This window comes from Klebsiella sp. 4_1_44FAA, from assembly GCF_000238715.1.
In the GTDB taxonomy this organism is placed as follows: domain Bacteria; phylum Pseudomonadota; class Gammaproteobacteria; order Enterobacterales; family Enterobacteriaceae; genus Klebsiella; species Klebsiella pneumoniae.
In genome coordinates this window covers 1-53911 of record NZ_JH414798.1, presented here as the reverse complement: position 1 = coordinate 53911, position 53911 = coordinate 1, and the positions used below count along the sequence as shown (strand labels likewise).

The 53911-nt window shown below is 57.1% G+C and carries 55 protein-coding genes and 2 pseudogenes; 15 read left to right on the top strand and 42 right to left on the bottom strand.

Features of this window, described 5'->3' with window-relative positions; genetic code table 11:
* From HMPREF1024_RS30325 to HMPREF1024_RS25080, 3 genes and pseudogenes are all read right to left on the bottom strand, one after another.
* Nucleotides 1-71, bottom strand: a pseudogene (locus HMPREF1024_RS30325) (NADH-quinone oxidoreductase subunit B); the annotation flags it as partial.
* A 15-nt stretch (nt 72-86) separates the two neighbouring features.
* On the bottom strand, nt 87-533 hold the full coding sequence (gene nuoA, locus HMPREF1024_RS25075) for an NADH-quinone oxidoreductase subunit NuoA (RefSeq protein ID WP_002913181.1): 447 nt from the start codon (nt 531-533) through the stop codon (nt 87-89).
* A 652-nt stretch (nt 534-1185) separates the two neighbouring features.
* Nucleotides 1186-2112 carry a LysR family transcriptional regulator gene (locus HMPREF1024_RS25080; RefSeq protein ID WP_002913183.1) on the bottom strand — a complete coding sequence of 309 codons (927 nt, stop codon included), beginning with the start codon at nt 2110-2112 and terminating at the stop codon, nt 1186-1188.
* An 874-nt stretch (nt 2113-2986) separates the two neighbouring features.
* On the opposite strand from HMPREF1024_RS25080, the gene alaA reads away from it, so the two are divergent.
* Nucleotides 2987-4204: an alanine transaminase AlaA gene (gene alaA, locus HMPREF1024_RS25085; protein ID WP_002913185.1), complete on the top strand. Its 1218-nt coding sequence runs from the start codon at nt 2987-2989 to the stop codon at nt 4202-4204.
* Nucleotides 4205-4285: 81 nt separating this feature from the next.
* A complete protein-coding gene (gene yfbR / locus HMPREF1024_RS25090) occupies nt 4286-4885 on the top strand; it encodes a 5'-deoxynucleotidase (RefSeq protein ID WP_002913188.1) in 600 nt (199 codons plus the stop codon).
* Between the two features lie 44 nt (nt 4886-4929).
* Here yfbR and HMPREF1024_RS25095 read toward each other — a convergent pair whose 3' ends face one another.
* From HMPREF1024_RS25095 to yfbV, 4 genes are all read right to left on the bottom strand, one after another.
* A complete protein-coding gene (locus HMPREF1024_RS25095) occupies nt 4930-6762 on the bottom strand; it encodes an SLC13 family permease (protein ID WP_004180741.1) in 1833 nt (610 codons plus the stop codon).
* Nucleotides 6763-6838: 76 nt separating this feature from the next.
* A complete protein-coding gene (locus HMPREF1024_RS25100; protein WP_004174996.1) occupies nt 6839-7498 on the bottom strand; it encodes a sugar phosphatase in 660 nt (219 codons plus the stop codon).
* Nucleotides 7499-7509: 11 nt separating this feature from the next.
* Nucleotides 7510-8004 (bottom strand): YfbU family protein, encoded by a 495-nt coding sequence (locus HMPREF1024_RS25105; protein WP_002913193.1) that lies wholly within the window; start codon nt 8002-8004, stop codon nt 7510-7512.
* Nucleotides 8005-8091: 87 nt separating this feature from the next.
* A complete protein-coding gene (yfbV, locus tag HMPREF1024_RS25110) occupies nt 8092-8547 on the bottom strand; it encodes a terminus macrodomain insulation protein YfbV (RefSeq protein WP_002913194.1) in 456 nt (151 codons plus the stop codon).
* Between the two features lie 337 nt (nt 8548-8884).
* Here yfbV and ackA point away from each other — a divergent pair, with 337 nt between their 5' ends.
* Nucleotides 8885-10087: an acetate kinase gene (gene ackA / locus HMPREF1024_RS25115; RefSeq protein WP_002913195.1), complete on the top strand. Its 1203-nt coding sequence runs from the start codon at nt 8885-8887 to the stop codon at nt 10085-10087.
* A gap of 200 nt (nt 10088-10287) precedes the next feature.
* Nucleotides 10288-12435 (top strand): phosphate acetyltransferase, encoded by a 2148-nt coding sequence (gene pta, locus HMPREF1024_RS25120; RefSeq protein WP_002913196.1) that lies wholly within the window; start codon nt 10288-10290, stop codon nt 12433-12435.
* Between the two features lie 92 nt (nt 12436-12527).
* Here pta and yfcD read toward each other — a convergent pair whose 3' ends face one another.
* From yfcD to yfcF, 3 genes are all read right to left on the bottom strand, one after another.
* Nucleotides 12528-13079 (bottom strand): NUDIX hydrolase YfcD, encoded by a 552-nt coding sequence (gene yfcD / locus HMPREF1024_RS25125; RefSeq protein ID WP_002913197.1) that lies wholly within the window; start codon nt 13077-13079, stop codon nt 12528-12530.
* A 57-nt stretch (nt 13080-13136) separates the two neighbouring features.
* Nucleotides 13137-13688: a phosphodiesterase gene (gene yfcE / locus HMPREF1024_RS25130; RefSeq protein ID WP_004174991.1), complete on the bottom strand. Its 552-nt coding sequence runs from the start codon at nt 13686-13688 to the stop codon at nt 13137-13139.
* A gap of 62 nt (nt 13689-13750) precedes the next feature.
* Complete coding sequence (yfcF, locus tag HMPREF1024_RS25135; RefSeq protein WP_009307378.1) at nt 13751-14389, bottom strand: glutathione transferase; 639 nt, start codon at nt 14387-14389, stop codon at nt 13751-13753.
* A gap of 180 nt (nt 14390-14569) precedes the next feature.
* On the opposite strand from yfcF, the gene yfcG reads away from it, so the two are divergent.
* The 3 genes from yfcG to HMPREF1024_RS25150 all read left to right on the top strand — a co-directional run bounded on the left by yfcG (nt 14570) and on the right by HMPREF1024_RS25150 (nt 16539).
* Complete coding sequence (yfcG, locus tag HMPREF1024_RS25140) at nt 14570-15199, top strand: GSH-dependent disulfide bond oxidoreductase (protein ID WP_004174988.1); 630 nt, start codon at nt 14570-14572, stop codon at nt 15197-15199.
* A gap of 65 nt (nt 15200-15264) precedes the next feature.
* Nucleotides 15265-15627 (top strand): dihydroneopterin triphosphate 2'-epimerase, encoded by a 363-nt coding sequence (gene folX, locus HMPREF1024_RS25145; protein WP_002913200.1) that lies wholly within the window; start codon nt 15265-15267, stop codon nt 15625-15627.
* Between the two features lie 18 nt (nt 15628-15645).
* Nucleotides 15646-16539 (top strand): TIGR01777 family oxidoreductase, encoded by an 894-nt coding sequence (locus tag HMPREF1024_RS25150; RefSeq protein WP_002913203.1) that lies wholly within the window; start codon nt 15646-15648, stop codon nt 16537-16539.
* Here the strand turns inward: HMPREF1024_RS25150 and HMPREF1024_RS31000 are convergent.
* Nucleotides 16519-16635, bottom strand: a complete 117-nt coding sequence (locus tag HMPREF1024_RS31000) for a hypothetical protein (protein WP_004217247.1) — start codon at nt 16633-16635, stop codon at nt 16519-16521. The genes HMPREF1024_RS25150 and HMPREF1024_RS31000 overlap by 21 nt on opposite strands.
* A gap of 119 nt (nt 16636-16754) precedes the next feature.
* On the opposite strand from HMPREF1024_RS31000, the gene HMPREF1024_RS25155 reads away from it, so the two are divergent.
* Complete coding sequence (locus HMPREF1024_RS25155) at nt 16755-17282, top strand: GNAT family N-acetyltransferase (RefSeq protein ID WP_009307377.1); 528 nt, start codon at nt 16755-16757, stop codon at nt 17280-17282.
* 5 nt (nt 17283-17287) lie between these two features.
* On the opposite strand, the gene hisP is transcribed toward HMPREF1024_RS25155, so the two are convergent.
* The 5 genes from hisP to argT form a co-directional block, all read right to left on the bottom strand.
* Entirely contained in the window at nt 17288-18061 is a 774-nt protein-coding gene (gene hisP, locus HMPREF1024_RS25160; protein ID WP_002913206.1) for a histidine ABC transporter ATP-binding protein HisP, read from the bottom strand.
* 7 nt (nt 18062-18068) lie between these two features.
* On the bottom strand, nt 18069-18785 hold the full coding sequence (gene hisM, locus HMPREF1024_RS25165; protein ID WP_002913207.1) for a histidine ABC transporter permease HisM: 717 nt from the start codon (nt 18783-18785) through the stop codon (nt 18069-18071).
* Nucleotides 18782-19468 (bottom strand): histidine ABC transporter permease HisQ, encoded by a 687-nt coding sequence (locus HMPREF1024_RS25170; RefSeq protein WP_009307376.1) that lies wholly within the window; start codon nt 19466-19468, stop codon nt 18782-18784. The genes hisM and HMPREF1024_RS25170 overlap by 4 nt, the downstream gene beginning before the upstream one ends.
* 64 nt (nt 19469-19532) lie before the next feature.
* Nucleotides 19533-20315, bottom strand: coding sequence for a histidine ABC transporter substrate-binding protein HisJ (hisJ, locus tag HMPREF1024_RS25175; RefSeq protein ID WP_002913209.1), 783 nt, complete (start codon nt 20313-20315; stop codon nt 19533-19535).
* Nucleotides 20316-20582: 267 nt separating this feature from the next.
* A complete protein-coding gene (gene argT / locus HMPREF1024_RS25180) occupies nt 20583-21365 on the bottom strand; it encodes a lysine/arginine/ornithine ABC transporter substrate-binding protein ArgT (RefSeq protein WP_004140951.1) in 783 nt (260 codons plus the stop codon).
* Nucleotides 21366-21405: 40 nt separating this feature from the next.
* Here argT and HMPREF1024_RS30995 point away from each other — a divergent pair, with 40 nt between their 5' ends.
* Nucleotides 21406-21567, top strand: coding sequence for a hypothetical protein (locus tag HMPREF1024_RS30995; protein WP_004140952.1), 162 nt, complete (start codon nt 21406-21408; stop codon nt 21565-21567).
* A gap of 80 nt (nt 21568-21647) precedes the next feature.
* Here the strand turns inward: HMPREF1024_RS30995 and HMPREF1024_RS25185 are convergent, their stop codons facing one another.
* From HMPREF1024_RS25185 to pdxB, 10 genes are all read right to left on the bottom strand, one after another.
* Entirely contained in the window at nt 21648-22217 is a 570-nt protein-coding gene (locus HMPREF1024_RS25185; protein WP_002913212.1) for a UbiX family flavin prenyltransferase, read from the bottom strand.
* A gap of 135 nt (nt 22218-22352) precedes the next feature.
* A complete protein-coding gene (gene purF / locus HMPREF1024_RS25190) occupies nt 22353-23870 on the bottom strand; it encodes an amidophosphoribosyltransferase (RefSeq protein ID WP_002913213.1) in 1518 nt (505 codons plus the stop codon).
* 33 nt (nt 23871-23903) lie between these two features.
* Nucleotides 23904-24392, bottom strand: a complete 489-nt coding sequence (gene cvpA, locus HMPREF1024_RS25195; RefSeq protein WP_002913214.1) for a colicin V production protein — start codon at nt 24390-24392, stop codon at nt 23904-23906.
* Between the two features lie 216 nt (nt 24393-24608).
* Complete coding sequence (dedD, locus tag HMPREF1024_RS25200) at nt 24609-25298, bottom strand: cell division protein DedD (protein WP_004184999.1); 690 nt, start codon at nt 25296-25298, stop codon at nt 24609-24611.
* Nucleotides 25288-26556: a bifunctional tetrahydrofolate synthase/dihydrofolate synthase gene (gene folC / locus HMPREF1024_RS25205; RefSeq protein ID WP_002913219.1), complete on the bottom strand. Its 1269-nt coding sequence runs from the start codon at nt 26554-26556 to the stop codon at nt 25288-25290. The genes dedD and folC overlap by 11 nt, the downstream gene beginning before the upstream one ends.
* A gap of 75 nt (nt 26557-26631) precedes the next feature.
* On the bottom strand, nt 26632-27552 hold the full coding sequence (gene accD, locus HMPREF1024_RS25210; RefSeq protein ID WP_002913220.1) for an acetyl-CoA carboxylase, carboxyltransferase subunit beta: 921 nt from the start codon (nt 27550-27552) through the stop codon (nt 26632-26634).
* Nucleotides 27553-27737: 185 nt separating this feature from the next.
* Nucleotides 27738-28397, bottom strand: coding sequence for a DedA family protein (locus HMPREF1024_RS25215; protein ID WP_002913221.1), 660 nt, complete (start codon nt 28395-28397; stop codon nt 27738-27740).
* Between the two features lie 26 nt (nt 28398-28423).
* Nucleotides 28424-29236, bottom strand: a complete 813-nt coding sequence (gene truA, locus HMPREF1024_RS25220; RefSeq protein ID WP_009307375.1) for a tRNA pseudouridine(38-40) synthase TruA — start codon at nt 29234-29236, stop codon at nt 28424-28426.
* Complete coding sequence (locus HMPREF1024_RS25225; protein ID WP_002913227.1) at nt 29236-30249, bottom strand: aspartate-semialdehyde dehydrogenase; 1014 nt, start codon at nt 30247-30249, stop codon at nt 29236-29238. The genes truA and HMPREF1024_RS25225 overlap by 1 nt, the downstream gene beginning before the upstream one ends.
* Nucleotides 30250-30312: 63 nt before the next feature.
* Nucleotides 30313-31449, bottom strand: coding sequence for a 4-phosphoerythronate dehydrogenase PdxB (gene pdxB, locus HMPREF1024_RS25230; RefSeq protein WP_009307374.1), 1137 nt, complete (start codon nt 31447-31449; stop codon nt 30313-30315).
* 110 nt (nt 31450-31559) lie between these two features.
* Between pdxB and flk the strand changes: the two genes are divergently transcribed.
* On the top strand, nt 31560-32537 hold the full coding sequence (flk, locus tag HMPREF1024_RS25235) for a flagella biosynthesis regulator Flk (RefSeq protein WP_004174966.1): 978 nt from the start codon (nt 31560-31562) through the stop codon (nt 32535-32537).
* An 86-nt stretch (nt 32538-32623) separates the two neighbouring features.
* On the opposite strand, the gene HMPREF1024_RS25240 is transcribed toward flk, so the two are convergent.
* Both HMPREF1024_RS25240 and fabB read right to left on the bottom strand, forming a co-directional pair.
* Nucleotides 32624-33799: an MFS transporter gene (locus HMPREF1024_RS25240; protein ID WP_004149211.1), complete on the bottom strand. Its 1176-nt coding sequence runs from the start codon at nt 33797-33799 to the stop codon at nt 32624-32626.
* 209 nt (nt 33800-34008) lie between these two features.
* A complete protein-coding gene (gene fabB / locus HMPREF1024_RS25245) occupies nt 34009-35229 on the bottom strand; it encodes a beta-ketoacyl-ACP synthase I (protein WP_002913291.1) in 1221 nt (406 codons plus the stop codon).
* A 158-nt stretch (nt 35230-35387) separates the two neighbouring features.
* On the opposite strand from fabB, the gene mnmC reads away from it, so the two are divergent.
* Entirely contained in the window at nt 35388-37376 is a 1989-nt protein-coding gene (mnmC, locus tag HMPREF1024_RS25250) for a bifunctional tRNA (5-methylaminomethyl-2-thiouridine)(34)-methyltransferase MnmD/FAD-dependent 5-carboxymethylaminomethyl-2-thiouridine(34) oxidoreductase MnmC (protein WP_009307373.1), read from the top strand.
* Between the two features lie 61 nt (nt 37377-37437).
* On the opposite strand, the gene HMPREF1024_RS25255 is transcribed toward mnmC, so the two are convergent.
* Genes HMPREF1024_RS25255 through prmB form a run of 6 tightly spaced genes read right to left on the bottom strand, consistent with a single transcriptional unit; the run spans nt 37438 to nt 41994 of the window.
* Nucleotides 37438-37719 (bottom strand): YfcL family protein, encoded by a 282-nt coding sequence (locus tag HMPREF1024_RS25255; RefSeq protein ID WP_002913338.1) that lies wholly within the window; start codon nt 37717-37719, stop codon nt 37438-37440.
* A 31-nt stretch (nt 37720-37750) separates the two neighbouring features.
* Nucleotides 37751-38299 carry an elongation factor P hydroxylase gene (locus tag HMPREF1024_RS25260; RefSeq protein WP_009307372.1) on the bottom strand — a complete coding sequence of 183 codons (549 nt, stop codon included), beginning with the start codon at nt 38297-38299 and terminating at the stop codon, nt 37751-37753.
* Complete coding sequence (locus tag HMPREF1024_RS25265; RefSeq protein WP_009307371.1) at nt 38299-39108, bottom strand: sulfite exporter TauE/SafE family protein; 810 nt, start codon at nt 39106-39108, stop codon at nt 38299-38301. Before HMPREF1024_RS25265 ends, HMPREF1024_RS25260 begins: the two co-directional genes overlap by 1 nt.
* Nucleotides 39108-39932, bottom strand: a complete 825-nt coding sequence (gene mepA, locus HMPREF1024_RS25270) for a penicillin-insensitive murein endopeptidase (protein WP_004174960.1) — start codon at nt 39930-39932, stop codon at nt 39108-39110. Before mepA ends, HMPREF1024_RS25265 begins: the two co-directional genes overlap by 1 nt.
* A 2-nt stretch (nt 39933-39934) precedes the next feature.
* On the bottom strand, nt 39935-41020 hold the full coding sequence (aroC, locus tag HMPREF1024_RS25275; protein WP_009307370.1) for a chorismate synthase: 1086 nt from the start codon (nt 41018-41020) through the stop codon (nt 39935-39937).
* 41 nt (nt 41021-41061) lie between these two features.
* A complete protein-coding gene (gene prmB / locus HMPREF1024_RS25280) occupies nt 41062-41994 on the bottom strand; it encodes a 50S ribosomal protein L3 N(5)-glutamine methyltransferase (RefSeq protein WP_002913346.1) in 933 nt (310 codons plus the stop codon).
* Between the two features lie 167 nt (nt 41995-42161).
* On the opposite strand from prmB, the gene smrB reads away from it, so the two are divergent.
* Nucleotides 42162-42713 carry an endonuclease SmrB gene (smrB, locus tag HMPREF1024_RS25285; RefSeq protein WP_009307369.1) on the top strand — a complete coding sequence of 184 codons (552 nt, stop codon included), beginning with the start codon at nt 42162-42164 and terminating at the stop codon, nt 42711-42713.
* A 20-nt stretch (nt 42714-42733) separates the two neighbouring features.
* On the opposite strand, the gene sixA is transcribed toward smrB, so the two are convergent.
* The 4 genes from sixA to HMPREF1024_RS25300 all read right to left on the bottom strand — a co-directional run bounded on the left by sixA (nt 42734) and on the right by HMPREF1024_RS25300 (nt 47327).
* Nucleotides 42734-43219 carry a phosphohistidine phosphatase SixA gene (sixA, locus tag HMPREF1024_RS0125330; RefSeq protein ID WP_002913355.1) on the bottom strand — a complete coding sequence of 162 codons (486 nt, stop codon included), beginning with the start codon at nt 43217-43219 and terminating at the stop codon, nt 42734-42736.
* Between the two features lie 209 nt (nt 43220-43428).
* Nucleotides 43429-45573, bottom strand: coding sequence for a fatty acid oxidation complex subunit alpha FadJ (gene fadJ / locus HMPREF1024_RS25290; RefSeq protein WP_004149220.1), 2145 nt, complete (start codon nt 45571-45573; stop codon nt 43429-43431).
* On the bottom strand, nt 45573-46883 hold the full coding sequence (fadI, locus tag HMPREF1024_RS25295; RefSeq protein WP_002913358.1) for an acetyl-CoA C-acyltransferase FadI: 1311 nt from the start codon (nt 46881-46883) through the stop codon (nt 45573-45575). Before fadI ends, fadJ begins: the two co-directional genes overlap by 1 nt.
* Nucleotides 46884-47042: 159 nt before the next feature.
* Nucleotides 47043-47327 (bottom strand): YfcZ/YiiS family protein, encoded by a 285-nt coding sequence (locus tag HMPREF1024_RS25300; RefSeq protein ID WP_002913359.1) that lies wholly within the window; start codon nt 47325-47327, stop codon nt 47043-47045.
* A gap of 372 nt (nt 47328-47699) precedes the next feature.
* Between HMPREF1024_RS25300 and fadL the strand changes: the two genes are divergently transcribed.
* Nucleotides 47700-49022, top strand: coding sequence for a long-chain fatty acid transporter FadL (gene fadL / locus HMPREF1024_RS25305; protein ID WP_002913360.1), 1323 nt, complete (start codon nt 47700-47702; stop codon nt 49020-49022).
* Between the two features lie 61 nt (nt 49023-49083).
* Here the strand turns inward: fadL and mlaA are convergent, their stop codons facing one another.
* Nucleotides 49084-49845 (bottom strand): phospholipid-binding lipoprotein MlaA, encoded by a 762-nt coding sequence (gene mlaA / locus HMPREF1024_RS25310; RefSeq protein WP_002913362.1) that lies wholly within the window; start codon nt 49843-49845, stop codon nt 49084-49086.
* A gap of 289 nt (nt 49846-50134) precedes the next feature.
* Between mlaA and HMPREF1024_RS25315 the strand changes: the two genes are divergently transcribed.
* Nucleotides 50135-51064 carry a formate/nitrite transporter family protein gene (locus HMPREF1024_RS25315; RefSeq protein ID WP_004149224.1) on the top strand — a complete coding sequence of 310 codons (930 nt, stop codon included), beginning with the start codon at nt 50135-50137 and terminating at the stop codon, nt 51062-51064.
* Nucleotides 51065-51273: 209 nt separating this feature from the next.
* Here HMPREF1024_RS25315 and HMPREF1024_RS25320 read toward each other — a convergent pair whose 3' ends face one another.
* The 3 genes from HMPREF1024_RS25320 to ltrA all read right to left on the bottom strand — a co-directional run bounded on the left by HMPREF1024_RS25320 (nt 51274) and on the right by ltrA (nt 53407).
* Nucleotides 51274-51603 (bottom strand): hypothetical protein, encoded by a 330-nt coding sequence (locus HMPREF1024_RS25320; protein ID WP_009307368.1) that lies wholly within the window; start codon nt 51601-51603, stop codon nt 51274-51276.
* Nucleotides 51603-51842: a hypothetical protein gene (locus HMPREF1024_RS31610; RefSeq protein ID WP_064185257.1), complete on the bottom strand. Its 240-nt coding sequence runs from the start codon at nt 51840-51842 to the stop codon at nt 51603-51605. The genes HMPREF1024_RS25320 and HMPREF1024_RS31610 overlap by 1 nt, the downstream gene beginning before the upstream one ends.
* 77 nt (nt 51843-51919) lie before the next feature.
* Nucleotides 51920-53407 (bottom strand): group II intron reverse transcriptase/maturase, encoded by a 1488-nt coding sequence (gene ltrA / locus HMPREF1024_RS25325; RefSeq protein WP_004178082.1) that lies wholly within the window; start codon nt 53405-53407, stop codon nt 51920-51922.
* A gap of 402 nt (nt 53408-53809) precedes the next feature.
* Here ltrA and HMPREF1024_RS28110 point away from each other — a divergent pair.
* Nucleotides 53810-53911 (top strand): annotated as a pseudogene (locus HMPREF1024_RS28110) (peptidase); the annotation flags it as partial.

Genomic DNA, 53911 nt, shown 5'->3' with positions numbered 1-53911 from the left:
ATCTCCTGTTTCTGCAGGGGGTAACGGTCGTTCTCACCGTTAGGATCTATGCGGGTGAGCGTATAATCCATCTTATTGCCTCGCTTTTACTGCATATGACGGTTAGTGGGACTGTCTGTTTCCGGGTTAACCAGCGTGCGACGGGAACGCGCAGGCGTCCAGTCCAGTGCGCCGATGCGAACGAGATAAACCAGACCAGCCAGTAGCACTAAAATGAAAATTGCGGCTTCCACAAAGCCGACCCAGCCGCTCTCGCGGATAGAGGTCGACCATGCGTAGAGATACAGGGCTTCCACGTCGAAGATAACGAAGAACATGGCAACCAGATAAAACTTCGCAGAAAGACGTAAGCGGGCCGAACCGACGGAGTCGATCCCCGATTCAAACGGCGTGTTTTTACTACGCGCGCGCGCGCGACCGCCAAGGTACCAGCCGCCGACGAGCATGAGGCAGCACAGGCCGATAGCGATGATGAGAAATATAGCGAATGCCCAATGATGAGCGATGACTTCAGTGGATGTTGACATACGCATTGCTTAACCAAAAAAGTGTAGCGCCAAAACCCTCTGCTCTTACTGGCAGATGAACGCCACAGCGTTTCACGGGAGGAATAAAAAATAACCGTGCAAAAAAGCGTCCCTGGTCGATGTGAGAAGCCCAGATGCCGTGGCTTTTTACCCCTTTCTTTAACCTTTTGTCAACTTTAACAAAAGTTTTCATAACATTAATTTACATTGGAATCTTTTCATTAACATTAAATGCCCTTTTCTGCGAAATAACCTTGCATACTGTTCGGTTTTAGTGTTGTTGAATCGTGTCCGTTTCCGTCGTAAATCAAAAATCCCTTCTATTTTGACAGGATTTAGCCTCGATTCCTCCCCCCAAAGAGGGGTATTTTCTTGATCTGCGACACGGTTTTGTTAATTACCCCAGGAAATCGGCAACAATCCATCCGGTTTTTTAACATTAGCAGGAAGTGTTGAAAGTGCAGGGAAAAGTCGACAAGCTGAGCGCCTTGTCACGCCAATACGCTGATTTTTCTGCAAAGAAATACAAAAAAAGATTCAAAACATCAATAAGAGTGCAAAAAAAAGAGCCGCCAGGCGGGAAACCAACTCCTGAGGCTCTTTTTGGGCACTTACATTCTGTTACCAGTTTTTGTGATCTTTGTTAGCAAGAATACCCTTACAAAACCAAGGTATTCCCTCCCTCTTCCGGAGTAAGTGCTGTGCCCGTTTCCCAGGGATGGATCTCCTGGCTCAGAGACTGAAAAATCGCCTGCGGCAGTTCGCTCACCGTCCGCGGATTGCAGCTGACGACGTACCGGGTGTCCGGCAACGCCGGTAACCCCTCACTGATGCCAGCCACGCGTAGATCCGGGCTCATCATTTCGACCGGGCGCGCCGTCACGCCCAGCCCGGCCTTCACCGCCGCTTTCACGCCCGATAGCGAGGAAGCTCCGTGGGCCAGATGCCAACTGACGCGAGCAGTTTCCAGCGCGGCGATAATATCCTGGCGGAATGGACTTGGCTCTTCGAGCAGGATCAGGGGGATAGATTCCCCCTTCGCCAGCACATATTCCGCTGCACAATACCAGAGAGTAGGTGATGTTCTCAGGGTAAAAGAGGTAAAGCCGGGAGGCTGATGGGTGGTCAACGCCAGATCGACCAGCCCCTCAGCCAGCATCTCCATGATGGCGGCATGGGGATGAACTTTGATCTCCAACGTCATTCTGGGATAGAAACAGCCGATGCGGTTTAACAAAAACGGCAGGATGGTGTCAGCCGTTTCTTCTGACGCACCGATGCTCAGAGCCCCCTGCAGGCTGCCATACATCAGCGACATACAGGCTTCATCGTTAAAACGGAGAATTTTGCGGGCATAGCCCAGCAGCTGGATCCCCTGCTCGGTCAGCAGCTTATTGCGGCCGTGGCGGGCGAAAAGCTCTTTGCCCACCAGCTGTTCCAGGCGTTGCATTTGCTGACTGACCGCGGACTGAGTACGACACACTGCGGCGGCGGCGGCGGCAAAAGTGTTCAAATCAGCGACCGCGACAAAGGTACGCAGCAGATCGAGATCGAGGTTGAGTATGGGACGTGTTGTATTAATCATCTTTCTTCACTTACAGGTGGCTAACGCTGACCTGCCTTGTTGATGCTTTACGCCAGGTTTCCGGCTATTCCCTGAGCCTCGTGCTCACCGTCTAACGGCGGATAAACAACTGGACGAACGTTATTACATGCCAAAGTACTCGTCTGGGCAAATGTGCAGAACTGCGGAGTAATATATTGTTCGTATTTCTCATTATTATTTATTACCACGACCAGCCAGGCGCCATACGTCGCCGCGGGAACCCGGTCAGTGATGCTGAGAAAATCGCTCTTCTGGCGTAACTTTCCGGCAGAAAAGGAACAATAAAATCCTGTAATAACAATATATTAAATCTCAATGCAACCGCAGTTCTTGGCGGTTAACACGGATATTAACGGTGATATTCTAACCTATCCCCCTCCTTTTTATAAGCCTTAATAAGGATTAACTGAGACAATTTTAAATTTTTTTCTAACATTTTATATTAATTAACAAACCTCAGATTATTACCCGCTAAAAATAATAATAATGTGGTCGCACGCTGTTTTTTATTAAAATTATTTAACATCAAAATTACAAGCCAATCGCGCTTGTATGCAGGATAGCGTTTTTTTAGCGACTCCCCCTTCTCCCTCCCCATATTACCGGGCAAACAAACGAGATAAATGATGGCAAAACCGCTACTAAATCTATATTTAAGACCAAAAAATCGACATAAAAAGGCATAAGCTACAGACCAAATCCGCAATCGGTAGATAAATCAATTGCACTTAAAATCCGGCGTTAGCAAAATCTTCTCCTGCAAAGCCTTCAAAACAGCGGGGAGGGGGAGTACATTGTTCCGTGCTGACTTCCACGGCAGGGAGTGGCGATAACAGCTAAAAGGTCAAGATTCATGTCCCCCATCGAAAAATCCAGCAAGTTAGAGAACGTCTGTTATGACATCCGCGGCCCGGTTCTGAAAGAAGCCAAACGTCTTGAAGAAGAAGGCAATAAGGTTCTGAAACTGAACATCGGCAACCCGGCGCCATTCGGCTTCGAGGCCCCTGACGAGATCCTCGTCGACGTCATCCGCAATTTGCCTACCGCCCAGGGTTACTGCGATTCGAAAGGATTGTACTCGGCGCGTAAAGCTATCATGCAGCATTACCAGGCCCGGGGTATGCGCGATGTCACGGTGGAAGACATCTATATCGGCAACGGCGTGTCCGAGCTGATTGTGCAGGCGATGCAGGCGCTGTTAAACAGCGGCGATGAGATGCTGGTTCCCGCCCCGGACTACCCGCTGTGGACGGCGGCGGTGTCGCTTTCCAGCGGCAAAGCGGTGCACTATCTGTGTGACGAATCCTCTGACTGGTTCCCGGATCTGGACGACATCCGCGCAAAAATCACACCGCGCACCCGCGGGATCGTGATCATTAACCCTAACAACCCCACCGGCGCGGTCTATTCCAAAGAATTGCTGCAGGAGATCGTGGAGATCGCTCGTCAGCATAATCTGATCATTTTCGCCGATGAAATTTACGACAAGATCCTCTACGACGAAGCCCAGCATCACTCTATTGCCGCCCTGGCGCCGGACCTGCTGACGGTGACCTTTAACGGATTGTCGAAAACCTACCGCGTTGCCGGCTTCCGTCAGGGCTGGATGGTGTTGAATGGCCCGAAAAAACACGCGAAGGGCTATATCGAAGGGCTGGAGATGCTGGCTTCAATGCGTCTTTGCGCCAACGTGCCGGCCCAGCATGCTATCCAGACGGCGCTGGGCGGCTATCAGAGCATCAGCGAATTCATCATCCCTGGCGGACGCCTGTATGAACAACGCAACCGCGCCTGGGAGCTTATCAACGATATTCCGGGCGTCTCCTGCGTGAAGCCAAAAGGCGCGCTGTATATGTTCCCGAAAATCGATGCCAAACGCTTCAATATTCATGACGACCAGAAAATGGTGCTCGACTTCCTGCTGCAGGAGAAAGTCCTGCTGGTGCAAGGCACCGCCTTTAACTGGCCGTGGCCGGATCACGTACGCATCGTGACCCTGCCGCGCGAAGACGACCTGGAGATGGCTATCTCCCGCTTTGGCCGCTTCCTCTCCGGCTACCATCAGCTTTAATCGCGCCGCCGCCGGCATTTGCATCCGGCGGCGATCCCTGCGCACAATGGAACCCGATGTTGTCACTGATTAAGGGTCCCTATGAGTCAGAGTCATTTCTTTGCCCACCTCTCCCGCCTGAAACTGATTAACCGCTGGCCGCTGATGCGCAACGTGCGCACCGAAAATGTCTCCGAACACAGCCTGCAGGTGGCGATGGTCGCCCACGCGCTGGCGGCGATTAAAAACCGCAAATTTGGCGGCCAGGTCAACGCCGAGCGTATCGCCCTGCTGGCGATGTACCATGACGCCTCGGAAGTACTAACTGGCGACCTCCCTACTCCGGTGAAATATTTCAATTCGCAGATTGCCCAGGAATATAAGGCGATTGAAAAAATTGCTCAGCAAAAGCTGGTGGATATGGTCCCTGACGAGCTGCGCGATATTTTCGAGCCGCTGATTGATGAGCATCACTACAGTGAGGAAGAGCAGTCGATCGTTAAACAGGCTGACGCCCTCTGCGCTTACCTGAAGTGCCTCGAAGAGCTGTCTGCAGGCAATAACGAATTTCTGCTGGCCAAAGGTCGGCTGGAAAAGACCCTGGCATCGCGGCGCAGCGCGGAGATGGATTACTTTATGCAGGTGTTCGTCCCAAGCTTCCAGCTGTCGCTGGACGAAATTAGCCAGGATTCGCCGCTGTAAGGTTCTGGCCGGGCAGCGGTTGTGCTCTACCCGGCCAGAATATCTTAAAACGGAAACAGTACCGGGATCAGCAGGACGCAGACCACCATCACCAGTATGGTAAAGGGCACGCCTATTTTGACAAAATCGCTAAATGAGTACTTGCCCGGGCCAAGCACCAGGGTGTTAACCGGCGAGGAGACCGGGGTCATAAACGCCGCCGAAGCCGCCATCGCCACCACCATGGCAAAAGGATAGGGTGAGACGCCCATTGACTTCGCCGCCGCTAAGGCAATAGGCGCCATCAGCACCGCCGTGGCGGTGTTTGAGATAAACAGCCCAATCGCCGCGCACATCACGAACAGGCAGCCGAGCATCAGATAAGGCCCCTCGCCTCCGGCGACATCCATCAGTCCCTTCACCACCAGATCCACCCCGCCGGTTTTTTGCAGCGCCAGGGCAAACGGCATCATCCCAACAATCAAAATAATGCTCGGCCAGTGGATCGCCTTGTAGGCGCTTTCGGCATTGATGCAGCGGAATTTGCCCATCAGCAGACAGGCGATAATCGCGGCAATCGGGTTGGGAATTTCATCGGTGAGCATCAGGGCTACCATCAGCACCAGGCAGAAAATCGCATGCGGAGCCTGGCTGTGGGCCGGCGAAGCGTCATCGACCTCAACCGGCATATTGAGTACCACGAAATCCCGGCCGCGCTTCGCCAGCAGGGCAATTTGCCGCCAGTTGCCGACCACCAGCAGGATATCGCCGAGCTGCAGCGGCTCATCGACCACCGAACCATCCATCGCTTTGCCATCGCGCTTCATGCCGACGATATTGAGACCAAACCGGGTGCGGAAGGCTATCTCACGCACCGTTTTGCCAATCATCTCTGAATCCGGGATCAGCGCCACCTCCGCCATCCCCACATCCAGCGCCTGATCGGCAAAATACTCGCCGCGCAATACCATCGGCTCAAGCATTTGCTCGCCGCAGAACTGGCGTAAATCGACATCGGAGGCGGACATATCGATCAGCAGGACGTCGCGGGCGCGAAATTCCGATACCCCGTTGACGTTGACAATTACCCGGCGGAACCGCCGCCAGCGTTCAACGCCGATCACGTTGGCGCAGTAGCGCTCACGCAGCTTTAAATCATCCAGCCGCTGACCGATCATCGGCGAACCCGGGCGGATGGCCAGCCGGCGAGCGCGGCCGGTGAGGTGATATTCGCGGATCAAATCGCGGAAGGTGCTTCTTTTTCGCCCATCGCGTGCGGAGTCGCCATTATCCGTCTTCAGCATAAAGCGCACCGCCAGCATATAGACGATGCCCAGGATCAGCACCACCAGGCCAATCGGCGTGACGCTGAAAAAGCTGAAGCCGTGCAGTCCCTCGCGCAGCAATTCACTGTTGACCACCAGGTTGGGCGGCGTCGCCACCAGGGTCATCATCCCGCTGATAAGCCCGGCGAAGCTCAGCGGCATCATCAGCCGCGATGGCGAGGTATTCATCCGCGCCGAGACGCTAAGTACCACCGGGATGAAAATGGCGACCACCCCGGTGGAGCTCATAAACGCGCCCAGACCGGCGACGGTGAGCATCAGGTAGATCAGCATTTTGGTTTCGCTGTTCCCCGCCACGCTCACCAGCCATGCCCCCATTTTGGTGGCGACTCCGGTGCGCACCAGGCCATCGCCGATAATAAACAGGGCGGCAATCAGGATCACGTTAGGATCGCTGAATCCGGAAAAAGCTTCATTTAACGTCAGCGTTCCGCTGAGGACAAAGGCGACAATGACCATCAGGGCGATAGCATCCATGCGCACCTTGCCGGTAGCAAACAGCACAACCGCGATGGCCAGGAGGGATAAAACCCAAATCAATTCACCGTTCACAACGTATCCTTGTCACAAGTGGGAGTCGACATAGTGGCATAAAAAAGCCCCGACGACGCGGGGCGAAATCATGGGTTTACGCTTTAAGACGCACATTTACCACGCCGTCAGTCTGGCGTTCAACCACCAGATCTTCCAGGCTGCTCAGCACGAGGTCGGCTTCATCCAGGCGAGGGGCATCGGCGGGCACGTTGACCGCGATAGTGCGACAGCCGGCCGCCAGTCCGGAGAGGAGCCCCGCCGGCGCATCTTCCACCACCGCGCACTCCCCGGCAGGCAGACCCAGCCGCTCGGCGCCCAGCAAATAGGCGTCCGGCGCCGGTTTGCCGTGTTTCACCTGCTCGGCGGTGACGAACACCTCAGGCATCGGCAGGCCCGCCGCGCGGTGACGCGCGTGGGCAACCGGAATCGAGCCGGAGGTGACAATCGCCCACGGGATCCCGGCCTCATTGAGCGTATTCAGCAGGGCTAATGCCCCCGGCAGCGCGACGATACCCTCAATATCAGTGGCTTCTATCTGCTCGAGGTAGCGAAATTCGGCCTGGATATCCTCCTCGCTGCGCCCCGGCATAAAATGGCGAATGGAGGTAATGGCCTGCTTGCCGTGAATAAAACTGAGAATTTCATCATGGTCAATGGCGAAACGATCCCCCCACTTGCACCATGAACGCTCCACCACCGGCAAGGAATCCACCAGCGTCCCGTCTAAATCGAACAGGAAACCTTTACACTGCACGGGCACCTCCCTCAGGCGTTGATAATTTGATTAATTTCATTACTGCTCAGATGATACTGGCGCGGGCAAGCGTGCCAGACGCTCAGCATCCGCTGATATTTCTCCCACATCGGAGTCTGCGAGTTAAAGCCATGGGTACCGGCGTCAAAATGGCTGTAGCGGCCTTCAACGTTGACCATAAAACGCACATAACCGAGATAACGCGCTTCGGTGGCGGCATCAAATCCGAGGAAGGTGACCCGGCGTTCATCGATACCCGCCGCGTCTTTCAGGTTGGTCCAGGAGACGTGCAGCGCGTGGTACATCTCCATGATATCAATAACGGTACGGCAGGTTTCTTCCGTCAGCTGGCCAAACTCGCGGTCCAGTTCACGCATCTGTAGCCCATACCCTCGCTCTATGATGGTTTGCAGACGACGGTAGCGTTCCGCATTATCCGGGTCGAGCATCGTCATCATTTTGTACTGATTGGATAAAATCAGACGCTGCGCATTGGTCATTTCCATGTTGTGACTCCTGTAGCACGGTAGGGCGTGAAATAAAGAAGGCGCATAAATCATGCGCCTTCTTTTATATGCGTTTTCCGTAGTGAATTACAAATCATCAAGGAAAGTTTTATCCAGTTGTTTGAAGGCGCGCTTAAGCGTGTCAGCCAGCGCCTGATAATCGGGCTTGCCTTCGACCGGTGCCAGCGCCTGCCCCGCCTCCTGCAGTTTACCGCGCACTTCATAGAACCAGTTAAGAATGGAGGGCGGCAGCGGCGTCACCGAACGCTTACCCAACCACCAGAGTCCCTGCATCGGCAGGCTCAGCGCAAACAGCGCGGTAGCGACGGCGGGGCCCAGCTGGCCGCCAAGAGCTATCTGCCAGCAGAGGGTAAAAATGGCGATTGGCGGCATGATGCGGATGGCATAGCGGGTGGCACGAATAATGCGGTTTTCAATAAACACCGGCGCGAGGCGCTTGTCGAGAGGCCAGGTCTTTGCGTAATGCTGCCCGCGGTTGAACAAGCTAAAGAAGCTAACGGGGCGTTTCTCAGGGGTCGACATGGCTTTACCTCAACTTTACATATAAAACTTAAAAAATTCGTGCAAAACACCAACTATGCATGACATCGTTCAAAAGATTTTGGCAAAGGATGCCGCAATCAGGTATCCTGTGCCCGCCTGAAAGGGCGGTTAGACTCTTTGCCAGGCTAGTCAAATTATCGCATATTCTGCCATTGGCTGAAAATTATGCAAAATGGCATAAAATCAAATGTACTTCTCTCATCGTGCCCGAAAACAGAACAAGGCATGATGTTAATCATAAATGTCGAGGTCATCCTGCGCTACGCTAATGACACACTGACGTTTTTTTAGCCACGTATCATAAAAAGGTACTTCCATGTCGAGTAAGTTAGTACTGGTTCTGAACTGCGGTAGCTCCTCTCTGAAATTTGCTATCCTTGACGCCGTGAACGGCGACGAATATCTGTCCGGTTTAGCGGAATGCTTCCACCTGCCGGAAGCCCGTATCAAATGGAAAATGGACGGCAGCAAACAAGAAGCCGAGTTAGGCGCGGGCGCCGCGCACAGTGAAGCGCTGAACTTTATCGTTAACACTATTCTGGCACAAAAACCAGAACTGTCTGCTCAGCTGACCGCAATCGGCCACCGTATCGTACACGGCGGTGAAAAATACACCAGCTCCGTGGTGATCGACGAGTCCGTAATTCAGGGTATTAAAGACGCCGCGTCTTTCGCACCGCTGCACAACCCGGCACACCTGATCGGCATCGCTGAAGCGCTGAAATCCTTCCCGCACCTGAAAGACAAAAACGTGGCTGTATTCGATACGGCGTTCCATCAGACCATGCCGGAAGAATCCTATCTCTACGCCCTGCCGTACAGCCTGTACAAAGAGCACGGCGTTCGTCGTTACGGCGCGCACGGCACCAGCCACTTCTACGTGACTCAGGAAGCCGCTAAGATCCTGAACAAGCCGGTGGAAGAGCTGAACATCATCACCTGCCACCTCGGCAACGGTGGTTCTGTTTCCGCTATCCGTAACGGTAAATGCGTTGACACCTCCATGGGTCTGACCCCGCTGGAAGGCCTGGTGATGGGTACTCGCTCCGGTGACATCGATCCGGCCATCATCTTCCATCTGCACGACACCCTGGGCATGAGCGTTGACGCGATCAACAAAATGCTGACCAAAGAGTCCGGCCTGCTGGGTCTGACCGAAGTCACCAGCGACTGCCGCTACGTGGAAGACAACTATCAGGAAAAAGCCGACGCTAAACGCGCAATGGACGTTTACTGCCACCGCCTGGCGAAATACATCGGTTCCTACACCGCGCTGATGGACGGCCGTCTTGACGCCGTTATTTTCACCGGTGGTATCGGTGAAAACGCCGCGATGGTGCGTGAGCTGTCGCTGGGCAAACTGGGCGTACTGGGCTTTGAAGTTGACCATGAGCGTAACCTTGCTGCCCGCTTCGGCAAGTCTGGCTTCATCAACAAAGAAGGCACCCGTCCTGCCGTGGTTATCCCGACCAACGAAGAGCTGGTCATCGCGCAAGACGCCAGCCGTCTGACCGCATAATTCCACATCGCCAGCCCTGACCCGCAATAATTCGAGCTGCAGGAAGGCGGCGACACAGCAAAACCCCGGCCGCGTACAGCGCGTACGCCACCGGGGTGAGCAAGTAGAGCCAACGCACGTGCAACTTGAAATATGACGGATAGCTGGCGGTGCTGTTTTGTATCCCGCCTGATACTGGCGGTAACGAAAGAGGATATACCGTGTCCCGTACTATCATGTTAATTCCTACCGGTACCAGCGTAGGTCTGACCAGCGTCAGCCTCGGTGTGATCCGCGCTATGGAACGCAAAGGCGTTCGTCTGAGCGTCTTTAAACCTATCGCCCAGCCGCGTTCCGGTGGCGATGCCCCAGACCAGACCACCACCATCGTTCGCGCCAGCTCCTCCACCACCACCGCCGCTGAACCGCTGAAGATGAGCCATGTTGAGTCTCTGCTCTCCAGCAATCAGAAAGATGTGCTGATGGAAGAGATCATTGCCAACTACCACGCGAATACTCAGGACGCGGAAGTGGTGCTGGTGGAAGGCCTGGTACCGACCCGTAAGCATCAGTTCGCCCAGGCGCTGAACTTTGAAATCGCCAAAACGCTGAACGCTGAAATCGTCTTCGTGATGTCTCAGGGCACCGACACGCCAGAACAGCTGAACGAGCGTATCGAACTGACCCGTAACAGCTTTGGCGGCGCCAAAAATACCAGCATCACCGGCGTTATCGTCAACAAACTGAATGCCCCTGTCGACGATCAGGGCCGTACCCGTCCTGACCTGTCGGAAATTTTCGACGACTCGTCGAAAGCAAAAATCGTGAAGATTGACCCGGCTCAGCTGCAGAAAGGCAGCACGCTGCCGGTGCTGGGCGCAGTGCCATGGAGCTTCGATCTGATCGCGACCCGCGCGATCGACATGGCGCACCATCTGAATGCGACCATCATCAACGAAGGCGATATCAATACCCGCCGCGTGAAATCCGTGACTTTCTGCGCGCGCAGCATCCCGCACATGCTGGAACACTTCCGCCCTGGTTCTCTGCTGGTTACCTCCGCAGACCGTCCTGACGTGCTGGTTGCGGCCTGCCTGGCGGCAATGAACGGCGTGGAAATCGGCGCCATTCTGCTGACCGGCGGCTATGAAATGGACGCGCGCATCAGCAAGCTGTGTGAACGCGCTTTCGCGACCGGCCTGCCGGTATTCATGGTCAACACCAACACCTGGCAGACCTCCCTGAGCCTGCAGAGCTTTAACCTCGAAGTACCGGTTGACGATCACGAGCGTATCGAGAAAGTTCAGGAATACGTGGCCAACTACATCAACGCCGACTGGATCGAATCGCTGACCGCGACCTCCGAGCGCAGCCGCCGTCTCTCTCCGCCAGCCTTCCGCTACCAGCTGACCGAGCTGGCGCGCAAAGCCGGCAAACGTGTCGTTCTGCCGGAAGGCGACGAACCGCGTACCGTGAAAGCGGCGGCGATTTGCGCCGAACGCGGGATCGCCACCTGCGTCCTGCTGGGTAACCCGGATGAGATCAACCGCGTAGCCGCGGCCCAGGGCGTTGAGCTTGGCGCCGGCATTGAAATCGTCGATCCGGAAGTGGTTCGCGAAAGCTATGTGGGTCGCCTGGTCGAACTGCGTAAGAACAAAGGCATGACCGAAGCGGTCGCGCGTGAGCAGCTGGAAGACAACGTGGTTCTCGGCACCCTGATGCTGGAACAGGACGAAGTCGACGGTCTGGTATCCGGCGCGGTTCACACCACTGCCAACACCATTCGTCCGCCGCTGCAGCTGATCAAAACCGCGCCGGGCAGCTCGCTGGTCTCCTCCGTGTTCTTCATGCTGCTGCCGGAACAGGTTTACGTTTACGGCGACTGCGCGATCAACCCGGACCCGACCGCCGAGCAGCTGGCGGAAATCGCTATTCAGTCCGCTGAATCCGCGATTGCCTTCGGCATCGAACCGCGCGTAGCGATGCTCTCCTACTCCACCGGTACCTCCGGCGCGGGTAGCGATGTCGAGAAAGTCCGCGAAGCGACCCGTCTGGCGCAGGAAAAACGTCCTGACCTGATGATCGACGGCCCGCTGCAGTATGACGCCGCGGTGATGGCTGACGTAGCGAAGTCCAAAGCGCCGAACTCACCGGTAGCTGGCCGCGCGACCGTGTTCATCTTCCCGGATCTGAACACCGGTAACACCACGTACAAAGCGGTACAGCGCTCTGCCGACCTGATCTCCATCGGGCCGATGCTGCAGGGTATGCGCAAGCCGGTCAACGACCTGTCCCGTGGCGCGCTGGTAGACGATATCGTCTATACCATCGCACTGACCGCGATCCAATCGGCTCAGCAGCAGAAGTAATCTGCCGCTGTGGTCAAAGCAAAAGGCAGCCGAATGGCTGCCTTTTTGTCGTCAGGAGGCGAGCGACGATTGCTGCCGCGCGTTTGCGATCTTTATTCGCGCTCGCTCTCTTCCGCATCATCATACTCATTACCGGCGTTGCGGGTCATCCACAGCGCCAGCGCTTTCAGGGAGTCCGGCGTGAACTCATCGCAGCGGGCGGTGATCTCTTCCGGCGTTAACCAGCACACCTCGCTGACCTCTTCTTCCTGCAGGGCGAACGGCCCGTGGGAGACGCAGCTGAACAGACTTCCCCAGACGCGGCAGAATTTGTCTTCGTAATAAAACTGGCCGTGATCGGCAAACGGCACCCCGGCGATGCCTAACTCCTCTTCCGCCTCGCGACGGGCCGATTCCAGCAGCTGCTCATCAGCCTGCACGACGCCGCCAGCGGTGGCATCCAGCATGCCCGGATGAAAGTCTTTTGTCTCGGTGCGTCGCTGCACCAGAATTTTCCCCATTCCGTCATGAACGACGATATAGGTCGCCCGGTGGCGCAGGCACTGCGCGCGCATTTGCTCGCGGCTGGACTGTGCTATCACCTCATTGTTTTCATTAACAATATCGACCCATTCTGTGCTTGCCAAATGATTCTGTTCCGCCATCAGGAAACCTTACTTTAAATGCGCTCTCGCGGCGCGTCTTTATGATTGAGGGCTAAATTACGGGTAAATTGCAACCTCTGCAATAACCTGATTATCATTGAGTGCTAAAACCTGCAGCCGCCCCTGATCCAGCAGCCCATAGCTGGCGGAATATCCCCCTTTCGGGATACTCACTGAGCCGGGATTAAAGAGGTAAATTGCGCCGCGTTTTTCCGCGACCGGTATATGAGTATGGCCATATGCCAGGACATCGCCAGCGGCCAGCGGCGGCAGATTATCCGGACTATAGAGATGCCCGTGGGTCAGAAACAGGCGATAGCGTTCGCTAAGCACCTGCTGCCAGGGCGCGGTCATTGGAAAACGAAGCAGCATCTGATCCACTTCGCTGTCGCAGTTGCCGCGAACGGCAACAATGCGTTCCGCCACGCTGTTCAACCGCTCCGCCACCTCACCCGGCGCATACCCCTCAGGCAGCGCGTTGCGCGGACCGTGATTGAGCACATCGCCGAGTATGATCAGCCACCTGGCGCCGCTTTGCGCGAACCGTTCAAGCACGCGTTCCGTGGCGGGCAGCGAACCATGAATATCGGAGGCAAACATCAGCTTCATAGGTTCCATCTCCACTGGTTACGATGCCTCTATGATAGCGGAAGCGCGGCGGGTTATCAGCCTCAGCGTTTGGCGGAAAGCGCCACGTAACGCTGGATTGAGGCCCGCTGCCACTGGAAAGACGCATAATCAGCCAGCGCCTCCGGTACCTTATCGCCATTGAGAACCAGGCGATTGAGCATCAGCGCCAGGTCTGCGTCGGCAATAGACCATTCGCCAAATAAATTTTGCCCGCCGTGGGCCAGTAGCATGGTGGCGGTGGCAAACAGCTTTTCCGCAGATTGCCTGCCGGCCTCGCTGAGGTCCGGCATTTTCGCCCCGCCAAACACCACGGCGGTGGATCGCTCTTCACGAATTGGCATCAGATCGCTGCGCAGCCAGGCCTGGATCTGTCGGGCGCGGGCTCGTTTTTGCAGATCATGCGGGTAGATGCGCTCCCACTCCGGCGGCGCAAAACGCTCATCCAGATACTCGGTAATCGCCGAAGACTCACTTAGCGCGAAATCATCAACCTCCAGCAGCGGTACGCGACGGGTGGCGGCATAGCCTGTCCAGCCCGCCTGCAGATGTTCGCCGCGGTTCAGATCGACGGTTTTAAGGGTAAAAGGCAGGCTTTTTTCCTGCAGAGCGACATAGACAGACATCACGTACGGTGAGAAAAAATCGGCATCGGACCACAGGGTAATGACAGGCTGGCTCATAGCTTCCTCAAGGGTGGTAGACAGGACAATAAGCCAACATAGCCTGTCTTACAGGCGATGTCACTGCTCTAACGCGGACGACTCGTCGCCTGGCTGCCGGGTCGCTTGCGGAATTTCTCCCGAGTGGCGCAGCTTCACCTATACTCGAACAGTTTGCGACCCACGACGGCGGGAAATATTATGATCGATCTTTACTATGCACCCACCCCAAACGGCCACAAAATCACCCTGTTCCTCGAAGAGGCGGAGCTAGCCTATCGGCTAATTCGGGTCGATATCGGCAAAGGGGAACAATTTCATCCGCAGTTTCTGGCGATTTCGCCGAATAATAAAGTTCCGGCTATCGTCGACCACATGCCTGCTGACGGCGGGGCGCCATTGAGCGTTTTCGAGTCCGGCGCCATCCTGCTCTATCTGGCGGAAAAAAGCGGTAAGCTGTTGAGCGGCGAGCTGCGGGAACGCTACGTCACGCTGCAGTGGCTGTTCTGGCAGGTCGGCGGGCTGGGGCCGATGCTGGGGCAAAATCAACATTTTTCCCACTCCGCGCCGCAAACCGTGCCCTACGCTATTGAACGTTTTCAGGTGGAAACCCAACGACTGTATGGGGTGCTAAATCAGCGTCTGGGATGCAGCCCGTGGCTTGGCGGCGACCACTACAGTATCGCCGACATCGCCGCCTGGCCCTGGGTGAACTGCCATGTCCGACAGCGTATCGATCTGGCGAACTATCCGGCGGTGCACAACTGGTATGAGCGCATTAAGCAGCGGCCGGCAACGGCGGAAGCGATGTTAAAAATTCAGCTTTATTAACCCCCTGCTCGCCCGTCGCGCTTTGTTGTATGATTGCAGGACTTACACCACGGAGGAAGCCTGCAATGTCTCAACCAGACGCCATTATTCGTATTAAGAACCTGCGCCTGCGGACTTTTATTGGTATTAAAGAGGAAGAGATCGCCAACCGCCAGGACGTGGTAGTGAATGTAGCCATTCACTACCCTGCCGATAAAGCGCGCGACAGCGAGGACATCAATGATGCGCTGAACTATCGCACCATTACCAAGCGCATAATCAGCCATCTTGAGAATGGCCGTTTTTCGCTGCTGGAAAAATTAACTCAGGATGTGCTGAATATCGCATGCGAACATCACTGGGTCACATATGCTGAAGTGGAGATTGATAAACTTCATGCGCTGCGCTATGCCGACTCGGTGTCCATGACCATGAGCTGGCGTCGCTAACCATGTCAGGGAGGTGGTATGAAGATCCTGCTTACTGGTGGTACCGGCCTGATTGGCCGACATCTGATACCCAGATTGCTGGAGCTCGGGCATAGCGTCACGGTCTCCACGCGACATCCGGATACCGCCCGCGCCCGTCTCGATCCGCGCGTCACCCTGTGGCGCGATTTCGAGGGCCATCACCACCTCAATGATATTGATGCCGTCATCAATCTGGCGGGTGAACCCATCGCTGATAAACGCTGGACGGCCGAGCAGAAACAACGCTTGTGCCATAGCCGCTGGGATCTCACGCAGCGGCTGGTGGGCCTGATCCACGCCAGCGACACCCCTCCCTCCGTGCTGATCAGCGGGTCTGCCATCGGCTACTATGGCGACCTCGGCGAGGTGGTGGTGACCGAAGAAGAGCCACCGCACAATGAGTTTACCCATAAGCTGTGCGCCCGCTGGGAACAAATTGCCTGCGAAGCGCAAAGCGAGCGCACCCGCGTTTGCCTGCTGCGCACCGGCGTGGTACTGGCTCCGCGGGGCGGTATTCTCGGCAAAATGACACCCGCCTTTAAGCTCGGCCTCGGCGGGCCTATCGGCAACGGCAGACAGTACCTGGCCTGGATCCATATCGACGATATGGTTAACGGCATTCTGTGGCTGCTGGATAACGATCTGCGCGGTCCGTTCAATATGGTTTCTCCCTACCCGGTGCATAACGAGCAGTTCGCCCATGCGCTGGGTCATGCGCTCCATCGACCGGCGATTTTCCGCGTTCCCGCCGCCGCTATCCGCCTGTTGATGGGGGAATCCGCCGTCCTGGTGCTCGGCGGCCAGCGCGCGCTGCCAAAGCGTCTGGAGGCCGCCGGCTTTGCCTTCCGCTGGTACGATCTGGACGAAGCGCTAAAGGATGTGCTGAGTTAATGGCTGACACAGGGGAGCATTGGCTCCCCTGATTCCGTTCTGCTGGCTCATGCTCCACGCCTGGATGGCCTCACCCTGGCGCTGCAGCATCGCCATATTCAGGACAACCAGCGCCCTTAATCGCCTGAATTCACCGCCAGCCGGCCGGTTCGCCGGTGTTACCTGGCAAAGCAAAGTGCTAAGGTAGGCTTTTCTTTCTGCGTATTGACTGCTTTATGACGACCATCACCACACCACGCCTTTCGCTTACCCACTTTGTTACCGATGACTGGCCCTTTTTTCTGCGCCTGCGCCAGGATCCGCAGGTGATGCGTTTTATGGGGGAGGTGTTAAGCGAGGAGGCGCTGCGCAGCGTCTTCGTCAGTCGCTGTGCCGATCCCGGGGTGTTTGTATTGCGCGATAAATTCGGCGAGGCGCTGGGCGATATTGGGCTCCGCATCAGCCCGAAAAATCCGCACGAAGCTGACGTCGGCTACGCGCTGCTGCCTCAGGCTCAGGGAAAAGGCTATGCCAGCGAAGCGCTGCGGGCGGTCTGCGAGTATGGTTTCACCACCCTGGGGGTGCAGGCCATCAATGCCTGGGTGCTGGGTGAAAACCGTGGCTCATCGCGCCTGCTGGAGAAGCAAGGCTTTGTGCGCACCCAGGTGCTGGAGAAAGCCTATCATCTGAACGGCGTCGATTACGATGACTGGATCTATCGGCTGGAGCGGGAAGCTCATCCGGCGTCCGCAGACGCCGGATGAGCCGATTATTTCAGCGAACCTTTCAGAAACTGCTGCAGGCGCGGGCTTTTCGGCGCGCCAAACAGCGCATCCGGATGCCCTTCTTCTTCAATTTTACCCTGATGCAGAAAAATGACATGTGAAGAGACGTGGCGGGCAAAGCCCATTTCATGGGTCACCACCACCATGGTTTTTCCCTCTTCCGCCAGCTGCTGCATAATGCGTAACACTTCGCCCACCAGTTCCGGATCCAGCGCGGAGGTCGGCTCATCAAACAGCAGCACTTCCGGTTCCATCGCCAGCGCGCGGGCAATAGAGACACGCTGCTGCTGGCCACCGGAAAGATGCACCGGATACTTCGCCTGCTGACGTTCGTCTATCCCGACCTTGGCCAGATATTTTACCGCCCGTTCGCGCGCTTCCTGTTTGCTTAAGCCCAGCACCTGAATCGGCGCCTCCATGACGTTCTCCAGCACCGTCATATGGCTCCACAGATTGAAATGCTGAAACACCATGGTCAACCGGGTGCGCAGCAGGCGCAACTGGTTCTTGTCGGCCACCTTCAGCTGGCCGTCTTTATCCCGTACCAGACCAATATTTTGGCCGCTGACGACGATCGTGCCTTCGCTCGGTTTTTCAAGGAAGTTAATACAGCGCAAAAAGGTACTTTTTCCGGAACCCGATGAACCGATGATGCTGATAACGTCCCCGGCTTTCGCCTGCAGCGAGACGCCCTTCAGCACCTCGTGTTCCCCATAGCGTTTATGCAGATCGATAACGTTTAATTTATTGTCGGACATGGCGTTCTCAATGCGTCGAAGAAGGTTTGATATGCTGCAACCAGCGCTTTTCCGCTTTACGGAACAAGCTAATCAGCACATACGAGATAATTAAATAAAGCACCGCGGCGATGCCAAACGCGGTGAACGGCTGATAGGTGGCCGAGTTGATATCGCGGGCGATTTTCAGCAGATCCGGTACCGTAGCGGTAAACGCCAGCGCGGTGGAGTGCAGCATGAGGATCACTTCGTTACTATAGGCCGGTAGCGCAATCCGCAGCGCGGAAGGCAGAATAATGCAGCGATACAGTTTGACTGACGAGAAGCCGTAGGCCCGCGCTGCTTCAATTTCTCCGGCGGGTACTGAGCGGATCGCGCCGGCGAAAATTTCAGTGGTATAGGCGCAAGTATTCAGGGTTAACGCCAGTACCGTGCAGTTTAGCCCGCTGCGGAAAAAAGCGTTCAACAGCTCCGTGCCTTTGACGATTTCCAGGGTATACATGCCGGAGTAAAAAACCAGCAGTTGCACATACAGCGGCGTGCCGCGAAATATGTAAGTGAACAGCCAGATGGGGAACTGGATAAACTTATTGCTCGAGACGCGGCCGATGGCCAGAAACACCGCCAGGATGCCCCCCATTACCACTGAAGAGATCAGCAACCATAAGGTAATCGCCACGCCGGTAAAGCGATAGCCGTCGGTCCACAGTAGTGATTTCCAGTACTCCTGAATAATTTCAATCACAGGTCAGCCCTCTTCACGCCAACGGTATAGCGGCGTTCGAGCAGCAGCAGTACGCCATTAGAAACGGTGGTAAACACCAGATAAATCAGGCCGCAGACGATGGCGAAGTAGAACGGCTGCCAGGTGCTTTTCCCGGCCAGCTGCGTGGCTTTGACCACATCCTCCAGCCCCAGCAACGAGACCAGCGCCGTCGCTTTGAGGATAACCTGCCAGTTGTTGCCTATCCCCGGCAGCGCGTAGCGCATCATCGCCGGGAAGAGAACACGCCGGAACGTCTGCCCGCCGCTAAAGCCAAAGGCGGTAGCCGCTTCGATATGCCCCTTCGGCACCGCCAGGTAGGCGCCGCGGAAGGTTTCCGTAAAATAGGCGCCATAGATAAAGCCAAGGGTAATAATCCCGGCGATCATCGGATCGATATCAAACTGGGCCATACCCAGCGCGTCGGTAACGCTGTTTAGCGCAATCTGCAGGCCGTAGAAAATCAGCAGCATCAGCACCAGATCGGGCACGCCGCGGATAAGAGTGGTATAGCCTTCAAATACCAGCGCCAGTGGACGGTTGCTCGATAACTTTGCGCCAGCGCCCGCCAGCCCAATCAGGACGGCGAGAACGACCGAGCTGAGCGCAAGCTCCAGGGTGACGAGCGCACCCTGCAAAATAACCTGTGAAAACCCATACAGCATGCTGCCTACCCTGTCTGTCATTCACCATTGCGCGCGAAACGCACGCAATGGCGAGGCGTGAGAATTATTCGCCGTATACGTTAAAATCGAAATATTTTTTCGCCAGCTTGTCGTAGGTGCCGTCCTTACGCATCTCTGCAAACGCCTTATTCAGCGCTTCACGCAGTTCGTTGTCTTCCTTACGCAGCCCCATACCGGTGCCAACACCAAACAGTTTCTCGTCTTTGATTGACGGGCCGCCAAACTGGTAATCTTTACCAATAGGCTGTTTCAGGAACCCTTCGCTGGCCGCGACCTCATCCTGGAACGCGGCGTCGATCCGGCCGGCGGTCAGGTCGGAATAGATATTGTCCTGCCCCTGATAGGAGACAATTTCGATACCTTTCGGCGCCCAGTGCTCATTGCCATAGGTTTCCTGAGTCGTCCCCTGCAGCACGCCCACGCGCTTACCCTTGAGGGTGGCGAGATCCGGCGTTACCGGGCTGCCCTTTTTCACCACCAGACGCGAATCTGCCGCATACAGCTTGTCAGTGAAGGCAATTTCCTGCTGGCGCTTTTCAGTAATCGACAGCGAAGACATAATCGCGTCGATTTTCTTCGCTTTTAAGGAGGGGATCAGCGCATCCAGCGGGTTTTCAACAAAGGTACATTGCGTATTAATACGCTTACACAGCTCTTTTGCCAGATCGATATCAAAACCGACCAATTCTCCCTGCGCATTCTTCGATTCGAAGGGAGCATAAGTCGGATCGGTACCGATACGAATTTTTTGCGGGATGGCGGCAAAGACCGTGGAAACGCTGGAAAGGGCCAGCGCTAAAGAGAGAGACAACGCCAGTTTTTTCATAACTATCCTCGACAGACTGTCATTCTAACGGGTTTATTAGAACTATTTACGCCAGTTATCGTGCCATTATTCGCCCCTTAAGGGCAAAGATTTATGCACCAGAAAGGCCGATTTTTTGCATCAGAAACGCTTAACTATGCATTTTTTAGCCAAAAAACTGGCTGCTTTTGCACTGAAATGATCCACAGCGCGTTTAGATGCACCCTTTTGGGGCATGGATACGAACCTGGCGGCAGGCCCACCCCATTGTGCGGGCCTGCAGCAGTCTTAGTCGCCGTACACGTTAAAATCGAAGTATTTCTTCGCCATTTTGTCGTAGGTGCCGTCTTTACGCATTTCGCCCAGCGCTTTATCAAACGCGGCTTTCAGCTCGGCGTCTTCCTTACGCAGGCCGATACCGGTGCCGTCGCCAAAGTACTTTTTGTCTTTAACGGACGGGCCGGCGAAGGCGAAATCTTTCCCGGCAGGCTGTTTCAGGAAGCCTTCGCTGGCGGCGACTTCATCCTGCAGCGCCGCATCCAGACGGCCAGCTGCGAGGTCTGAATAGATCAGATCCTGGTTCTGGTAAGCCACCACGTCAACGCCCTGGCTGCGCCAGCGGTCGTTAGCATAGGCTTCCTGAGTAGAACCCTGCAGCACGCCGACGTGCTTGCCTTTCAGCGCCTCCAGCGTCGGCTGGATCGGCGACCCTTTGGCGGCGATCAGACGCGAGTCAGCGGCATATAGCTTGTCAGAGAAGGCGATCTCTTGCTGGCGCTTCTCGGTAATAGAGAGGGAAGAGATGATGGCGTCAATCTTCTTCGCCTTCAGGGAGGGGATCAGGGAGTCAAAATCACTGCCGACCCAGGTACATTTCACCTTAATTCGGGAGCACAACTCATTGCCTAAATCGATATCAAAGCCAACAAAGTCCCCTTTCGCGTCTTTCGACGAAAATGGCGCATAGGTCGCGTCAGTGCCAATGCGAATGCTCTGCGGCAGAGCAGCAAACACGCTGGCCGTGCTGCTCATTCCCACGAGTAAAGAGAGAGCCAGAATCGTCTTCTTCATACAGTACCCTTAAGTGTCGTGATGTGGTGCGTTGCTTGTTATGGTGATTGCCGATCAATCCTGCAGTTTTTGTGCCATCTTCCCGGTGCGTGCCGGGAACAGGGTTAAATTTGTTAAAATAAAGTTGCAGGATTGTCTTAAAAGGGAAGATACCAGCATTACTGGCGAAACCGCAGCGCCTGAGCGCAAAAAGACGAAATAAATGTCGAGGATTTGATCGCGGCAACAAATTTGCACCACCGCAGCGCAAGCGTACATTTCATGCACCACTATAGTGCGACACTAGGCCCCCTGCCAGCGGGTAAACAAGTCGTGCTCCAGACTAATATCAAATTGATCGAGTACCCGATTGACGGTCTGGTTGATGACATCGTCCAGGCTTTGTGGCCGGTGGTAAAAAGCCGGTACCGGCGGCATTATCACCGCCCCCAGCTCTGCAGCCTGAACCAGCAGACGCAGATGGCCCAAATGGAACGGCGTTTCCCGCACGCAGAGCACCAGCGGACGACGCTCTTTCAGCACGACATCCGCCGCCCGGGTCAGCAGGCCATCCGTATAGCTATGGACAATGCCCGAGAGCGTCTTCATTGAGCAGGGTAAAATCACCATCCCGGCGGTTTTAAACGAACCGGAAGAGATACTGGCGGCGATATCGCGGGCGTCATGCACCACATCGGCTAGCGCCTGCACCTCACGTACGGAGTAGTCGGTCTCCATGGCCAACGTCTGGCGCGCCGCCTGGCTGAGGATGAGATGAGTTTCAATATCCGGCACATCTCTTAGCACCTGCAGCATCCGCACGCCGTAAATGGCGCCGCTGGCGCCGGAAATGCCAATAATCAGTCGTTTCACGTTCTGTTACCCCTTGCGCGTGTGCCGCAGACTTTGCCGGATTATAGCCTCTGGCGCAACTATTGACGCACAGTTGAGGGGCGAAAAAAAGCCCGCCGTCCTTTCGGTACGGCAGGCCCGCGACGCGTGAACGGCTTAACCCTCGTTGTGCATCTCGAGGTTTTCGACTTCGTTCTGCAGCTGGACCGCTTTGGCATCATCGTTACGCAGGGAGTCAAGATAGTCGAGGTACTGCTGGTCGACATCCCGGGTCACATATACGCCGTTGAACACCGAGCATTCAAACTGCTGAATATCCGGGTTCTCCGCGCGCACCGCGTCGATCAGATCGTTGAGATCCTGGAAAATCAGGCCGTCGGCGCCAATGATCTGGCGGATCTCATCCACTTCGCGGCCATGGGCGATCAGTTCGTTGGCGGTCGGCATATCGATACCGTACACGTTCGGGAAACGAATTTCCGGCGCAGCGGAGGCGAGATACACTTTTTTCGCCCCTGCTTCACGCGCCATCTCAATGATCTGCTCCGAGGTGGTGCCGCGTACAATGGAATCATCGACCAGCAGCACGTTCTTATCGCGGAATTCCGCACGGTTGGCGTTGAGCTTACGGCGAACAGATTTACGACGCAGCTGCTGACCGGGCATGATAAACGTCCGGCCGACGTAGCGGTTCTTCACGAAGCCCTGACGATAAGGTTTGTCGAGAATGCGGGCGATTTCCAGCGCGATGTCGCAGGAAGTCTCCGGGATCGGAATAACGACGTCAATATCCAGATCTTCCCACTCGCGGGCAATCTTTTCGCCCAGCTTAGTCCCCATGTTGACGCGGGCGCTGTAGACGGAAATTTTGTCAATAAACGAGTCCGGACGGGCAAAATAGACGTACTCGAACAGGCACGGGTTGCTGACCGGATTATCGGCACACTGACGGGTATAGAGCTGGCCCTTCTCGGTAATATAGACCGCTTCGCCCGGCGCCACATCGCGCAGGAATTCAAAACCAAGCGTATCAAGGGCCACGCTCTCCGAGGCCACCATATACTCGGTGCGACCGTCGCCAACGTCACGTTTACCCAGCACCAGCGGACGAATGCCGTTAGGGTCGCGGAAGGCCACCATGCCATGCCCGATGATCATCGCCACGCACGCGTACGCGCCGCGGATCAGGCGGTTGGTCGCCGCAATCGCCGCGAAGATGTTGTCCGCTTCCAGCGGGTAGTGACGGAAGTTATCCAGCTCACTGGCGAAAATATTGAGGAGGATTTCGGAATCAGAGGTGGTATTGATATGGCGGCGTTTTTCTTCAAACAGCTTTTTACGCAGCTCGTGCGCATTGGTCAGGTTGCCGTTATGCGCCAATGTGATGCCATACGGCGAGTTAACGTAAAACGGCTGCGCCTCGGAGGCGCTGGAGCTGCCCGCCGTAGGATAACGCACGTGGCCAATACCCATATTGCCCTGCATACGCTGCATGTGGCGGGCCTCGAATACGTCGCTTACCAGCCCGTTAGCCTTACGCAACCGGAAGCAGTTGTTGGCATCAATGGTGATGATGCCAGCGGCATCCTGTCCACGGTGCTGGAGCACCGTTAGCGCATCATAAATCGACTGGTTAACCGGCATAACACCGGCGATACCGACAATACCGCACATACGTCTTTTCCTCGTTCAGCAACGACCCAAAGTCTATACTTTAGGCAAGAAACTTGACGAGCTTTGCAGGTATTCAAAAAACCATCTGATGACGGGGGTAAAATAGGGAATAAACTGCGACTGATGCCAGTCATCGCTCTTCGCCATCCCGGTAAAGGTGTCCAGGAAGAACAGGATAGCGGCGATGATCAGCACCCCACGTAGCGCGCCGAAGCAGATCCCCAATACCCTGTCGGTTCCTGACAAACCGGTCTTCTCCACCAGTTGGCCTATCACATAGTTCACGATAGCGCCAACGATGAGCGTCACGATAAACAGCGCCGCAATAGCAATCCCATTTCGAACCCGTTCATCCTCAAAGCCCGTAAACCAGACAGACAGGTCAGCGTAGTAATGGCTGGCGACATAAAACGCGCAACCCCACGTGACTAACGATAAAGCTTCGCGAACAAAGCCGCGGATCAGGCTGACCAGGCAAGAAAGACCCAGCACCGCCATAATGGCGTAATCAATCCAGACCATATACGTCCCACGATTTACGCCCTGTCGTCCAGTTCGGGGCGCATTCTAACAGAAAAAGAAAACGTTTGCGTAGGGATTTCCATGCCCTACAGAAATAAAAATGGCGCTGAAAAAACATTCAACGCCAGACTGCCTTTCGCCTCTTCAGGGCGGCTGAGACAGGGTTTGCGGGGCGTTTCTCCCCGCCACGTTCTCTCCGCATGGCGGAAAAAACAATCAGTTCGGGGTGAAGCCCATCACCACCCCGCTAAGCCCGGAGATCTGCTGCAGATCGCCCAGCTGGCCTTTCAGCTTGTCTTTTGACGCATCCGGGCCGACGAGGATGCGGGTAATTTTACCCTGTACCGGCGTCGAAGGCGACGTATAGACTTTGAAACCCGAGGCCCGCAGTTTACCGACAATCTCATTCACCTTATCGGCGTTCTTCAACGCGCCCAGCTGAACCACATAGGCTTTGCCGGTCGGCGCCGGCAGGGCCGCCTGCTGCTGCAGTGGCTGTTGCTGCTGTGGCTTAGCCGGCGGCGGCGTTGGCGTCGCGGCCTGCTGTTGCGGCTGCGGTTTCGGCTGCGGCTTGGGCTGCGGTTTCGCGGCCACCACCGGCTCCTGAACGTCATCGAAGCTGTTGCTGTTCACCGGAATACGCGATGGATCTAACGATGGCGCGGCGGCATCGCCCGCCCGCACCTCTTCCGCCGCCCCTTCCGGCGGTTGCGAAGGCAACGCCTGGGTTGCCGCCGGCAACATATCCGGTTCATCGCGATCGCCCGGTTTCGGTACCAGCGGGATCGCGGCAAACTCATCCTGGTAATGCTTTTTCTGCCCGTCCAGCAGCCCTGGCAGGATAATCACCCCCAACGCCACCAGCACGATTGTCCCGACTAAACGGTTCTGAAACTTACTCGCCACCGATTCTCCCCGCGTCTATCTCTTCCATAACCTGCGCTACGGTGTGAAACGAACCACACACCAGCACGGTATCTTCCACTTTAGCGTCAGCCATGGCCGCACGCCACGCCTGCGCCACGCTGCTATAGACTGTACCGCAGCGCAAATGTTCCACCAGCTGCTCTGCCGTCGCGCCGCGCGGGCCTTCCAGCGGCGCGCAGTACCAGGCATCGACTTCCGGAGCCAGATTGGCCAACGTGCCGGCGATGTCCTTATCATGCAGCATACCAATAACCGCCAGCACGCGTCCCGTTTTCGCTAACGTTTTGAGACGCCCGGCGAGATAGGCCGCCGCGTGCGGGTTGTGCGCCACATCGAGGATCACTCGCGGGGCGTCGCTGATTATCTGAAAGCGTCCCGGGAGCATCGCATCGCGGATCCCTGCGCGCAGGATAGCGTCATCCACGGCAAGTCCGCTGGCGCGCAGCGCCGCCACGGCCGTCGCCGCATTCGGCAACGGCACCTGAGGCAGAGGCAGGTGGCTTAACGCCCCTGCCGTATCGCGGAAGGACCACGTTTCGCCCTCCACCTCATAGCGCCAGTCGACGCCGCGGCGCTGGAGCAGCGCGCCCTTCTCGCTAGCCACTTCCGCGATGGTGAGCGGCATATCCGGCTCCCCCACCACCGCCGGTTTACCGGCGCGAAAGATGCCCGCTTTTTCCCGGCCGATACTTTCGCGATCCGGCCCCAGCCAGTCGGTATGATCGAGGGCGATGCTGGTGACCACCGCGACGTCGGCATCAACGATGTTGGTGGCGTCGAGACGCCCGCCGAGCCCGACCTCAAGGATCACCACATCCAGTTGCGCCTGCTTAAACAGCCACAGCGCCGAGAGCGTGCCGTATTCAAAATAGGTCAGCGAGATGTCACCCCGCGCCGCTTCGATTTCAGCAAACGAAGCCGTATGCGCCGCCTCCGGCAGTTCAGCCCCCTGAATGCGCACGCGTTCGGTGTAGCGCACCAGATGCGGAGAGCTGTAGACCCCCACTTTATAACCGGCCGCCATCAGGATGGTTTCCAGCGTGCGGCAGGTGGTGCCTTTGCCATTGGTGCCCGCGACGGTAAAAACGAACGGCGCCGGTTTAACGATATCCATCTGCCCGGCGACCTCGCTGACGCGCGCTAGCCCAAGGTCGATGGTTTTACTGTGCAGATGTTCCAGATAAGAAAGCCACGTAGCCAGGGGCGACGTGGCCTGAGGAATAGGATCTTTTTCCATGATGCCCGTAAGAATTGACGGTTAACGCGTATGAATAAAAAAGGGCAGCGCCGCCAGGCCCTGCCCTCTGCTTTATCAGGCCTCAGGTTCCTGATCCGGTGCCGGCGGCACCACCACGCCTTCATGAGGCGCTTCCGAAACGGCAACCGGCGCCGGCAGGTTCATCAGCTTCGCCAGAATGCTGGCCAGCTTGAGACGCATTTCCGGACGGCGAACGATCATATCGATCGCCCCTTTTTCAATCAGAAACTCACTGCGCTGGAATCCCGGCGGCAGCTTCTCGCGTACGGTCTGCTCGATAACGCGAGGACCGGCAAAGCCGATCAGCGCTTTCGGCTCGGCAATGTTCAGATCGCCCAGCATCGCAAAGCTCGCCGATACGCCGCCCATGGTCGGGTCGGTCAGCACGGAGATGTACGGCAGTCCGCGCTCCTGCATTTTCGCCAGCGCCGCGGAGGTTTTCGCCATCTGCATCAGCGACATCAGCGCTTCCTGCATACGGGCGCCACCGGAGGCGGAGAAGCAGATCAGCGGGCAGTTATCTTCCAGCGCCTGCTCCACCGCGCGTACAAAGCGTGCGCCGACGACGGAACCCATCGATCCCCCCATAAAGGAGAATTCAAAGGCGGCGGCAACCACCGGCATCGCGTAGAGCGTACCTTTCATCACCACCAGCGCGTCTTTCTCGCCCGTCTCTTTCTGAGCGGACGCCAGGCGGTCTTTGTATTTTTTTGAATCGCGGAACTTCAGCACATCTTTTGGCTCAAGTTCGCTACCCAGTTCTACCAGAGAACCTTCATCCAACAGGCTATGCAGGCGATTACGCGCCGACATGCGCATATGGTGATCGCACTTAGGACAAACCTCCAGGTTGCGCTCCAGCTCGGCGCGGTAGAGTACCTGACCGCAGCTGTCGCACTTGGTCCATACACCCTCAGGAATGCTCGCCTTGCGGGTGGGAGTGATGTTGCTTTTAATTCGTTCAATCCAGCTCATTGATAACCTTTCTGCCTGAACCTGGTCGATGCCAGTTTTGTCGTAAGGGGCGCATAATGCCATTTTTGCCTCTTACAGACCATGAATGTTGCACATTAAATCATATCATCCCGGAACATGGGATAAAAAAGTGGTCAAACCGCTGCGCGTGACGCTCTGCACCGCCACGCGCAACACAGGCTAAACTACTTCGCCTGCTTCGCCGCCGCCCGCTTGTGGCGAATAATCTCAATCACGCCCGGCAGGACGGAAAGCACGATGATCGCCACGATCAGCAGCTTCAGGTTCTCCTGCACCACCGGCAAATCGCCAAACAGATAGCCGGCATAGGTGAACAGCAGCACCCACAGCAGCGCCCCAACCACGTTATAGGCTGCAAAATGACGATAGGACATATGCCCCATTCCCGCCACAAACGGCGCGAAGGTTCGGACTATCGGCACAAAGCGCGCCAGGATAATGGTTTTCCCGCCGTGACGTTCGTAAAAGCTGTGGGTTTTATCCAGATAGCTGCGACGGAATATCTTTGAGTTCGGATTGCTGAACAGCTTTTCGCCGAACAGCCGGCCAATGGTGTAGTTGACCGCATCGCCGACGATGGCCGCGATGACCATCAGCAGTACCATCAGGTGGACATTGAGATCGTTGGTTGGCAAGGCCGAGAGCGCGCCCGCGACGAACAGCAGGGAATCGCCCGGCAGGAATGGCGTCACCACCAGCCCGGTTTCGCAGAACAGAATCAAAAACAGAATGGCATAAACCCAGACGCCATACTGGGCAACCAGTTCGGCAAGGTGCACATCAATATGCAGGATGAAATCAATTAAAAAGTGAATCAAGTCCATGTTTGTCTTTACCCTTAATGACCCTATTAGTCCGCCAGAAACAGCGGGCCCATTGGCAGCACCGGTAAATCATAGTGGGCCGGGTAATCCACCGACACCAGATACAACCCTTCCGCTTTTGCCGTTGCCGCAGCGAGCGTCCTGTCTTTTGCTGCCAGCAGTTCTGCCATCCAGCTCTCCGGCTGGTTTCCGGCCCCGACCTCCATCAGGCTGCCTACAATATTCCTGACCATATGATGTACAAAGGCATTCGCTTTGATATCCACCACCACATACGCGCCGTAGCGGGTAACGTTAATATGCATCACGTTGCGCCACGGGGTACGCGACTGGCACTGTACCGCGCGAAACGAGGTAAAGTCATTCTCTCCCAGCAGACACTGCGCGGCGCGCTGCATACGCTCGGCGTCGAGCGGCTGGTGAAAATGCGTTACGCCATGACTTAACACCGCCGGACGCAGGCGATGATTATAGATGACGTAGCGATAGCGGCGCGCCGTGGCGCTGAACCGGGCGTGAAAATCCGCCGGTACATGTTTGACCCAACGCACCGCGATGTCACCAGGTAAATTCGCATTTACCCCCAGCGTCCAGGCGGCATCTTTCCGCTGCGCCCGGGTTTCGAAATGCACCACCTGGCCGGTGCCATGGACGCCGGCGTCGGTGCGGCCGGCGCAAAAAACGGTAATCGGTTCGTTCGCCACCTGCGAGAGCGCCTTTTCCAGCTTCTCCTGCACGCTGCGCACTTCGTTTTGCCGCTGCCAGCCGTAATATCTGCTGCCGTCGTACTCGATGCCCAGCGCGATTTTACAGATCGGCTGTTGCTCCATCTCAGACATCAGTACAGGTACTCCTCAATCAGCTTCTCGGCGATCTTCACCGCCATCAGCGCGCCGCCGAAGCGCACGTTATCCGCTACCGACCAGAACTGGATCTGCTCCGGCATACCGTAATCGTTATGCACGCAGCCGATGGAGAGGCGGGCATTGCCTGAGGCATCACCAACCTGAGTCGGGAATTCGCCCTCTTCAGAAAGTTCGATATCCTCGCCGCGGGTAAAAGCGTCGCGCGCCTCCTCCGCCGCCAGCGGGCGCATCGCTTCGAAGCTCACCATCTGCGCATGGCCGTAGAAGACCGGCGACTGAACGACGCTGGCGGAGATCATCAGCCCGTCATCCTGAAGAATTTTGCGCGCTTCATCGACGATCCGGCGCTCTTCGCGCACGCTACCTTCACGATCCGGCAGCAGCGGCAGCATGTTGAACGCCAGCTGGCGACCAAAGAAATCGTCTTCATCGATAGGGATGCCGTTCAGCAGCTTAGCGCTCTGCCCCGCCAGCGCATCCACCGCTTTTTTCCCCTGCCCCGAGGCGGAGAGCAGGTTAGTGACGCTAATGCGCGACAACCCGCCCTGATCGATCAGCGGTTTGAGCGCCGTCAACAGCTGACTGGTCAGGCTATTAGGCACCGCAATCAGGTTGCGGTTGCGGTAATCGCCTAATACGAACGGGTTCACGTCCGGCACCACCAGCGGTACGTCCGGCTCCAGCGCAAACAGGCCGCTGAGATCGATAACCAGACACCCGGCGTTGGTCGCTTCTTCGACATACGCTGCACTGGCTTCGACGCCGGCGGCGAAGAAAGCCAGCTGGGCCTGGGTCCAGTCAAATTCGGCGGCGTCTTTGACGATCACCGACTTGCCACCAAAACGCAGATGTTCGCCCGCGCTGTCGTTGCGCGCCAGAGCAAAAATCTCTCCTACCGGGAACTGGCGTTCAGCAAGAGTTTCGAGCAGGGCTTCGCCTACGGCGCCCGTTGCGCCCAGTACGGCAATATTCCAGCCTTCAGACATGGTGGTTAACTCCAGAAATAAAGCGGCCCCGCCGGAGTATCCGGCAGGGGCATTAAGAAGACATTAACGAACAGGATGATGCACGGCGTTAAAACCGAGCTGGCGCAACAGCGTCGCCGCCTGCTCATCGCTGCACTGCACATACAGCGAAGACCATTCGCGACGTTCCTGATAATTTTTACGCAGCTTGTCGAATTCACCGGCGACGCCGGCCACCTTCCGCAGCGGCGCATCATCGCGGCGCACATCATACACCAAGTGGACCAGTCTTTTCAGCGTCGGCTGATCGAGCGTTCCATGCAGGGTAATGCGGCCAAATTCCGGCGCCGGCAGCAGAGTGTCCAGCGCTACCTGCTGCGGATGGCCGATAAAGGCGCTGTAGGCTTCAAAAACCTGCGTCGTCCCGCGCGCTTTCCCTTCGAGGGTGTAGCCGGCGATATGCGCGGTACCGATATCCACTCGCTTGAGAAGCTCAACGTTTAGATCCGGCTCCGGCTCCCAGACGTCCAATACCACACTCAGCGGCTGACCAGCTTCCAGCCGCTTTAGCAGTGCGGCGTTATCGACCACCGGCCCGCGGCAGGCGTTGATCAAAATCGTTCCAGGCTTCAGGCGGCTTATCAGCGCCTCATCCGCCAGATGCAGGGTTTTATATTGCCCTTCTTTATACAGCGGCGTATGGAAGGTGATGACATCGGCTTCCTGGACCAGCGCCTCGAGGGAGCGGAAGTCACCTTCGTCGCCGCGATCGGCGCGCGGTGGGTCGCAGAGCAGAGTTTTGATCCCCAACGCTTCCAGGCGCTTTTGCAGTCGCCCTCCAACGTTACCGACGCCGACGATCCCGACGGTGCGATCGCGCAGCGCAAAGCCGTCGCGTTCAGCCAGCATCAGCAGCGATGAAAAGACGTACTCTACCACCGCAATGGCGTTACAGCCGGGCGCCGCAGAGAAACCAATCCCCGCCTGCTGCAGCCACGCCTGATCGACGTGATCGGTGCCGGCGGTAGCGGTGCCGACGAACTTAATGGCCTTGCCGGCGAGCAATGCTTCATTGACCCGGGTGACCGAACGCACCATTAGGGCATCCGCATCGGTCAGGGCATCGGCCGGGACCGGACGGCCTGGGATCGCCTGCACGTCGCCTAAACGGCTAAAAAGCTCACGGGCATAGGGCATATTTTCATCAACGAGGATTTTCACAGTTCAGTACCTGTCTGAGAACGAGAGTTAACTGGGGAAGTGTGCCATAATCTGGCCGCCAGGCATACTCATCACCTGGTTCCAGCACCGCGATATCGAAAGGATGAATCATGACGCACCCCCTTGCTGATATGCCAGACCGTCCTCCAGGGCGAGGCCCATCAGGCACTGCCGCCACCGGCGAACCTTCGCTTTCCATGCAGCAACGCACCGTTCTGGAGCGACTGATCACGCGCCTGGTGGCGCTGACCTCGCAGCAGAACGCGGAAGTGTGGGCCTGCGTCAAACATGACCTCGGACTGAAAGGCGACTCGCCCCTGCTGGCCTGCCATTTCAGCGCCGCGGAGGCCAGTCTCAACCAGCGCTTAGCCGCCGCTCAGGATAATCATCATCATCGCCAGACCTTAGCGCAGCTCAGCGATCTGCTCGGTCAGGGCAATAACCGCCAGGCGGTGAGCGATTATATTCGTCAGCATTATGGGCAAACGGCGCTGCATGCCCTTAGCCAGACGCAGCTGGAGACCATTCTGCATCTGCTGCAGCATGGCCAGCTGTCGATCCCGCAGCCGCAGCAGCGCCCGCCGACCCTGCGCCCGCTGTTGCCAGCCGAGCATAATACGCTCAATCAGCTGGTGACTAAGCTGGCGGCCGCCACCGGCGAACCAAGCAAGCTGATTTGGCAATCCATGCTGGAGCTTTGCGGCGTCAAGTCCGGGGAGCTGATCCCGGCGACGCACTTCCTGCCGCTTTCGTACTGGCTGCAGGCGCGGCAAACGCTGAGTGCGCAAAGCGCGCCGACGCTCACCTCGCTGCAGGGAGCGCTCAAGCAGCCGCTGGAGGCCGCGGAGTGGCAGAAAATTGTCGACTTTGCCAGTCGCAGCTGGCAGGTCACGCCGCAGACCACGCTGAGCCCGGCGCAGATCCTGGCGCTGCTGAACAAGGTGTTTGTGCTGCGGGTGGCCCGCGCCCAGGAGACGCTGGCCATCCCGCAGGAGGAGCCAGTCGCGAGGCGGACGTGGAGCGCTAAGCCGTGGCAGCTGGCGCTGGGCGCGGTTGTCCTGCTCCTTGTGCTGTGGCTCCTGCTGTAGCCCAGCAGCCACCGGCGGCGTTTACGGCTCCCTTTCATGCCAAACGCCGCGGTGTTTCCTACAGCGTTTTCAGGCCGGACAATAACCTAGCGGCGAAATGAGATAAGGGTGACGAGGATCCCCAGCGCCGCGCAGAGGGCGCCGGCAAGGAACACCGACGAGTAGCCCAGCGAGGTCGCCAGCAGGCCGGTCAGCGGCCCGGTCAGGCCATAGGAGATGTCCTGAAAGGCCGCATAGCCGCCGAGCGCGGTGCCGCGCACCTGCGCCGGGACGCGCTTCACTACTTCCACGCCAAGTGAGGGGAAAATAAGGGAACAGCCGCACCCGGTCAGCGCCGCACCGGCCAGCGCCAGCCAGGCATTCGGCGCCAGTCCCAGCAGCGTCAGACCAACCGCCTCTATCAGCAGCGAGACCATCGCCACCTTAACGCCGCCAAACCGATCCGGCATCCAGCCGAACAGCACTCGCATCAGCACAAAGGCGCCACCAAACGCCGTCAGGGTAAAGCCGGCCATTGGCCAGCTATGGCTGGCGAAATAGAGGGAGACGAAGGTGCCGATCACCGCAAAGCCGACACCCTGCAGGCCCAGGCCAATGCCCGGGCGCCAGATCATGCCGATGACGCTCCAGAGTGAAGGCCGCTCGCCTCCGTGGGCCGCCACTTTGCGCACGGTACCGTTAATAAGCCAGGCGACGAGCGGTAGTCCCATGGTGACACAGGCCAGCACCGCCACGCCAAAATGGCTATAGATCAATAATCCCAGCGGGGCGCCCACCGCCAGCGAGCCGTACATCGCCATGCCGTTCCATGACATCACTTTGCCGGAACGGGCCGGACCCACCAGGCCCATCCCCCAGCTCAGGTTTCCGGTCAGCAGCTGGCTTTCGCCAAACCCGAGGATCAAGCGGCCCAGCAGCAGCAGGCCGAGCCTGGCGAGCACCGGCAGCGGCAGCAGCGCAGCGGCCAGCCATGCCGCGCCCGCCAGGGCGCAGGCCAGCATCCCCTGCAGGACGGAACGTTTGGCGCCGTACTGGTCTGCCAGGCGCCCGGCGTACCCCCGGGTCAGAACGGTGGCGAGGAACTGGATCCCTACCGCCACGCCAACCACGGTGTTGCCAAACCCCAGCTCCTGATGGACAAAGAGCGGGATCACCGGCAGCGGCAAACCAACGGTCATATAGGTCAAAAAGACGGCAAACGTAATACGGAAAAGCGAAAAATTCGCCGAAGAATTGGATGTTGTTTCAGTAACTGCGGACATGCATTACTCCAGATTCGCAGAGTAAGGCGAGCAAAACGACACGCCCCCTCCACCTGATTATCAGGGTTAAGGCGCGTTGGTTGACGTTAAACGCTTACGCATTAGTGGAGAGACTAATGGATCCGCGAGCAGTGTGCCTGCGGGCTCTTACCCTGTCAAGATGACAAAAAAGGGGAGCCGGTGGCTCCCCTTTGCGCATCACATGCTGATTAGGCGTTGTATTTACGCATCACCAGCGTGGCGTTGGTGCCGCCGAAGCCGAAGCTGTTGGACATTACGGTGGTCAGCTTAGCGTCCGTCGGTTTGGTGACGATGTTCAGGCCGGCAGCCTGCTCGTCCAGCTCTTCAACGTTGATGCTCGGCGCGATAAAGCCGTGCTCCAGCATCAGCAGGGAGTAGATGGCTTCCTGTACGCCCGCCGCGCCCAGCGAGTGGCCGGTCATCGCTTTTGTTGCCGAAATAGCCGGGCTGTTGTCGCCGAATACTTCGCGGATGGCGCCCAGCTCTTTCACGTCGCCGACCGGAGTGGAGGTACCGTGGGAGTTCAGATAGTCGATCGGCGTATCAACGCCATGCATCGCCATCTGCATGCAGCGCACTGCGCCTTCACCAGACGGGGCGACCATGTCCGCGCCATCGGAGGTCGCACCATAGCCGACGATTTCGGCATAGATGTGCGCGCCACGCGCCAGGGCGTGTTCCAGCTCTTCCACCACGACCATACCGCCGCCGCCGGCGATAACGAAGCCGTCACGGTTAGCATCATAGGTACGGGACGCTTTTTCCGGGGTGTCATTGTATTTAGTGGACAGCGCGCCCATGGCGTCGAATTCGCAGGCCATTTCCCAGCACAGCTCTTCGCCGCCGCCGGCAAAGACGATGTCCTGTTTGCCCAGCTGGATCTGCTCTACCGCGTTACCAATACAGTGGGCGGAAGTGGCGCAGGCCGAGCTGATGGAGTAGTTAACGCCGTGAATTTTGAACGGCGTAGCGAGGCAGGCGGAAACGCCGGAAGCCATCGCTTTGGTGACCACATACGGGCCCACGGCTTTCAGACCACGCGGGCTACGCATGGCATCGGCGCCGAAGACCTGGAATTTCGGGGAACCGCCGCCGGAGCCTGCGATCAGGCCGACACGCGGGTTATTCTGATATGCTTCAGGCGCCAGACCTGCGTCGGCAACAGCCTGTTCCATGGACAGGTAAGCATAGATGGAGGCGTCGCTCATAAAGCGCACTACTTTGCGGTCAATGAGGCCAGTGGTATCCAGTTTGACGTTGCCCCATACGTGGCTGCGCATCCCTGAATCTTTAAGCTCCTGAGAGAAAGTGATCCCTGAACGTCCTTCACGCAGAGATGCCAGGACTTCCTGCTGGTTATTACCGATGCTGGAAACGATGCCCAAGCCAGTAATCACTGCACGTTTCATTAAATACCTCTGTAAGTCGCACTATTTTAAGTTTCGTGTCGCACAATAGCGTACACTTGTACGCCGAACAAGTCCGATCAGACATTTTGTGTATAAATTTGCGCCCTCAGGCACACATCGTTAAGATCGTGCTACGCCTTGTGATTCGAGTAACTTACGTGAAACAAAACGCCATACAACCCGCCAACCTGGAATTCAACGCTGAGGGTACACCTGTTTCCCGAGATTTCGACGATGTTTACTTTTCCAATGACAACGGTCTGGAAGAGACTCGCTACGTTTTTCTCGGCGGAAATCGCCTGCCGGAGCGCTTCCCCAGCCACCCTCGCCCGCTGATGATCGTCGCGGAGAGCGGCTTCGGCACCGGGCTCAATTTCCTCACCCTCTGGCAGGCGTTTGACGTTTTTGTTCGTGATAACCCGGACGTTACCTTGCAAAGGTTACATTTCATCAGTTTTGAAAAATATCCGCTGAAGGCTGAGGATCTCCGCCTGGCGCACCAGCGCTGGCCAGAGCTGGCTCCGTGGGCGCAGCAGCTGCAGGCGCAATGGCCGTCGGCCTTCGGCGGGTGCCATCGTCTGCTGCTCGACGGCGGGCGGGTGACGCTCGATCTGTGGTTTGGCGATATCAATGAGCTGACCAGGGAGCTGGATGATTCGCTGAACCAGCAGGTGGACGCCTGGTTTCTTGACGGCTTTGCCCCGGCGAAAAATCCCGACATGTGGACTCAGGATCTGTTCAGCGCCATGGCGCGCCTGGCGCGACCCGGCGGGACGCTGGCCACCTTTACCTCCGCCGGTTTTGTCCGCCGTGGCCTGCAGGAGGCCGGCTTTACCATGCGTAAAAGCAAAGGCTTCGGCCGCAAGCGGGAGATGCTGACCGGCGAGATGGCGCAAACGCTGAGCTTTCCTGCGCGCGCCCCCTGGTTCGCTCGCAGTAGCAGCGATGCCCGCGAGGCGGCCATCATCGGCGGCGGGATCGCCAGCGCCCTGCTCTCCCTGGCGCTGCTGCGCCGCGGCTGGCAGGTGACCCTTTACTGCGCCGATGAGGCTCCAGCGCAGGGCGCCTCCGGCAATCGCCAGGGCGCGCTGTATCCGCTGTTAAGTCAGCACGATCCGGCGCTGGCACGCTTTTTTCCGGCCGCCTTTACCTTCGCCCGCCGAATGTATGACGCGCTGCCGGTGATGTTCGATCACCAATGGTGCGGTGTTACCCAGCTCGGCTGGGATGAGAAAAGCGCGCATAAAATCGCCCAGATGCTGGCGCTGAATTTACCCCCGGACATCGCCTGCGCGGTGACGGCGGAACAGGTTGCCGGGCTGACCGGCGTCGATACCGGCTGCGGCGGCATCACCTATCCGGCCGGCGGCTGGCTGTGCCCGCAGCAGCTCACCGCCGAGCTGCTGGCGCTGGCGGCCACGCGCGGACTGCACGTGCACTATGGTTATCCCGTCGAAACGCTCAGCGCGGAGGGCGATGGCTGGCTGCTCAATCAGCAGCGCTATCATCAGGCGGTGGTTCTGGCGAACGGCCACCGCATCACTGGTTTTGCGCAAACCGCCCAACTGCCGGTCTACCCGGTTGGCGGCCAGGTCAGCCATATTCCCACCACCCCGCGGCTTGCCGCCCTGCGCCAGGTGCTGTGCTACGACGGCTACCTGACGCCACAGAATCCGCAAAATCAGCAGCACTGCATTGGCGCCAGCTACCACCGCGGGAAAACCGACACCACCTTCAGCGAAGAAGATCAGCAGCACAACCGGCAACGGCTGATCGACTGCTTCCCGGGCGCGGAGTGGCCACAGGACGTGGATATCAGCGCCAACGACGCTCGCTGCGGCGTGCGCTGCGCCACCCGCGATCATCTACCGATGGTCGGCAACGTGCCGGACTACGCGGCAACATTGACGCAATACGCCAGCCTCCACGAACAACCGGATATCGCCGATAGCGCGCCGGTCTGTCGTAACCTGTTTATGCTTGGCGCGCTCGGGTCGCGCGGACTTTGCACCGCGCCGTTAAGCGCTGAGCTGCTGGCGGCGCAAATGAGCGCGGAACCGCTGCCGCTGGATAGCGACACCCTGGCGGCGCTGAATCCGAATCGGCTGTGGGTGAGAAAACTGCTGAAGGGAAAAGCGGTGAAATAAAACCATGAGGGCAGGCAATTTCCCGGGTACGGCTGACGCCTGACCCGGGCTACAACATGGCTCAGGCCTGATTTTTCGCCTGTTGATACAGGTTATGCCACATCCCCTGCACCAGAATTTGGTCCGGCGGCGACAGTTCGCCAGCGCTGATGGCTTTCTCCAGGCTTTGGCTAACTCTGCTGTGTACCGCGTCAGCAGAATGCTCGCCCTCACCTTCCAGCTCAGCCACCGCCAGCGTCAGGTGGCCGCGCAGATAACCGCCGGCAAACAGTTCATCATCACTGGCGTGGTCTACCATGTTGTCAATCAGCGCCAGAATGCGTGATTCAAACTCCGCGATCATCATCTTACCTCTTGTCATGTAATGTGCGGCCTTAGTGCAGGTCTTCCGGCCACGGAAAGTGTTTCGCCGTCAATGGCGGCGTTTGATAATAGTGTTGTAACGCGCGAATAAAGCGCGCCGGACGTTCGGGGATCCCTTGTTCAAGTAAAGTCATCACCCGAGCATGCACCCGGCGCTGGAAGGCGATGCGATCGGGCTCAACGTCCCCTTCCAGATTGTCACAGCTGACGTTAAACGGAAATCCCGCCGCCACGCAGAACAGCCACTCAAAGGCCTGCGGTTTCACCTCGACATCCTCAAACTGGCTTTGGGTCATCGCATCGCGGCCGTCCGGGCAGTACCAGTAGCCAAAATCTACTTGTTCGCGACGCGCCTTGCCGGCGACACACCAGTGAGAGATCTCGTGCAGGGCGCTGGCAAAAAATCCGTGCGCAAACATGATACGGTGATAGGGCGTTTCATCGTCAGCCGGAAGGTAGATCGGCTCATCGTCGCCTTTAATCAGGCGGGTATTAAATTCTTCGGCAAAGCAGCTGTCGAAAAGGTCTATCAGCTGCTGATAATGGTGTTGCTGTTGCATTAATGAATTCCCAACCACTGCAAAATCTCAGCCCCGTGGCTGTCATAAAGAAGTTTCGCGCTCATCACCGCCGAGACGATAACGATCATCGGCCGGATCAGCGACTGCCCTTTACTCAGCACCAGCCGGGACCCGGCGCGGGCGCCAATAAACTGGCCGGCCATCATCACAAAGCCGGTGGCCCAGATAACCTTTCCACCGATGATAAACAGCAGCAGGCCGCCGACGTTTGAGGTGGCGTTCAGCAGCTTGGCATGGGCCGTCGACTTGGCAAGGTTAAACCCGGCCAGAGTGACAAAAGCCAGGGCGTAAAACGAACCGGCGCCGGGGCCGAAAAAGCCATCGTAAAACCCTACGCTACCGCCGGCGACCAGCGCAAACGGCAGACCGTAAAGCCGACGCTGCCGGTCGGCTTCGCCCAGTTTCGGCATCAGCAGGAAATAAAGGCCGATGCCAATCACCAGCAACGGCAGGATCTGCTTCAGAATATCGGATTGCACGTGCTGCACCAGCAGCGCTCCGGCGGTTGAGCCGATAAAGGTCATCAGAATATTCAGCTTCTGATCGGCCAGATTAACCACCTTGCGGCGGACAAAATAGAGGGTCGCCGATAGCGACCCGCCGCAGGCCTGCAGCTTATTGGTCGCCAGCGCCTGGGCTGGCGGCATGCCGGCCGCCATCAGCGCAGGGACAGTCAATAAGCCCCCACCTCCCGCCAGTGAGTCAATAAAACCGGCCAGGATGGCGACAAAGAAGAGTACCACCAGCAACAGCGGCGATACGGCAAACAACTCGATAAAACTATCCATTACAGCACATGCTCATCCAGTAGCGCCTGGCAGGAAGGCGGCAGCGGCGGCGGCGTCTTCTTCACAGGGGGGGTAGACCCGGGTTTAGGTGGTTCGAACCAGCTCTGCAGCTCCGCTCCGCAGCCATCGCCGGGCGGCGGCGGCGCCTGATCCTCGCACTCCAGACTTCCCGCCGGGCAACGCAGTCGGACGTGCATATGAGCGCGATGCTGGAACCAGGGACGGACTTTACGCAGCCACTGGCGGTCGCTGCCCGCGTCCAGGCACAGCTGCTGTTTAATCGCCGGGTTGACGAAGATGCGGGTAACTTCGCTATCTTCCGCCGCCAGCTTGATAAGCTGGCTGATTTGCGGGCTCCATAGCGACGGCACCACATGCTTGCCATCGCTGGCGACCAGGTCCAGCGCCTGCGGCTTCAACAGCTGGGACGATGTCCAGCGCGTTTGCGGCAGCTGAAGGAAGATATCGACATCGAGGCCCGTCTGGTGGCTGGCGTGCCCGCCGTTAAAGCGCCCGCCCGCCGGCATCCCCATGTCGCCAATCAGCACGGTTCCCATACCTTTATTGTGCACCTGATTACTCAGGCGCTGAATAAACTGAACCAGATCCGGATGACCGAAGTAGCGACGCTGATCGGTACGCATCACCTGATAGCCGGGGGCACTCAGGGGGAGCGCCTCGGCGCCAACGATACAGCCATTGGAAAACGCGCCGATTGACTGGGCGCTGCCGCCGATCGGTTGGGTTATTTTCTGCCATGGCGTGGCGGCCAGGCTACCGGCGCTGGCCAACAGCGCAAGCAGTGCGATAACGGTGTTTTTCATGGTTACCAGCGTGGAATTGTCGTCGTCACGTCGCCATTCTGCGCGCGCTGACGCATAAAGTGATCCATCAGAACGATCGCCAGCATCGCCTCAGCGATCGGTACGGCGCGGATGCCGACGCACGGATCGTGACGCCCTTTGGTGAGCATCTCCACTTCTTCGCCAAAGCGGTTAATCGTATGACCGGGAACGGTAATACTGGAGGTAGGCTTCAGCGCGATGTTGGCAACGATCTGCTGGCCGCTGCTGATGCCGCCAAGAATGCCGCCGGCGTGGTTGCTCTGGAACCCGGCTTTGGTGATCTCATCGCGGTTTTCGCTGCCGCGCAGCTTCACCACCTCGAAGCCGTCGCCAATTTCCACCCCTTTCACGGCGTTGATGCTCATCAGCGCGTGGGCGATATCGGCATCCAGGCGGTCGAAGACCGGCTCGCCGAGGCCTGGCGGTACGCCGTCAGCCACTACCGTCACTTTCGCGCCAATGGAGTCGCCCTCTTTTTTCAGGCCGCGCATCAGTTCATCCAGGGCGTCGATTTTATCCGGGTCCGGGCAGAAGAAGGGGTTCTGCTCAACCTGATCCCAATCTTTGATGGCCAGCGGAATATCGCCCATCTGCGTCAGGCAGCCGCGAATGACGATGCCGAACTTCGCGGCAAGGTATTTTTTGGCAATCGCCCCGGCCGCTACGCGCATCGCGGTTTCGCGCGCAGAAGAACGACCGCCGCCGCGATAGTCGCGCAGACCATACTTTTGCTCGTAGGTGTAATCGGCGTGGCCCGGACGGAACAGATCTTTGATCGCGCCGTAATCCTGCGAACGCTGATCGGTGTTCTCAATCAGCAGACCGATACTGGTCCCGGTGGTAACGCCTTCGAAGACGCCGGAGAGGATTTTGACCTGATCCGGCTCGCGACGCTGCGTGGTGTAACGCGAGGTACCCGGGCGACGACGATCGAGGTCGTGCTGCAGGTCGGCTTCGGTCAGCGGGATGCCCGGCGGCACGCCGTCAACGATGCAGCCCAGCGCCAGACCGTGCGATTCGCCGAAGGTAGTGACGCGAAAGAGTTGTCCAATTGTATTTCCTGCCATCACGGCTCCAATCTTTTTCGTTATGTTGGCGTGTTGTTTTTTTAGTCTTTATAAATACCGAAGTGCGCACGGGCGTCAATCAGCTGCTGTTTGGTCAGCATAAAGACCCCGTCGCCGCCGTTATCAAACTCAAGCCAGGTAAACGGCACATCCGGATACTGCTCCATCAGATGTACCATGCTGTTACCGACTTCACAAATCAGAATCCCGTCGTCGCTGAGATAATCCGGCGCGTTGCCGAGGATACGGCGCGTTAACTTCAGGCCGTCGCTTCCGGAGGCCAGCCCCAGCACCGGCTCATGCTCATACTCTTCCGGCAGATCGGCCATGTCCTCTTCATCGACATACGGCGGATTGGTGACGATCAGATCGTACTGCAGCTTCGGCAGATCGCGGAACAGGTCGGAACGGATCGGCGTCACGTGATGGATCAGGCCGTGGGACTCAACGTTGTGCTCGGCGACGGCCAGCGCGTCCGGGGAGATATCTACCGCATCGACTTCCGCCTCCGGGAAGGCATAGGCGCAGGCGATGGCGATGCAGCCGCTACCGGTGCACATATCAAGGATGTGCTGCGGCTTATGGTTAATCAGTCCGGCAAACTGGTTATTGATCAGTTCGCCAATCGGGGAGCGCGGCACCAGCACCCGCTCATCAACGTAAAACTCATGCCCGCAGAACCACGCTTTGTTGGTCAGATAGGCGACGGGAATACGCTCGTTCACGCGGCGAATCACCCGCTCTACAATGCGGTGTTTCTCGCTGGAGGTCAGGCGCGCAGTGCGCATGTCTTCCGGGATATCCAGCGGCAGATACAGTGAAGGCAGCACCAGCTGTACCGCCTCGTCCCACGGGTTATCAGTCCCGTGACCGTACCAGATATTAGCAGCGCTGAAACGGCTTACCGCCCAGCGCAGCATGTCCTGAATGGTATGCAGCTCATTGACTGCCTCATCAACAAAAATTTTATCCACGACATCCTCCAGGGCACACTCTGCTATAAATTCGGCGGCTAGTGTGCCATGAAGACGGCGATAAATCAGCATTCTTGCGATAAGGGGCGGGGGAAAAAACAGGTTTTCCTTGCCCGAAGGGATATTGAGTCGGGTAAACTAGCGCAAAGTATGAATGAGAGCGGACAATGAAAAAGAAGACATCGCTTAGCGAGGAGGATCAGGCGCTGTTCCGTCAGCTGATGATCGGCACGCGGAAGATCAAACAGGACACTATTGTTCACCGCCCGCAGCGCAAGAAAATTACCGAGGTTGCTCCTAAGCGTTTGCTGCAGGAACAGGTCGATAACAGCCACTATTTTTCCGATGAGTTTCAACCGCTACTGAATACCGAAGGCTCGACGAAATATGTCCGCCCCGACGTCAGCCATTTCGAGCTGAAAAAGCTGCGCCGTGGAGATTATTCGCCGGAGCTGTTCCTCGATCTGCATGGGCTTACCCAGCAGCAGGCCAAACAGGAGCTGGGCGCGCTAATTGCCGCCTGCCGCCGCGAGCATGTGTTTTGCGCCTGCGTGATGCACGGGCACGGGAAACACATCCTCAAACAGCAAACCCCGCTGTGGCTGGCGCAACATCCGCATATTATGGCGTTTCACCAGGCACCAAAAGAGTACGGCGGTGACGCCGCACTGCTGATATTGATTGAGGTCGAGGAGTGGCAACCGCCGGAGCTGCCGTAACGGCGGGCTCCGGGGGGCCGTCAGATGGCGTTGGCCATCTTGAGGTTGCAGGGGCTTTTTTGCCAGAGGAACTCACCTTTGCCGTCGGCATCCAGCGTCACGCAGGCGATAGCCGAGGTGGTGAACATCGGGGGCGTTTCCCCCGGACACAGCTCTGAGACCAGATACCCCACCAGCGGCAGGTGGGAGACAACCAGCGCCGTCGCCACGCCTTCATTCGCCAGCGCCTGCAGATAGGCGCTCACCATTCCCACATCACCGCACGGCGTGAGCTCCGGCATCACGTCGACATGTTTCGGCAGGTTCATGCACTCCCCAACAATATCCAGCGTCTGTTCCGCACGCAGATAGGGACTGACAAGAACGCGCTCAATATCCACTTTTTGACCTTTCAGCCAGGTTGCCATCTGACGAGACTCATCACAACCGCATACGGTTAATGGACGAACCGAGTCACTGGCTGCATCGAGGGCAGCGTCGCCGTGACGCATAATAAAAACTTGCATATTGCACCGCTTTTGTTAACCAGAAGCACCGTAGTTTGGCCTGCGAAGACAAAACGCAGGTGACCCGGTGGCCGGGCATTGTGCCTGATCCATTCCACGAATGAAACGCTGTTTTTTACCTCAATGGCGTAAGTATAGTCAATCATTGTTTACAAAACAGCCAATCAACAGCGTCGTCCGCAGCCGGATTTACCTTCTTTGACCACAACTTAGGTCAGCCGTTCATCCGCTGGCCAAAAGGTGGTCCCCTGTTCAGCCATGCGTAATAAAGTGTCACAGGGTGTAAAACGTGGGCCGAACTGGGCGGCCAGGCGCTGCAGGATCGCGGCAACTTCACCCGCGCCGATAGTATCCATATACCGGAACGGGCCGCCAAGAAATGGCGGAAACCCTATACCAAAGACGGCGCCGATATCGCCATCGCGCGCGCTCCGGATAATCTGCTCATCAAAGCAGCGCGCCGCTTCGTTAAGCATCATCATCACACAGCGCTCCGCCACCTGCTGCGCGGAGAGCCGCGACTGCGGGCGGCCGATGCCGAGCAGCGGATAGACTGCCGGGTCGGGCCGTTTTTTGCTTTTACGCCCTTTTGTCTCATAAAGATAGAAACCACGATTATTTTTTCTGCCTTTGCGATCGTCCTTCAAAATCGCGTCAATGATGTTTGCAGGCGGGCTAAAACGTTCTCCAAACGCGCCCTCCAGCACGGGGATAATTTTGGTGCCGGTATCGATACCCACCTCATCCAGCAGTTGAATTGGCCCCACCGGGAAACCGAATTTAACCAACGCGTTATCAATGACTTCAATCGGTTCGCCTTCCACCAGCAGGCGCATCGCTTCATTGATATACGGCGCGAGGATACGGTTCACATAGAACCCCGCTTTATCTGCGACAACAATCGGCGTTTTCCCCTGCCGTTTAGCCAGCTGCACCACGGTGGCGATAGTCTGCGGGTCGGTTCCCTTGTGCGGGATCACCTCAACCAGCGGCATTTTTTCCACCGGACTGAAAAAATGCAGGCCGATTACCTGCCCCGGGCGGCTGGCGTGAGCGGCAATATCGCCGATTGGCAACGATGAGGTATTCGACGCAAAGATGGTCTGCGGCCCGCCGTATTGTTCCACTTCGCTGACCATCCGCTGTTTGAGAGCCAGGTCTTCAAATACCGCCTCGATCACCACATCGCGATGAGCAAAGCCCTGATAGTCGGTAGTGCCGGAGATCAGCGCCATCTGACGATCGCGCTCCACTGGGCGCAGTCGACGCTGACGAACCTGTTTATTCAGCAGATCCCAGCTGTACTTTAAGGCGTGGTTGATGCCACGCGGCTGGATATCTTTAATCCGCACCGGCAGCCCACCCTTACAGGCGGTCACATAGGCGATCCCCCCGCCCATCAAGCCACCGCCCAGTACTGCAACGCTTCTCAGCGAACCGGGGCCCGCCTCGGCGCCAGGGTCTTTTTTCAGATCGGTACTGGCAAAGAAGATCGATCGCAGCGCCTGCGACTGCGGGCTCATCGCCAGTTCGCCAAATGCGCGCGCCTCTTCAGCGTATCCGCTGCTGCAGCCATGGGCCAGACCATTCTCGACGACCTGCAAGATTCGCTTCACCGCCGGGTAATTTCCCTGCGTTTTGCGCTGCGTTTGTTTACCGACAAACTGGAATAACAGATGGCGCCCCAGAGGCCCTGCCAGTACGCGTTCACGAACAGGCACCTCCCGGCTGGTCGGTCGTCCCTTCAGCGCCAACTCCACCGCCGCCTGCAGTAAAATCGCCTGCGGCACCACCTCGTCCACCAGACCAGCCTTCAGCGCCTGCCGCGGCCGCAGCTGCTTGCCGGTGAGCATCATATCCAGCGCGGTGCTGACCCCGATCAGCCGCGGTAAACGCTGCGTCCCGCCGGAACCCGGCAGCAGGCCAAGCTGTACCTCCGGCAAGCCGAGTCGGGTTTTTTCGTCATCGCTACAGATACGGCCATGACAGGCCAGCGCCAGCTCCAGACCGCCGCCAAGGCAGGCGCCGTGGATAGCGGCAATCACCGGGATCGACAGGCCATGGATCTCAGCCATAATCTGCTGTCCCTGGCGCGCCAGCGCTTCCGCCTCCTGCGCGCTGCGGCAGCGGGCAATCATGTTGATATCAGCGCCGGCGATAAAGTTATCCGCTTTGGCGGAGATAAATACTACGCCGCGCACTGACTTATCGTCACGTAACTGGCGTATCAATCCCCGTACCTGACTGCCAAATTCGGCTTTCAGGGTATTCATTTTTTCACCCGGGGCATCAATGGTGATCACCGCGATTTTGTCCGCACGGACCTCAAGCTTAAAAGCGGAAACAGTATCCATTATTCAGCCTCCACGATCATCGCCGCACCCAGACCACCTGCCGCGCAGGCCGTCACCAAACCAAATCCCCCGCCCCGTCGCCGCAGCTCATGCAGCGTCTGGGTGATCATCCGCGCGCCGGTGGCGGCGAAGGGGTGACCGTAGGCGATAGAGCCGCCGAGGACGTTAAACTTGCTTTCATCTACCTCACCGGTGGCCTGCGAGCGGCCCAGCACCTCGCGGGCAAAGCGGTCGCTTGCCAGACACTGGAGATTGGCCAGCGTCTGCGCGGCGAAAGCTTCGTGCATATCGATAAGCGTGAGATCCGCCAGCGTCAGGCCAGCGCGCTCCAGCGCCAGCGGCGTGGACCACGCGGGCCCCAACAGCATATCCTGCCAGACGTCGATGGCGGTAAAGGCGTAGCTGCGCAGATAGCCCAGCGGCCTCAGCCCCAGCTCTTTAGCCCGCGACTCGGTCATCAGGATCACCGCTGCCGCGCCGTCCGTCAGCGGCGTACTGTTGGCGGCGGTGACGGTGCCATGTTTGCGGTCAAAGGCCGGGCGTAACTTCTGATAATCTGCGAGCGTTGAATTTTTACGAATATTGTTGTCCTGCTCGAGCGGTTCGCGGAAAGGGGGAGCATAGGCGGTCATCACCTCTGCGGACAGTTTACCCTCTTCCCAGGCTTTCGCTGCCAGCTGGTGCGAACGATGCGCCAGGGCATCCTGTTGCTCGCGGGAGATCCCCCAGCTTTTCGCCATCTGCTCGGCGGTATCGCCCATCCGCAATCCGGTTGAATATTCAGCCACCGCCGGGGGGACCGGCAGCAGGTCGCGTGGCCGCAGACGGGAAAACAGCTTCAGCTTTTGGCTCAGCGTGCGTGCCTTATTGGCATCCACTAGCGTGCGGGCCAGCGTTTTACTGACCCCAATGGGCAGGACAGAGGAAGAGTCGGCGCCGCCGGCAATACCGGCGCGGATGGTGCCGGCCATCAGGCTTTCAGCGACGTTCGCCACGGCCTGGAAACTGGTGGCGCAGGCGCGGCTGACGCTATAGGCGTCGGTATGTACGCTCATGCCGGTACCCAGCACAATTTCCCGGGCGATGTTCGGCGCTTCCGGCATCTGCACCACCTGGCCAAAGACCAGTTGCTCGATGACTTCGGCAGGAATGTCGCTGCGCGCCAACATCTCGCCAACTACCATTTTTCCTAAATCAATGGCCGGAACGCCATGAAAAGCCGTAGCCTGACGAGCAAATGGCGTGCGTAGCCCCGTGACAATGGCAATGCGATCGCCCTGACGGGTGATAAGCGGTAATGCCTGACTCATAACACTCCCCTGTTAACCAAGACAACCAAGTGGTCTGACCTGATAACATTCTTAACTAATTTTTTACATTAAGCCAATCGGAGAAGCGCAAAATTGCGAGCCAAAACACAGTGAAAAGAAAAGGAAACGCCCCTTATCAGGGGCGTCGAGGGGGAAGGATTAACGTAAGCCCAGCTGGAAGATCAGGGATTCTGCTTCGCAGCTGAAAACAAAATCGATATCCAGCTGCACACCGCCGTCAACGTCAGTGAAGGTTGGGTTAATTTGGCACGGCTCAGATTCGACATTGCGGGCTTTTTCGCTTAACGCGGCGAGCGTTTGCTCGGCTTCAGCGCGGTTGGCGAATACGCGGCTGTAGGAGGCGGTGCAGTCGGTGTTGTCAACAATCGTGCCAACATCCATACAGCAGCAAACCGGGGTTTCATCAGCGCTACATTTACTCATCGTAGATTTCCTCTGGAGATGCACCTTCGGTGCCAGAAAAATTATGTGCCTATTTTACGCCCTGTCCCCGGTGAGCCTCCAGCCGAGAATCGCTCTGCCGGCGTTAAGTGACAGAAATCACACTTAAAAATGATCTAAAACAAAAATCCCCTTCTGTCCCCCTTGCTCTCTCCGAGATTTTTGCCAGCTGGATCGCGTTTCTGTTATCACAATTGAAAAACTTCATAAACATACTTGCAACAAATCATCTGGTCAGACCTATACTCAGCGCACTGGTCTGATTTCTTGGTTGTACCGCAGACCCTACACTCCCGCGCTTCTGTTACGGCATGTAACATAGTTTAAAAAAAATAACTCAATGAGGTTATGGGCATGAGCCAGAAAACCCGCTTTACCCAATCTGCCCTTGCAGTGGCTGTCGCACTTGTTTCCACCCAGGCCTGGTCAGCAGGCTTCCAGCTCAACGAATTCTCTGCATCGGGGCTGGGTCGTGCCTATTCCGGTGAAGGGGCGATCGCTGACGATGCTGGTAATGCCAGTCGTAACCCGGCATTAATTATGATGTTTGACCGCCCGACCATGTCGGCGGGCGCCGTGTTTGTCGACCCGGGCGTTAATGTTTCGGGCACCTCTCCCACCGGCAAGAGCCTGAAAGCAGACAATATCGCCCCGACGGCGTGGGTGCCCAACTTCCACTTTGTCGCGCCGATTAACGACCAATTTGGTTGGGGGGCGTCTATCACCTCTAACTATGGTCTGGCAACAGAGTATAACGATGATTATGCGGCCGGCAGCATGGGCGGTAAAACCGACCTGACCACCGCGAACTTCAACCTGAGCGGCGCCTACCGCCTCGACAGCAACTGGAGCTTCGGCTTAGGCTTTGACGCGGTCTACGCCAAGGCGAAGATCGAGCGCTATGCAGGCGATCTGGGGCAGATTGTCGCAGGCTCTGGCGCGCTGCCGCCGGCGCTGGCGGGCCAGGTAGCGAAGATCCCGGCCGACACGCAGATCGCCCATCTTAATGGCAACGCGTGGGGCTTCGGCTGGAACGCCGGGATCCTCTATGAGCTGGATAAGAATAACCGCTACGGTTTAACCTACCGTTCTGAGGTCAAGATCGACTTCGACGGTAACTACCGCAGCAGCCTGCCGGCGGCCTATAACCAGATCCTCGGCAACTTCGGCCTGCCGGCGGGCACCAGCGGCCAGACGACAAATGGTTCGCTAACCCTTAACCTGCCGGAAATGTGGGAGCTGTCCGGCTATAACCGCGTGGCGCCGCAGTGGGCGGTCCACTATAGCCTGACCTACACCAGCTGGAGTCAGTTCCAGGAGCTGAAAGCCACCGGCAGCAACGGCCAGACGCTGTTCTATAAAGAGGAAGGCTTCAAGGACGCCTATCGTCTTGCGCTGGGGACCACCTATTATTATGACGATAACTGGACCTTCCGTACCGGTATCGCCTTCGATGACAGCCCGGTGCCGGCTAATAACCGCTCTATCTCTATTCCGGACCAGGATCGCCTGTGGCTGAGCGCGGGTACCACCTACGCGTTCAATAAAGATGCCTCGGTTGACGTCGGCGTTTCATACATGCACGGGCAGCATGTTGAAATTAAGGAAGGCCCGTATACCTTCCGTTCCGAAGGAACCGCCTGGCTGTACGGCGCTAACTTCAACTACCGCTTCTGATAAGCAGCGCGCCACAAAAAAGGGTGAACATTATGTTCACCCTTTTTTTATCATTCGCCGATCACTGTGAATCGATATCCTTCAGCTCATCCTGAATAGCCTGAGCATTCGGGTTGTCCGCCGGGGTCAGCTTACCGCCGTTGGCGATAAAGTCATGACGCTGGAAGTAGGCTTCACGCATCAGAATGTAAGGGTCGGAAGACTGGCGCAGCAGGCCGTCGGAATCCAGCAGCTGAGCACGTGTCTCAATCCCTTCCACCGCCCATTTACCGATCGACATCGGCCAGGTCAGCCAGGAGAGCACCGGATACAAGCCATCGGCCATATCGCCGCCTTCGTCGCGCAGGGTAAAGCTTCCATAGAACGGCAACTGAACATACGGGCCATAGCCAACGCCATAATGCCCAAGCGTACTGCCGAAACGATGTGGCTCAACCCGCTGTAGCTGCGGATTCGCCATCCCGGCCACATCGATAAGCCCACCCATACCGAGAATGGTGTTCAGGAAGAAGCGGGTAAAATGCACCATACCTTTATAGGGGTCGCCCTGCAGGAAGTAGTTCACCATCACTGCCGGCTCTTCCAGGTTACTGGTAAAATTGCTTAACCCGTTGCGCGCCGGCTGTGGGACGTAGTCGCGCCATGCCACCGCGACGGGGCGAAGCACGTAAGGATCAACCACGTTAAAGTTGAAGTTAAACATCGTGCGGTTAAACCCTTCTAACGGGTCTGAGCGCCCCTGCGGCCGATCGCCAGAGCTGGAACTGGCACATCCCACCAGCAATGTGGCGCCAAGCGCAAGCGCCGACAGGCGATAATTCATAGATGTCTCCCTGGTTTTTATGGCTATCGCGAGTTGCCATCCATGACGGAAAGACAACGCTTCCGCCCGTAAAGATGTGAGCGATTGTAACAGCACGTTGAACGATGTCTATATCACCCAAGTTGTTGATTTGATCTTAGCCTGGGAATAACGAAATCGCGGGGCTCCTATTCTACCGGAGCGACAAAAATCTGACGTTACCATTTTTGCGATTTCAGAGTATGCCCAGCCAGACGGCAGGGAAAGCCGCTACGCTATAACTATACAGATTGATAGCGAGGGCCACGAAATGGATGAACTAGACAATAACAAATTAAAGGCAGAGGATGACGAAAGAGAAGTGGAAAGTGAGGAAAATCAGCGTGGTGAAGAGATCGAAGTAAATGAAGATCGCCTTCCCTCGCGGGCGATGGCGATCCATGAACATATTCGCCAGGAAGGGGAAAAAGAGATGGAGCGCGATGCGCTGGCCCTGCTATGGTCAGCGATTGCGGCCGGCCTGTCGATGGGGGCCTCCCTGCTGGCGAAGGGAATTTTTCACGTCAAACTGGAGGGGATCCCGGGAGGTTTTTTGCTGGAAAACCTCGGCTACACCTTCGGCTTTATTATCGTAATTATGGCCCGCCAGCAGCTGTTCACTGAAAATACGGTCACCGCCGTTCTGCCAGTGATGCATAATCCCACCCTCGGTAACGTCGGTTTGCTGATGCGGCTATGGTCGGTGGTGCTGGCGGGCAATCTCATCGGTACCGCGGTGGCCGCATGGGCCTTCAATTATATGCCTATTTTTGATGAGCCAACCCGTCAGGCCTTTGTCAGCATCGCCGAAGACGTAATGAAGAACAGTCCGACAGAGATGTTCGCTAATGCGATTATTTCCGGCTGGCTGGTCGCCACCATGGTCTGGATGTTTCCTGTCGCCGGTGCCGCCAAAATCGTGGTGATTATTCTCATGACCTGGCTTATCGCCCTGGCGGATACCACCCATATTGTGGTGGGCTCGGTCGAGATCCTTTATCTGGTGTTTAATGGAAATCTGCCCTGGAGCGACTTTATCTGGCCGTTCGCCCTGCCGACCCTGGCGGGAAATATCTGTGGCGGGACCTTCATCTTCGCACTGCTGAGCCATGCGCAGATCCGTAACGATATGAGCAGCAAGCGAAAAGCGGAAGCCCGCGCCCAGGCGGCGGAGAAAGGGAAAAAGGCCGACCGGGCATAAAAAAAGCGCCCTGAGTGGCGAGGGTTTAAGCAGTCAGACGGTATGGCTCTTACTCAGGCGGGCAAAAAACGCTATACTCGTGCCGCCTTGTCCCCTTAGTTAAATGGATATAAATTTAAAATAAGACAACACAATGTTTTTATTGAATTTATGTCCATTTAAATTTTCATTTAAGTACACAAATATGTACACAAAATATTTTCTAAAAGTCAGATTACAGGGCTATCGTCCTGCCTCAAGTCGTTGATCGCGTGCGTAGCCACCCCCAACACTTCAACATCTTCCATCGCCTCCCCTTCTATCGATTCACCTTCGACAGTGATAAAAGAACGCCCCATCAATTTTGCAAACTGCAGTTCGCCAGCCAAGCGGATAAGCAGGACGCTTCCTTGCGTCACCTTCAGCGATAAATCGAGAACGACATAGCCGCGATCAGTCTCTATAATCTGAGAGTTCGCGCCAATGTTGCACGCAGCCGTGACAGTCAGAGCAGACTCAATATAATCAGCAGCAGGTGAAGGAAAATAGCTGGCAGTCATTACATCACCCTCCCCATGTTCCGCAGAATCCACAGCCGGTTCTCCGTGTGATCCGGCGTCTTATCAGCAAAGCACGACTGATAGCGCTCTATCCAGCGGTTAGCCTCAGAGTGTGAGAAGTGAATGCCGCGCTGCTGTAATGACGAAACGAAATCTCGTGTATGTAAGTATTGATATCCCTTTGAGTTGCGTAAAACTGACTCGCGAAATGCCTGGTTAATGTCTGTTTGTCTAAGCACGATCTTACCTCGCATAAACGTCGCGGTAGGGATACCCGTTACCGGATACCCCCCGCACAGATCCCGGCGTGCGCGATTTACGCACCGGGCTCCTGCCTCGGGTGTCTGGCGGTGAACCGCTCCACAGGCCATGGATGAAGAACCCGAACCCTTGGTAGCCATGCGGCTGCCAGTTTGTTTGCTTTCGTCCAGGTCGTATCATCCTTCTGGCTCCTGCGCCTGAGCGCCCGGCGCCAGAGGTTTGTTACGTGTGTCCTGAACTTCTGCATGGTGGGGAAGTTGCCCGGTACCGAGTGATAGTTCAGGTATCCCTGAACCACTCTCCTGAGCCATTTTCCCTGTTCGGGGATTGAGTAATGCCAGCGCCTTCGCAGACCGTCTTTGATGGCTTTCAGAGTTGCCGTCATCCGATCCCGGCGGGTCTTTCGTATCAGCATGAACCTGCCGTTGCGATCTTTCCCGCTGATGTGCGTGAACCCGAGGAAGTTGAACGTTTCTGGTTTGCCTTTTCCCCTGATGGCACGGTTTTCGGCAGCGAAGCGGCCGAACTCCATCAGACGGGTTTTCTCCGGGTGAACCGTGAGTCCGAACTCCCTCAGTCTGCGCTGCATGGCTATACGGAAGCGCCGGGCATCGTATCGTTTGTCGAACCCGATGACGATGTCATCGGCGTATCTGACCATTACCACATTGCCTGTGGCATAGCGACGTCGCCACTGATGCGCCCACAGATCGAAGACGTAGTGGAGGTATATGTTTGCCAGCAGCGGTGAGATGACCGCACCCTGTGGGGTGCCTTCCTCCGTTGCTCGCCATTGACCCTCCTCCGACGTCCCGGCTGTGAGCCACTTACGTATGAGCCTGATTACCCTCCGGTCGCCGATCCGATGCTCTGTGAACCTGATCAGCCATTCGTGGCTCACCCTGTCAAAGAACTGACTGATGTCGGCATCCAGTACCCAGTTTACGTTAGTGCGTACCAGCCCTGTGGCCAGTGCGTCCAGTGCATCGTGCTGGCTTCGCCCGGGTCTGAACCCGTATGAGAACCCCATAAAGTCGTTTTCATAGACTGCGTTCAGGATTTTCACCAGCGCATACTGGACGATCTTGTCCTCCAGCGAGGCGATGCCGAGCGGGCGTTGTTTTCCATCCGCTTTTGGGATGTAGTGACGCCTGCCGGGCTGCGCCCTGTAGCTGCCCTGATGTAGCCTCCGGTGCAGATCTGTTATGTTGTTCTTCATGTTTCCGGCGTAGTCCATCCACCTGATGCCATCCACTCCGGCGGCCGCTTTCCTGCTCAGGGAGAGGAATGCGGCTTCCAGTGCTTCGACTGTCAGCAGGTGGAACAATGCTGTAAACCGTTCTTTCTTCCGCTGCTTCGCAGCTTCCCGCACGCGTGACAGCCTCTGTGACATGCTTTCCCGGCTCTGTGTCCGGCGCATGTGTGGCTGTTCCGCGTTCCCCTTGGCCCCGCTCCTTCGCTCCACTGACTCCGCTCCTTTCGGGTTGTTCGCCTGCTTCGCCGCTACTATGAGCGAGTCCGACTTCTCCTCTCCGTACATCACCGGCTATGACTCCTCGTCTTCCCGGTGCGGGCCATCCCCGACACTGGCAGATGGTCAGAGGGGAGATCTCCCGGTTCCCGCGTAGAGATCGTATTGACATGCCAGGGTCTCAGACCCCGCCGGGTCCATGTGGCACTCGCAGTATCGCACCCTATGATGTTGCCTTCCGTTAACAGTACAACGTCGGCACCCGGTAATTTAATATACATTTCGTGGCTCAATGGCTGGCCTGTCAACACCCCTGTCAACGCTTCACCCCATACCTCGCGGTATGCAACGCATGACTCGGGGACCTTGTGGATTGCTGGTCCTTCAATGGTCGGGGACTTTCACCCCTTGATCTCTACCGGTCTCCCGGCGCACACTGTATATATATACAGTTTCAAGCGAGGGGAAAATACGATGAAGTTCATTCCTGCAGTATCAGAAGCCAGCATAGTAAAAATTCCTTTGTTCACAGAGCGATGCCCTGCGGGTTTTCCGTCACCGGCTGCGGACTACACT

What these genes read in the sequence shown, in the direction of transcription:
- nuoA (WP_002913181.1), bottom strand. Translation starts at nt 533, where the DNA reads ATGCGTATGTCAACATCCACTGAAGTCATCGCTCATCATTGGGCATTC.
- HMPREF1024_RS25080 (WP_002913183.1), bottom strand. Translation starts at nt 2,112, where the DNA reads ATGATTAATACAACACGTCCCATACTCAACCTCGATCTCGATCTGCTG.
- alaA (WP_002913185.1), top strand. Translation starts at nt 2,987, where the DNA reads ATGTCCCCCATCGAAAAATCCAGCAAGTTAGAGAACGTCTGTTATGAC.
- yfbR (WP_002913188.1), top strand. Translation starts at nt 4,286, where the DNA reads ATGAGTCAGAGTCATTTCTTTGCCCACCTCTCCCGCCTGAAACTGATT.
- HMPREF1024_RS25105 (WP_002913193.1), bottom strand. Translation starts at nt 8,004, where the DNA reads ATGGAAATGACCAATGCGCAGCGTCTGATTTTATCCAATCAGTACAAA.
- yfbV (WP_002913194.1), bottom strand. Translation starts at nt 8,547, where the DNA reads ATGTCGACCCCTGAGAAACGCCCCGTTAGCTTCTTTAGCTTGTTCAAC.
- ackA (WP_002913195.1), top strand. Translation starts at nt 8,885, where the DNA reads ATGTCGAGTAAGTTAGTACTGGTTCTGAACTGCGGTAGCTCCTCTCTG.
- yfcD (WP_002913197.1), bottom strand. Translation starts at nt 13,079, where the DNA reads ATGGCGGAACAGAATCATTTGGCAAGCACAGAATGGGTCGATATTGTT.
- yfcE (WP_004174991.1), bottom strand. Translation starts at nt 13,688, where the DNA reads ATGAAGCTGATGTTTGCCTCCGATATTCATGGTTCGCTGCCCGCCACG.
- yfcF (WP_009307378.1), bottom strand. Translation starts at nt 14,389, where the DNA reads ATGAGCCAGCCTGTCATTACCCTGTGGTCCGATGCCGATTTTTTCTCA.
- yfcG (WP_004174988.1), top strand. Translation starts at nt 14,570, where the DNA reads ATGATCGATCTTTACTATGCACCCACCCCAAACGGCCACAAAATCACC.
- folX (WP_002913200.1), top strand. Translation starts at nt 15,265, where the DNA reads ATGTCTCAACCAGACGCCATTATTCGTATTAAGAACCTGCGCCTGCGG.
- HMPREF1024_RS25150 (WP_002913203.1), top strand. Translation starts at nt 15,646, where the DNA reads ATGAAGATCCTGCTTACTGGTGGTACCGGCCTGATTGGCCGACATCTG.
- HMPREF1024_RS31000 (WP_004217247.1), bottom strand. Translation starts at nt 16,635, where the DNA reads ATGGCGATGCTGCAGCGCCAGGGTGAGGCCATCCAGGCGTGGAGCATG.
- HMPREF1024_RS25155 (WP_009307377.1), top strand. Translation starts at nt 16,755, where the DNA reads ATGACGACCATCACCACACCACGCCTTTCGCTTACCCACTTTGTTACC.
- hisP (WP_002913206.1), bottom strand. Translation starts at nt 18,061, where the DNA reads ATGTCCGACAATAAATTAAACGTTATCGATCTGCATAAACGCTATGGG.
- HMPREF1024_RS25170 (WP_009307376.1), bottom strand. Translation starts at nt 19,468, where the DNA reads ATGCTGTATGGGTTTTCACAGGTTATTTTGCAGGGTGCGCTCGTCACC.
- hisJ (WP_002913209.1), bottom strand. Translation starts at nt 20,315, where the DNA reads ATGAAAAAACTGGCGTTGTCTCTCTCTTTAGCGCTGGCCCTTTCCAGC.
- argT (WP_004140951.1), bottom strand. Translation starts at nt 21,365, where the DNA reads ATGAAGAAGACGATTCTGGCTCTCTCTTTACTCGTGGGAATGAGCAGC.
- HMPREF1024_RS30995 (WP_004140952.1), top strand. Translation starts at nt 21,406, where the DNA reads ATGGTGATTGCCGATCAATCCTGCAGTTTTTGTGCCATCTTCCCGGTG.
- purF (WP_002913213.1), bottom strand. Translation starts at nt 23,870, where the DNA reads ATGTGCGGTATTGTCGGTATCGCCGGTGTTATGCCGGTTAACCAGTCG.
- cvpA (WP_002913214.1), bottom strand. Translation starts at nt 24,392, where the DNA reads ATGGTCTGGATTGATTACGCCATTATGGCGGTGCTGGGTCTTTCTTGC.
- folC (WP_002913219.1), bottom strand. Translation starts at nt 26,556, where the DNA reads ATGGAAAAAGATCCTATTCCTCAGGCCACGTCGCCCCTGGCTACGTGG.
- accD (WP_002913220.1), bottom strand. Translation starts at nt 27,552, where the DNA reads ATGAGCTGGATTGAACGAATTAAAAGCAACATCACTCCCACCCGCAAG.
- HMPREF1024_RS25215 (WP_002913221.1), bottom strand. Translation starts at nt 28,397, where the DNA reads ATGGACTTGATTCACTTTTTAATTGATTTCATCCTGCATATTGATGTG.
- truA (WP_009307375.1), bottom strand. Translation starts at nt 29,236, where the DNA reads ATGTCTGAGATGGAGCAACAGCCGATCTGTAAAATCGCGCTGGGCATC.
- HMPREF1024_RS25225 (WP_002913227.1), bottom strand. Translation starts at nt 30,249, where the DNA reads ATGTCTGAAGGCTGGAATATTGCCGTACTGGGCGCAACGGGCGCCGTA.
- flk (WP_004174966.1), top strand. Translation starts at nt 31,560, where the DNA reads ATGACGCACCCCCTTGCTGATATGCCAGACCGTCCTCCAGGGCGAGGC.
- HMPREF1024_RS25240 (WP_004149211.1), bottom strand. Translation starts at nt 33,799, where the DNA reads ATGTCCGCAGTTACTGAAACAACATCCAATTCTTCGGCGAATTTTTCG.
- fabB (WP_002913291.1), bottom strand. Translation starts at nt 35,229, where the DNA reads ATGAAACGTGCAGTGATTACTGGCTTGGGCATCGTTTCCAGCATCGGT.
- HMPREF1024_RS25255 (WP_002913338.1), bottom strand. Translation starts at nt 37,719, where the DNA reads ATGATCGCGGAGTTTGAATCACGCATTCTGGCGCTGATTGACAACATG.
- HMPREF1024_RS25260 (WP_009307372.1), bottom strand. Translation starts at nt 38,299, where the DNA reads ATGCAACAGCAACACCATTATCAGCAGCTGATAGACCTTTTCGACAGC.
- HMPREF1024_RS25265 (WP_009307371.1), bottom strand. Translation starts at nt 39,108, where the DNA reads ATGGATAGTTTTATCGAGTTGTTTGCCGTATCGCCGCTGTTGCTGGTG.
- mepA (WP_004174960.1), bottom strand. Translation starts at nt 39,932, where the DNA reads ATGAAAAACACCGTTATCGCACTGCTTGCGCTGTTGGCCAGCGCCGGT.
- aroC (WP_009307370.1), bottom strand. Translation starts at nt 41,020, where the DNA reads ATGGCAGGAAATACAATTGGACAACTCTTTCGCGTCACTACCTTCGGC.
- smrB (WP_009307369.1), top strand. Translation starts at nt 42,162, where the DNA reads ATGAAAAAGAAGACATCGCTTAGCGAGGAGGATCAGGCGCTGTTCCGT.
- sixA (WP_002913355.1), bottom strand. Translation starts at nt 43,219, where the DNA reads ATGCAAGTTTTTATTATGCGTCACGGCGACGCTGCCCTCGATGCAGCC.
- fadJ (WP_004149220.1), bottom strand. Translation starts at nt 45,573, where the DNA reads ATGGATACTGTTTCCGCTTTTAAGCTTGAGGTCCGTGCGGACAAAATC.
- fadI (WP_002913358.1), bottom strand. Translation starts at nt 46,883, where the DNA reads ATGAGTCAGGCATTACCGCTTATCACCCGTCAGGGCGATCGCATTGCC.
- HMPREF1024_RS25300 (WP_002913359.1), bottom strand. Translation starts at nt 47,327, where the DNA reads ATGAGTAAATGTAGCGCTGATGAAACCCCGGTTTGCTGCTGTATGGAT.
- fadL (WP_002913360.1), top strand. Translation starts at nt 47,700, where the DNA reads ATGAGCCAGAAAACCCGCTTTACCCAATCTGCCCTTGCAGTGGCTGTC.
- mlaA (WP_002913362.1), bottom strand. Translation starts at nt 49,845, where the DNA reads ATGAATTATCGCCTGTCGGCGCTTGCGCTTGGCGCCACATTGCTGGTG.
- HMPREF1024_RS25315 (WP_004149224.1), top strand. Translation starts at nt 50,135, where the DNA reads ATGGATGAACTAGACAATAACAAATTAAAGGCAGAGGATGACGAAAGA.
- HMPREF1024_RS25320 (WP_009307368.1), bottom strand. Translation starts at nt 51,603, where the DNA reads ATGACTGCCAGCTATTTTCCTTCACCTGCTGCTGATTATATTGAGTCT.